Origin of the sequence: Antiquaquibacter metalliresistens (genome assembly GCF_029211225.1) — a bacterium.
GTDB lineage: Bacteria > Actinomycetota > Actinomycetes > Actinomycetales > Microbacteriaceae > Rhodoglobus > Rhodoglobus metalliresistens.
On sequence record NZ_JARGEM010000002.1, the window covers coordinates 394,781 to 451,418 of the forward strand.

Consider the following 56,638-nt stretch of genomic DNA (forward strand, 5'->3'; position numbering starts at 1 on the left):
AGCCTTCTTGGGGGCTTCGTCAGCCATTAGTCAATCTCCTCGACCTTGACGAGGTGAGCGACCGTGCGCACGTAGCCACGGTTCTGCTTGTTGTCCTCGCGCACCACGACGTCACCGATCCTGTGGAGCCCGAGGCTCCGCAGGGTGTCACGCTGGTTCTGCTTCTCACTGATCTTCGACTTGATCTGGGTCACCTTCAGGCGCGCGGCCATCAGACACCTGCCTTCGCTGCTTCACGGGCCTCGGCCTCGGCACGCAGCAGGCGAGCCGGGACGACGAGGTCCACCTCGAGGCCGCGGCGCGCGGCGACCGCGCGGGGCTCCTCGAGCTGCTTGAGCGCCTCGACGGTGGCGTGCACGATGTTGATCGTGTTCGACGAGCCGAGGGACTTGGAGAGCACGTCGTGGATGCCGGCGCACTCGAGCACGGCGCGCACCGGACCACCGGCGATAACACCGGTACCGGCGGACGCGGGACGCAGCAGCACGACGCCGGCGGCGGCCTCACCCTGCACCGGGTGCGGGATGGTGGCGCCGACGCGGGGCACGCGGAAGAAGTTCTTCTTGGCTTCCTCGACACCCTTCGAGATCGCCAGCGGCACCTCGCGGGCTTTGCCGTAGCCGACGCCGACGAGACCGTTGCCGTCGCCGACGACGACGAGCGCCGTGAAGCTGAAGCGACGACCGCCCTTGACGACCTTGGAGACGCGGTTGATGGTCACGACGCGCTCGAGGAACTGGCTCTTCTCCGCGTCGCGGCCGCTGTTGCGGTCGCGATTCGGGTTGCGCTCACGACCGCCACGGCGGGCCTCGCGAGGCTCGCTCACGACATCCGTCGCGGGCGCGTCAACGACAGCCTCGGCCGGGGCCGTGGTTTCGACAGCCTCAGCGGCCACGTCCTGCTCCTTGTTCTTGATTTCGTCGCTCACAGGCTCAGCCCTCCTTCGCGGGCGCCGTCGGCGATCGCCGCGACCCTCCCCGCATAACGGCTGCCACCGCGGTCGAACACGACCGCCTCGATGCCTGCCTTCTTCGCGCGCTCGGCGACGAGCTCGCCGACCTTGCGGGCCTTCGCGGTCTTGTCACCGTCGAAGGTGCGCAGGTCCGCTTCGAGCGTCGACGCGGAGGCCAGCGTGTGGCCCTTCGAGTCGTCGACGACCTGCACGAACACGTGGCGGGCCGAACGGGTGACGACCAGACGCGGACGCGCCTCGGTGCCGACGACCTTCTTGCGAAGGCGTGCGTGCCGACGGCTCTTCGCCGCGGACTTGGACTTGCCCCTGGTTCCCAGAGCCATGATCACTTACCACTCTTTCCGGCCTTGCGGCGAACGACCTCGCCGGCGTAACGCACACCCTTGCCCTTGTAGGGCTCGGGCTTGCGCAGCTTGCGGATGTTCGCTGCGACCTCGCCGACGGCCTGCTTGTCGATGCCGCTGACGGTCAGCTTGTTGTTGCCCTCGACCGTGAAGCTGATCCCGGCGGGCGGGTCCACGGTGATGGAGTGAGAGAAGCCGAGCGCGAACTCGACCGAGTTGCCCTTGGCGGCGACGCGGTATCCGGTGCCGACGACCTCGAGGCCCTTGGTGTAGCCCTCGGTGACGCCGACGATCTGGTTCGCGATGAGCGTGCGGGTCAGACCGTGCAGCGAACGCGACTCGCGCTCGTCGTCGGGACGGGTGACGAGCACCTGTCCGTCTTCGATCTTCGCCTCGATGGGGCTCTTGACGACGAGCGAGAGCTCGCCCTTCGGGCCCTTGACCGCGATGGCCTGGCCATCGATCTTGACCTCGACCCCCGCGGGGATGTCGATGGGCAGACGTCCGATACGTGACATCTCAGGTCACCACACGTAGGCGAGGACTTCCCCACCCACGCCCTTCTTGGTCGCCTCGCGGTCGGTCAGCAGACCGGAGGAGGTGGACAGGATCGCGACGCCGAGGCCGCCGAACACCTTGGGCACCTCGGTCGACTTCGCGTACACGCGCAGGCCGGGCTTCGAGACGCGCTTGATCCCGACGATGGAGCGCTCGCGGTTGGGACCGTACTTGAGGTCGATGGTGAGGGTCTGGCCCACGCGGGCGTCCTCCACCTTCCAGCCGGCGATGTATCCCTCGGTCTTGAGGATCTCGGCGATGTGCGACTTCAGCTTGCTGCTGGGCAGCGACACCGTGTCGTGGTACGCCGAGTTGGCGTTGCGCAGCCTGGTGAGCAGGTCTGCGACCGGATCGGTCATGGTCATTGCTGTTGTTTCCTGTCTCGGCCGGTTTCGGCATCCGTTACGCGGATGACGACCTGGTCGGGTTAGTTGGCTGAGGCGTTCTCAGCCGTGCGGAACGGGAAGCCGAGCGCCTTGAGCAGCGCGCGACCCTCCTCGTCGTTCTTGGCCGTGGTCACGACGGTGATGTCGAAACCGCGGACGCGGTCGATCTTGTCCTGGTCGATCTCGTGGAACATGGACTGCTCCGTGAGACCGAAGGTGTAGTTGCCGTTGCCGTCGAACTGCTTGTCCGAGAGGCCGCGGAAGTCGCGGATGCGGGGCAGCGCGAGCGAGATGAGCCGGTCGAGGAACTCCCAGGCCCGGTCACCGCGAAGGGTGACATGGGCACCGATCGGCTGACCCTCGCGCAGCTTGAACTGAGCGATGGACTTGCGCGCGGCGGTGACCTGCGGCTTCTGGCCGGTGATGGCGGTGAGGTCCTTGACGGCGCCCTCGATGATCTTCGAGTCGCGCGCGGCCTCGCCGACGCCGGTGTTGACGACGACCTTCACGATGCCGGGCACCTGGTGCACGTTCGTGAAGCCGAAGTCCTTCTTCAGCTGGGCGGCGATCTCGTCGCGGTACTTCTGCTTTAGGCGCGGCTGGATTTTGCCAGTCGGCGCGGCAGCGGTGGTGCTCATGATTACTCAGCGTCCTCAGGGTTGGTGTTGCTCGACTTGGCAGTCGACGAGACCGGCTCGGCGGCCTTCTCGGTTGTTGCCTTCTTGGCGGCAGCCTTTGCGGGCTTCTTGGCCTCGACGCGACGCGACTTCTTGAAGAAGCGCACGCGGGTGGTCTTGCCCCGGTCATCCGTCTCGACGCGGAAGCCCACGCGAGCCGGCAGCTTGGTGTCGGGGTCGACGAGCGCGACGTTGGAGACGTGAATCGGTGCCTCCATGGTCTCGATGCCGCCCGTCTTCGTGCCGCGCTGGGTCTGTCCGACCTTCACGTGCTTGGTGACGTAGTTCACGCCCTCGACGATCACGCGGTCCTTGTCGGCGAGCACGCCGATCACACGACCCTGCTTGCCGCGGTCTCCACCGCGCTCCTGGGTCGGGCCGCTGATGACCTGCACGAGGTCGCCCTTGCGAATGTTTGCCATGGCTACAGCACCTCCGGTGCCAGCGAGATGATCTTCATGAACTTCTTGTCGCGAAGCTCACGGCCGACCGGCCCGAAGATGCGGGTACCGCGCGGGTCCCCGTCGGCCTTCAGAATCACGGCGGCGTTCTCGTCGAACTTGATGTACGAACCGTCGGGACGACGGGTCTGCTTGACGACGCGCACGATGACGGCCTTGACCACATCGCCCTTCTTGACGTTGCCGCCCGGGATCGCGTCCTTGACCGTGGCGACGATCACGTCGCCGAGGCCGGCGTACCGACGGCCGGAGCCGCCGAGCACGCGAATCGTGAGGAGTTCCTTGGCGCCGGTGTTGTCGGCGACCTTGACTCGGGATTCCTGCTGAAGCATGAGCTACTTCGCCTTCTCGAGAATCTCGACCAGGCGCCAGCGCTTGGTGGCGCTGAGCGGACGGGTCTCGCTGATGAGAACGAGGTCGCCGATGCCGGCCGCGTTGGCCTCATCGTGCGCCTTGACCTTGGAGGTACGGCGGATGACCTTGCCGTACAGGGGGTGCTTCACGCGGTCCTCGACCTCGACGACGACGGTCTTGTCCATCTTGTCGCTGGTGACGTATCCGCGGCGCACCTTGCGGTATCCACGAGCCTCGACGTCCTTGACATCGTGGGCGGAGGACTCGTGTCCGGATTCGGCCTTCTTGGTGACAGCAGCCATTACTTGCTCGCCTCCTCAGTCTCGGTAGTGGACTCCTCGGCCGCAGCCTCGGTGGTCTCGGTCTTGCTGGTGGTCTTCGCGGCGGCCTTCTTGGGGGCCTTCGCGGGGGCGGCCTCGACGACCGGGGTGGCCCGGATGCCGAGCTCGCGCTCACGGATGATCGTGTAGATGCGAGCGATGTCGCGCTTGACGGCCCGAATGCGGCCGTGGCTCTCGAGCTGACCGGTGGCGGACTGGAAGCGCAGGTTGAACAGCTCTTCCTTGGCCTTCTTCAGCTCGTCGACGAGACGCTCGTCTTCAAAGGTGTCGAGCTCGACGGGGGCGAGCTCCTTGGATCCGATCGCCATTATGCGTCGCCCTCCTCGCGCTTGATGATGCGTGCCTTGAGGGGCAGCTTGTGGATCGCGCGCATGAGTGCCTCGCGCGCGAGGGTCTCGTTCACGCCCGCGAGCTCGAAGAGCACGCGACCGGGCTTGACGTTGGCGACCCACCACTCCGGCGAACCCTTACCGGAACCCATGCGGGTTTCGGCCGGCTTCTTGGTCAGCGGGCGGTCGGGGTAGATGTTGGTCCACACCTTTCCACCGCGCTTGATGTGGCGGGTCATCGCGATGCGCGCCGCCTCGATCTGACGGTTCGTGACATACGCGGGCGTGAGCGCCTGGATGCCGTACTCACCGAACGACACCACGGTGCCGCCGGTGGCCTGACCGCTGCGACCGGGGTGGTGCTGCTTGCGGTGCTTGACCTTGCGTGGGATAAGCATGGTTACGCCTCAACTCCTGCTGCGACGGGCGCCTCGGCCTTGGGGGCCGAGGAGCGGGGCGGACGGCTGTCGCGACGGTCACCGTCACGACGGTCGTCACGACGGTCCGGTCGCGATGACTTCTGGTTGGCCTGCTCGCGAGCGAGCTCCTTGTTGGTGATGTCGCCCTTGTAGATCCAGACCTTCACACCGATGCGACCGAACGTCGTCTTGGCCTCGTAGAAGCCGTAGTCGATGTTGGCGCGCAGCGTGTGCAGCGGAACGCGACCCTCGCGGTAGAACTCGGAGCGGCTCATCTCCGCGCCACCGAGACGACCGGAGACCTGGATGCGAACACCCTTCGCCCCGGCGCGCTGAGCACCCTGCAGACCCTTGCGCATCGCGCGGCGGAACGCCACACGTGCGGAGAGCTGCTCGGCGATGCCCTGGGCGACCAGCTGAGCCTCGGCCTCGGGGTTCTTGACCTCGAGGATGTTGAGCTGGATCTGCTTGCCCGTGAGCTTCTCGAGGTCGGCGCGGATGCGCTCGGCCTCGGCGCCACGGCGACCGATCACGATGCCCGGACGCGCGGTGTGGATGTCCACCCGCACACGGTCACGCGTGCGCTCGATCTCGATGCGGGCGACGCCGGCACGGTCGAGCGAGGTCTTCAGCAGAGAACGGATCTTGATGTCCTCGGCGACGTAGTCGCTGTACTTCTGCCCCGACTTGGTGCTGTCGGAGAACCAGCGCGACACGTGGTCGGTGGTGATGCCCAGACGGAAACCGTAGGGGTTGACCTTCTGTCCCATTACTTCTTCCCTGCCTTGGTGGTCGCGACCGGAGCCTCGCCGACGATGTGGTCGGGGGTGGCGAGCACCACGGTGATGTGGCTCGTGCGCTTGAGGATCTTGAAGGCGCGGCCCTGGGCGCGCGGCTGGAACCGCTTCAGGGTCGTTCCCTCATCGACGTAGGCCTTCGCGACGATCAGGTCCTGCTCGTCGAGGAAGGTGTTCGAGGCATCCGCCTTGACGCGCGCGTTGGCGATCGCGGATGCGACGAGCTTGTAGACCGGCTCGCTCGCACCCTGCGGCGCGAACTTCAGGATGGCCAGGGCCTCCTGGGCCTGCTTGCCGCGGATCATGTTGACGACGCGGCGAGCCTTCATGGGGGTGACGCGGATGTGCTTCACGCGTGCGATCGACTCGACCATCAGCGACGGCGTCCCTTCTTGTCGTCCTTCTCGTGTCCACGGAAGGTGCGGGTGGGCGAGAACTCGCCGAGCTTGTGGCCCACCATGGTCTCGGTGACGAACACCGGGATGTGCTTGCGACCGTCGTGCACCGCGATGGTGTGCCCCAGCATGGCCGGGATGATCATCGAGCGGCGCGACCAGGTCTTGATCACGTTCTTACTGCCGGCCTCATTCGCCTTCACGACCTTCTGCAGCAGGTGGTCGTCGACGAAGGGGCCCTTCTTCAGACTGCGTGGCATCTTCGGATCTCCTACTTGCGCTTCTTGCCGACGTTGCGGCGACGGACGATCAGCTGGTCACTGGGAAGGTTGCGCTTACGCGTACGGCCTTCCTTCTGGCCCCACGGGGAGACGGGGTGACGTCCACCGGACGTCTTGCCCTCACCACCACCGTGCGGGTGGTCGACGGGGTTCATGGCGACACCACGCACGGTCGGGCGGACGCCCTTCCAGCGCATGCGGCCGGCCTTGCCCCAGTTGATGTTCGACTGCTCGGCGTTGCCGACCTCGCCGATGGTCGCGCGGCAGCGCACATCCACGTTGCGGATCTCACCCGAGGGCAGACGCAGCTGGGCGTACGGGCCGTCCTTGGCGACGAGACGCACCGAGGCGCCGGCGGAGCGGGCCATCTTGGCGCCGCCACCGGGACGGAGCTCGATCGCGTGGATCACGGTACCGACCGGGATGTTCTTCAGCGGCAGGTTGTTGCCGGGCTTGATGTCCGCGGTGGGACCCGACTCGATGATGTCGCCCTGGTTCAGCTTGTTCGGCGCGATGATGTAGCGCTTCGTGCCGTCCACGAAGTGCAGCAGCGCGATGCGCGCCGTGCGGTTCGGGTCGTACTCGATGTGCGCGACCTTGGCGTTGACGCCGTCCTTGTCGGTGCGCTTGAAGTCGATCACGCGGTACTGGCGCTTGTGGCCACCACCGATGTGACGGGTCGTTATGCGACCGGCGTTGTTGCGGCCACCCGTCTTGGGCAGCGGGCGCAGCAGCGACTTCTCCGGGGTCGAGCGCGTGATCTCGGCGAAGTCTGCGACCGAGGAACCGCGACGACCGGGGGTCGTGGGCTTGTACTTGCGAATAGCCATGTCTGTTCTCCTCGGTCCTAGCCGACAGCCGTGAAGATGTCGATCGAACCGGACTTGAGCGTGACGATCGCACGCTTGGTGTCCTTGCGCTTACCGGTGCCGAACCGCGTGCGGCGGGTCTTGCCCGTGCGGTTCAGGGTGTTCACCGAGTCAACCTTGACGCCGAAGATCTTCTCGATGGCGAGCTTGATCTCGGTCTTGTTGGCACGGGGATCCACCTCGAAGGTGTACTTGCCGTCGTCGATCAGGCTGTAGCTCTTCTCGGAGACGACCGGCGCGAAGATGACGTCGCGCGGATCCTTGTACGTGGTCGCGGTCATGAGGCGGCCTCTTCCTTGTTCTGCTGCCCAGCGGCCTCGGCAGTGCCCTTCGACTTCGAAGCGATGAACGCCTCGAAGGAGCCCTTGGTGAACACGAGGTCGTCGGAGACGATCACGTCGTACGCGTTCAGCTGGTCGACCCACAGCACGTGGACGGCCGGCAGGTTGCGCAGGCTCTTGTAGCTGACCTCGTCGGTGCGCTCGAGCACGACGAGCACGTTCTTGCCGGGGATGCCGGCGAGCACGGCTGCGGCGCCCTTGGTCGAGGGCACATCGCCCTTGCCGAAGGAGTCGACGATCGTCAGACGCTCGCCGCGCGCGCGGTCGGAGATCGCACCGAGCAGCGCCGCCGAGATCATCTTCTTGGGGGTGCGCTGCGAGTAGTCGCGCGGCTGCGGGCCGTGCACGGTGCCACCGCCGCGGTGCTGCGGCATGCGCACCGAGCCCTGGCGGGCACGACCGGTGCCCTTCTGCTTGAACGGCTTGACGCCCGAACCGGACACCTCGCCGCGGCCCTTGGTCTTGTGCGTGCCCTGGCGCGCCGCAGCGAGCTGGGCGACGACGACCTGGTGGATGAGCGGCACGTTGGTCTGCACGTCGAAGATCGCCGCGGGAAGGTCGACCGAACCGGTCTTCTTGCCCGAGGTGTCGATGACGTCGAGAGATGCGTTGGCCATGGTGCTACGCCCCCTTCACTGCGTTGCGGACGAACACGATGCGGCCGCGAGCGCCGGGAACGGCGCCCTTGACGAGCACCAGACCCTTCTCGAGGTCGACCGAGTGGACGGTGAGGTTGAGCACGGTGACCCGGTCGCCACCCATGCGGCCCGCCATGCGCATGCCCTTGAAGACACGGCTGGGGGTCGAGGAGGCGCCGATGGAACCCGGCTTGCGGTGGTTGCGGTGCGCACCGTGGCTCGCGGAGACACCCTTGAAGTTGTGGCGCTTCATGACACCGGCGAAGCCCTTGCCCTTGGAGGTGCCGACGACATCCACCTTCGAGCCGGGCTCGAAGATGTCGACGGTGAGCTCCTGGCCGAGGCTGTAATCGCTCGTGTCATCCGTGCGCAGCTCCGTGAGGTGGCGGCGCGGCGTCACGCCGGCCTTCTCGAAGTGGCCGGTGAGGGGCTTGGTGACCTTGCGGGGGTCGATCTGGCCGTAGGCGATCTGCACGGCGCTGTAGCCGTCGACCTCGGGCGTGCGCAGTTGCGTCACGACGTTCGGGCTGATCTCGACCACGGTCACGGGCACGAGCTTGTTGTTCTCGTCCCAGACCTGGGTCATGCCGAGCTTGGTGCCCAGCAGACCCTTGATCGTCTTGGTGGTAGACATGGCTTTCCTCTGGCTCTCGAGCTGACTTAGAGCTTGATCTCGATGTTGACGTCCGCCGGCAGGTCGAGTCGCATGAGCGAGTCGACGGCCTTCGGGGTCGGGTCGATGATGTCGATGAGCCGCTTGTGGGTGCGCTTCTCGAAGTGCTCGCGGCTGTCCTTGTACTTGTGGGGGGAGCGGATCACGGCGATCACGTTCTTCTCGGTCGGCAGCGGGACGGGTCCCACGACCGTGGCACCCGCACGGGTCACCGTGTCGACGATCTTGCGCGCCGAGGAGTCGATGACCTCGTGGTCGTACGACTTGAGTCGGATGCGGATCTTCTGTCCCGCCATGACGTGCTCTCTTCCTGTTGTGCACCTGAGCTGCTCAGCCATTCGCCACCGCGCGGTACAGGACCGCCCGGTGCTTCTGCTTCGCACCACTGTTTATGTGTCAAGGAACCGGTCCCAGGCACGCGGGCGTACTTCTGCCCTCGAACCTTGGGAGTCGATTTAAGCTTGGTTCTGCTCCCCGCGGCCTAGCCTCTGCGCTTCTGCGACGGGCTATGCACTGCCTGGGAGTGATCCGCACGCGCAAGGCGGCGAAATGTTGAACTAGACGAGTTTGCCACACGCGGGCATTTGCTGCAACCCGGGCGTGTCGCGCTCACGCCGAGGGTGCCGCTCACGGTGTCAGGAGTCGCACCAGCGCCCGCTCGCCGGCGCCGGAGCGCCCACGTTCGATGGTGCGTCCGTGGTCGTAGAGGTCGATGATGCGCGGGTCGATGTAGCTGCCGCGGGCGATCGCCGGGGTGTTGCCCAGCAGCGTGGCGACCTCGCGCACCGTGGCGGCCACGACACGCCTTCGCGCCGAAGCGGATGGGCGCGGCCCCGCCTTCGAGAGCGCCTCCGCCGCGGCCACCGTGGCGTGCAGGGTGCGGAAGTCCTTCGCGGTGAAGTCTCCCCCGGTGCGCTCCCGCACGTACTCGTTGATCTCCGCCGCGGACACCGGATGCCACCCGCCCTCGCCCTTCCAGGCCAGCAGCCGCGCGGTCGGCCCTCGCCGCTTGAGCGCACGTATGAACTCGGCGAGATCGGGATCGCGCAGTTCGGACGACCACGGCTGCCCGCTCTTGCCCGGAAACTCCAGGAGCACGGCATCCGCTCCCGTGACCGTCGCGTGCGAGCACAGCAACGTGGACAGGCCGTGGCTGCCGTGCTCCTGCGCGTAACGCTCCGAGCCCACCCGCAGCAGGGCGGTGTCGAGCATCCGGAAGCCGGCGGCCAGCGCGCGGTCCCGGGTGAAGCCCGAGGAGCGCAGCTCCGCCGTGACCTTGCGGCGCGCGCCCGGCAGCGACTGCGCCAGCTCCAGCGCCCTCTCGAACTTGATGCGATCCTTCTGTTCGCGCCAGGCGGGGTGGTACAGGTATTGACGACGGCCGGCGGCATCCAGCCCCGTCGCCTGAATGTGGCCGTTGTCGTATGAGCAGATCCAGACGTCGGTCCAGGCCGGTGGGATCACGAGGCGCTCGATGCGCGCTCGGGTCGCGGCATCCACGCGGCCGCCGTCGATGCCGCGATAGGTGAAGCCCCTGCCTGCGCCGACCCGACGAAGCCCGGGGCCGCTGGTGTCGGCGCGGCGGAGTCTGGGCACGTGCCCAGGCTACGTGGCGGGCGCGATCGGCTTCGAGGGCTTGACGAGGCGGTACATCACGAGGGCGACCAGGAGCGCGGCGACGATGAAGATGATGCCCGCCTCCACGCCGAGGGCGATGGCGAAGATGCCGGCACCGCCCTGGACGAGCGCGACGATCACGACGACCACCAGGTTGAGCGCGGCGGAGATGAGCGCCGCGAGGACGGTGCCGAGCATCCCGAAGCCGAGGCCCGCACCCCGCGCGGCGCCGAGGATGAGCAACAGGAGCCATGCGATCACACCGACGTCCATGAAGGTGAGGATGAGCCGCGGGCCCTGGTCGAGGAGCGCCTCGGCGGGCGACGCCCCGAAGAACCACTGGAGCAGACCGGCACCGAGCACCGACAACACAAGGGTGAGGATCGCCTGGAGGGCGGTGAGGAGGAAGCGGCGCGGCATGACGGAATCGTAGCGTTCGTCCGCGCACGACGAAGGGGCCGGGCCCGAAGGCCCGACCCCTGTCGTAACGATCCGAGAACTACTTCAGGATCTTGGTCACCGTGCCGGCGCCGACGGTGCGGCCACCCTCACGGATCGCGAAGCCCTGACCGACCTCGAGGGCGATGGGCTGAATCAGCTCGACCGTCATCTCGGTGGTGTCGCCGGGCATGACCATCTCGGTGCCCTCGGGCAGCGTGATGACGCCGGTGACGTCGGTGGTGCGCACGTAGAACTGCGGGCGGTAGTTCGCGTAGAACGGGTTGTGACGCCCACCCTCATCCTTGGACAGGATGTACGCGGTGCCCTCGAACTGGGTGTGCGGCGTGACCGAACCCGGCTTGACGACGACCTGGCCGCGCTCGACATCCTCGCGCTTGGTGCCGCGGAGCAGCAGACCACAGTTCTCGCCGGCCCAGGCCTCGTCGAGCTGCTTGTGGAACATCTCGATACCCGTGACCGTGGTCTTCTGCGTCGGGCGGATGCCGACGATCTCGACCTCGGAGTTGATCGCGAGCGTGCCGCGCTCGGCGCGACCCGTCACGACGGTGCCACGACCGGTGATCGTGAAGACATCCTCGATGGGCATGAGGAACGGCTTGTCCTTGTCACGCACCGGGTCGGGGATGCTGCTGTCGACGGCCTCCATGAGGTCGAGGATGGACTGGGTCCACTTCTCGTCACCCTCGAGGGCCTTGAGGCCGGAGACGCGCACGACGGGGGCGTTGTCGCCGTCGAAGCCCTGGCTCGCGAGCAGCTCGCGCACCTCGAGCTCGACGAGCTCGAGGATCTCCTCGTCGTCGACCATGTCGGCCTTGTTGAGCGCGACGAGCAGGTACGGAACACCGATCTGCTTGGCGAGCAGAACGTGCTCACGGGTCTGCGCCATCGGGCCATCGGTGGCCGCGACGACCAGGATCGCGCCGTCCATCTGCGCGGCACCCGTGATCATGTTCTTGATGTAGTCCGCGTGGCCCGGGGCGTCGACGTGCGCGTAGTGGCGCTTCGGCGTCTCGTACTCCACGTGGGAGATGTTGATGGTGATGCCGCGCTGGCGCTCCTCGGGAGCGGAGTCGATCGACGCGAAGTCACGCTGGACGTTGGTCGCCGACGGGAACTTGTCCGCGAGCACCTTGGAGATGGCCGCGGTGAGCGTCGTCTTGCCGTGGTCGACGTGACCGATCGTTCCGATGTTGACGTGCGGCTTGGTCCGCTCGAACTTGGCCTTAGCCACTGTGGGTCCTCCTCAGGACTCGGTTGACGGCATCCGAAGGGCTTCCGGATGCTCGACGATGGTGTGTGGATATGTTACTTGGGTTTTGGGTGAGAGGCCCTGAGAGGGTTACTCGCCCTTGCTCTTCTGGACGATCTCGTCGGCAACAGCCTTCGGGACCTCCGCGTAGCTGTCGAACGTCATGGAGTACACAGCACGCCCGGACGTCTTCGACCGAAGGTCTCCGACGTATCCGAACATCTCCGACAGCGGCACCTTGGCGGTGACGACCTTGACGCCGGTCGCATCCTCCATGGACTGGATCTGCCCGCGCCGCGAGTTCAGGTCGCCGATCACGTCGCCCATGTATTCCTCGGGCGTACGCACCTCGACGGCCATCAGCGGCTCGAGCAGTACGGGGCTCGCCTTGCGCGCGGCCTCCTTGTAGGCCATCGATCCGGCGATCTTGAACGCCATCTCCGAGGAGTCGACGTCGTGCGACGCGCCATCGACGAGGATCGCCTTCACGCCCACGGTCGGGTAGCCCGCCAGCACGCCGACCTGCATCGCGTCCTGGATGCCGTGGTCCACCGAAGGGATGTACTCGCGCGGCACGCGACCACCGGTCACGGCGTTGACGAACTCGTACGTCGTCTCCGGAGTGACCTCGAGCGGCTCGAGCGTGATCTGCACCTTCGCGAACTGGCCGGAACCACCGGTCTGCTTCTTGTGGGTGTAGTCGTACTTCTCGACCGTCTTGCGGATCGTCTCGCGGTAGGCCACCTGCGGCTTGCCGACGTTGGCCTCGACGTTGAACTCGCGCTTCATGCGGTCCACGAGGATGTCCAGGTGCAGCTCGCCCATGCCCTTGATGATGGTCTGGCCGGTGTCCTGGTTCTGCTCGGTGCGGAACGTCGGGTCTTCCTCGGCGAGCTTCTGGATCGCGGTGCCCAGCTTCTCCTGGTCGGCCTTCGTCTTCGGCTCGATCGCGACCTCGATCACGGGGGCCGGGAACGTCATCGACTCGAGCACGACCTGGTTGTTCGCGTCGCTCAGGGTGTCACCGGTGGTGGTGTCCTTGAGACCGATGACCGCGTAGATGTGACCGGCGGTGACCGAGTCGACCGGGTTCTCCTTGTTGGCGTGCATCTGGAAGATCTTGCCGATGCGCTCCTTCTTGCCCTTGGTCGAGTTGACGACCTGGCCACCCGACTCGAGCTTGCCCGAGTAGACGCGGATGTAGGTGAGGCGACCGAAGAACGGGTGCGTCATGATCTTGAACGCGAGCGCGGAGAACGGCTCGCTCGAGTCGGCGTGGCGCTCGATGACCTTCTCCTCATCGCGCACGTCGTGACCCTCGATCGCCGGCATGTCCAGCGGCGACGGCAGGTAGTCCACGACCGCGTCGAGCATGGGCTGCACGCCGCGGTTCTTGAACGCGGAACCGCACAGCACCGGGTAGAGCTCGCTCGCGATGGTGAGCTTGCGGATCGCGGCCTTGATCTCGGCGACGCTGAAGTCGGTGTCGCCCTCGAGGTAACGCTCGAGCAGGGCGTCGTCGGCCTCGGCGACGGTCTCGATCAGGATCGCCCGGTACTCGTTGGCCTTCTCGACCAGGTCGGCCGGGATCTCCTCGATCGCGTACTTCGCACCCATCTCGACGTCACCCTTGGCGTCTCCACGCCACGTGAGGGCACGCATCTCGACCAGGTCGACGACACCCTCGAAGGTGTTCTCGAAACCGATGGGGAGCTGGATGACCAGGGGCTTGGCACCGAGACGCTTCACGATCGTGTCGACCGTGTAGTAGAAGTCGGCACCGAGCTTGTCCATCTTGTTGACGAAGCAGATGCGCGGCACGTCGTACTTGTCGGCCTGGCGCCACACCGTCTCGGACTGGGGCTCCACGCCCTCCTTGCCGTCGAACACCGCGACCGCGCCGTCGAGCACGCGCAGGTTGCGCTCCACCTCGACGGTGAAGTCCACGTGACCGGGGGTGTCGATGATGTTGAGCTGGATGCCGTTCCAGAAGCACGTGGTCGCGGCAGACGTGATCGTGATGCCGCGCTCCTGCTCCTGCGCCATCCAGTCCATCGTCGCGGCCCCGTCGTGCACCTCGCCGATCTTGTGGGTGATGCCCGTGTAGAACAGGATGCGCTCGGTGGTGGTGGTCTTGCCGGCATCGATGTGCGCCATGATGCCGAAGTTACGGACCTTGGTGAGGTCGGTGAGCACGTCCTGTGCCACGGGGGTTCCTTACTTTCGAAGTGTTGGTGGTCGAGCTTGTCGAGACCTGCGTCGAGCCTGTCGAGACCGGATGATCTCGACAGGCTCGATCACCGGAGAGTTACCAGCGGTAGTGCGCGAAGGCCTTGTTGGACTCGGCCATCTTGTGGGTGTCTTCGCGGCGCTTGACCGCGGCACCGAGACCGTTCGACGCGTCGAGGATCTCGTTGGTGAGACGCTCGGTCATCGTCTTCTCGCGACGGCCCTTGGCGTAGCTCGTGAGCCACCGCAGCGCGAGCGTGTTCGCGCGGTGCGGCTTGACCTCGACGGGCACCTGGTAGGTGGAGCCACCGACGCGACGCGACTTGACCTCGAGGGTGGGGCGCACGTTGTCGAGCGCCTTCTTGAGGGTGACGACGGCATCCTGACCGGACTTCGTGGCGACGCCTTCGAGTGCACCGTAGACGATGCGCTCGGCGAGGCCCTTCTTGCCGTCGAGCAGGATCTTGTTGACGAGCTGGCTGACGATGGGTGCGCCGTAGACGGGGTCTGCGACGACGGGGCGCTTGGGTGCTGGTCCTTTACGAGGCATTACTTCTTGTCCAACTTCGCTCCATAGCGGCTGCGAGCCTGCTTGCGGTTCTTGACGGCCTGGGTGTCGAGCGCGCCGCGCACGATCTTGTAGCGCACGCCCGGGAGGTCCTTCACACGACCGCCGCGCACGAGCACCATCGAGTGCTCCTGGAGGTTGTGGCCCTCGCCGGGGATGTAGGCGGTCACCTCGGTGCCGTTGGAGAGCTTGACACGAGCCACCTTGCGAAGCGCGGAGTTCGGCTTCTTCGGGGTCGTGGTGTAGACGCGGGTGCAGACGCCGCGCTGTTGCGGGTTGGACTTCAGGGCGGGCGCCTTGGTCTTGGTGACCTTCGGCGAGCGTCCCTTCCGCACCAACTGCTGGATGGTAGGCACTCAGTAACTCCTTGTAGTCGCTGCACGGTGACAGCGGGTTGATGTGTTTGACATCTCACCCGACGGCACGCCGAGAAGCCTCGAGCGATTCGTTGGGTATGCCGTGGGGGCCGTCCGACGGACGAATCCCTGATGTGCCAGCGCCGCTCACCTTCGCCGGCCGCCGAATGGGCGGGCAGGCATCAATGGCGCGGCAAAGCGCACACCCGATCAAGAATAGTCGCCGGGTCAAACGCGGTCAATCCCGCGGGGCCCGCCCGGGGCCGGATTCGCGCAGAGCGTAGCTGCGACTAGAGCGTGCCGGAGGCTTGCGCCGCGAGGCGCTGCCCCTCGGCCTTCGTCTCCGCGACCTCGCGCTGCCACGCCTCGTGAGCCTCCGCGTTGCGCACCCGGAGCTTGCGTCCGCGACGCGACAGGATCGCACCGGTCCACAACGCGACCTCCCGCGCGAGCAAGGCGGCGATGATCACGAACGGGTTGAGCAGCTGCGCCGAGAACCGGGCAGCGGCCTCGGCCGGGGTGTTCTGCACGATGCCGGTGGTCAGCAGCCCCAGGCCGATGGTGCCGAAATACACGATCAGGCCGACGAAGATGCTGCCGACGATGTGCACCCACCAGTTGGCACGATTGACCACGAGCACCACGAGCACCAGCCCGATCACGAAGAACAGCGTCGGCACGTAGAACTGCGGGTTGGCGAGGAATCCGAAGCCGAACGGCGCGCCGTTGGCGACCCCGACGATCGCCGTGGCGAGCGCGAGCAGCGCGGCGAACACGACCGCCGCCGCGAGCGCGAGCGCGGAGCCGATGCCGCGGTTGCCGAGCTTGCGCGGGGCCGCGGGCGTGGTGACGTAGATGACCTCCCGGGTGGGCGCGGGCGGCTCCGCGACGACCACGGCGTCCTCGACCACGACCTCCTCGACGACCGGCTGCGAGATCCGATCTGCGGGCGCCGCCTCGGGCGCGGTCTCATCGACGACGACGGCGTCCTCGATGACCTCCTCCTTCTTGCGGCGCGGACGTGATGCGGGCGTGGCGTCGGTCATGTCAAGTCTCCTGCCGTTCGCGGACTGGCTCAGTCTACTGAGGCTAGGGCGCGGTGGAGAGGTCCGCGATCACGTAGAGGGCGCCGGTCAGGCTGCCGCGCGTGGTGCCGGCCTCGTCGTTCGCGCTCAGGGTGGAGATCAGGGTCAGCCGCGGCATCGTCTGCACGAGCTCGCTGAATCCGAGCACCGCGGACATAGGACCCGAGACGCCGATCGAGACCGCGATCGAGAGCAGGCCGTCGGGGCCGACCGCGGCATCCGTCTGCGCCGACGCCTCCGCGTCGGCGGTGGTCGCCGTCGGCGGCACGGCCTCGCCCGTCGTCACACTGTCGATCGTGACCCCCGCTGCCGCGGCCGCGGCGGCGAGCTCGTCCAGGAAGTCCTCGAGCCCGTGCTCCGACGGAATCGCGACCGCGAGCTCGTCGAGTTCGTCCCGCAGTTCGTCGATGCGCTCGAACTCGTCGGCGAGCGTGATGAGCTCCGCCTCGGAGTTCGCGTTCTGCGCCTCGACCAGGGTGCGCTCGGTGTCGGATGCCGCGGCCTCCGCGAGCTTGGGTGCGACGCCCAGCAGCCAGCCGAGGGCCAGCACGCCGACCGTCAGCATGCCGAGCACGATCGCGATCAGTCGGTTGCCGTTCATCCGTCGACCTCCGTGGTCTCGTCCTCGGTCGCGCTCTCGTCCTGCCCGGCGGTCTCGTCCTGCCCGGCGGTCTCGCCGAAGCGACCCGCGAGCGCCTCGACCGAGAGACTGATGCCGACCGTCGTCGTGTACTTGCCGTCGGCGAAGCTCACGCTCGTGGGGGCGTGATCGGCGTAGCCCGGCAGCGTCGCGACGCGCCGCATCCACCCCGCGACATCCGGCAGCGTGGTGGTCTGCACCGTGACGGTGATCGAGGCGACGAGCGGCTTGCGCAGCGGACCCGCCGGGATCAACTCGGCATCGCTCGGCAGCCTTCCCTGCGTCGACACCGCGGTCAGCACGGCGTCGGCGGGGAAGATCTTCGTGAGCTCGTCGATGAACGGCTTCCAGAGCACCTCGGTCGCGGTGAGTTCTTCGCGAGCGCGCGTGATCTCCGCGGTGCGCCGGGTGACCTCGAGCACGTCGGCGTACTGCTCTCGCTCGACGAGCAGCTCCTGGGTGCGCGCGTGGGCGGCATCGAGCCCGACGGCCGCGGACGCGGCCCGCAGGAAGGCCGCCCCATAGCCGACCGCGACGATCAGGATCGCCCCGATGAGGGTCATCACGAGGGCACGGCGCAGCCCGGCCCCCCGTCGACGGGCCTTGACCTCGCTCGGGGTCAGGTCGATGCTGGGCGGGCCGCCGAGCACGAGCTCGCCCTTCACCGGGCGGCTCATGCGCGCTGCCCCACGGCGAGGCCGGCGGCCACCGAGAGGTCGGTGTCGAGGTCCGCGGCGCCTTGGGCGCGTCGGCTCAACGCGAGGCCCGTGAAGGCGCCGGCGGTGGCGACCGGGATGCCGGTGGCATCCCCCACGAACTTGGCGAGGTTCTGCAGCCGCGACCCGCCACCGGTGAGCACGAGACGATCGACGCGTTGCGCAGACGGGGTGTTCGCGTAGTACTGCAGCGTGTTGCGAAGTCCGCTGATCAGCTCGTTGCCGGCCTCGTACATCGTCTCGATGGCCGGCCGCTCCTCGGCGCTGACGCCCGCGATGGCGAGCCCGCGGCTGCGCTTGATGTGCTCGGCCTGATCCTGGGTGATCTCCAGACGCGACTGCAGCAGGCGCGTCACATCGTCGCCGCCGGCCGGCGTCAAGCGCACGAAGTGCGGCACCCCGTCGCGCACGACCGTGACGCTCGTGGTCTCCGCCCCGATGTTGACGAACGCGACGACCTCACGGCTGTTGACGTCGCGCGACAGCAGCCTGGTCAGCGCGAAGGGGATGAGGTCCACCTTCACCGGGTGCAGTCCCGCCGCCGTCGCCGCCGCCACGTTCGCCCCGACCGCGGTCTTCGCGGCGGCCACGAGCAGGCCGGTGACCATGGCGACGCCGTTGACGGGCGTCGCCTCGGCGACCGGATAGAAGTCCAGCACCGCGTCTGAGGCCGGGAAGGGCAGCAGCTCCTGCACCTGGAACGGCAGGGACTCGCGGATGCGCTCCAGCGGCATCCGCTGCACCGTCAGCTCGCGGGCGATGACGTTCGGTCCGCCCATGCCGAGCACGACGCTTCTGGTGGAGAACCCACCGGTCGACCACAGCCGCTTGAACGCGGTGGCCACCGTGTTCGCGTCGACGACCTCGCCGCGGCGCACCGAACCCTCCGGCAGCGCGACCTCGTGGTATCGCACGACCACCGGTCGCGCCTTCTCGGCGTGCTGCAGCTCCACGGCTCGCAGACTGCGATTGCCGATGTCGACTCCGACGATGTTTGCCATCAGTCCCCCAACCCGATGAACGAAAGGTATCCGCCGGCGATCCAGTCGCCGGCGACGATGCCCAGCCAGGCTCCGGCGAGCATCCACGGTCCGAACGGGATCCGGGATGCCCGGCCGGCACGGCGAGCGACGATGAGTGCCAGCGAGAAGGCCCCGCCGAGCAGGAAGGCGCCGAAGGCACCCACGATGAGCGGGCCCCAGCCCAGGTAGCCGAGGAAGAGGCCGAGCACGCCGGCGAGCTTGACGTCGCCCATGCCCATGCCGCCCGGCCGGATCACGGCGAGCAACAGATAGAAGGCGGCGAGCGCGAGCATGCCCACCGCCGCACCGAGCAGTCGCGCCGGCTCGCCGGCGAGGAGGGCGGCTGGAATCAGCAGCAGAGCACCGACGGCGTAGGCCGGGAGCGTGATCGCGTTCGGCAGGCGGTGCACGTCCAGGTCGATGAGGGTCAGGGCGATGCTGATCGCCGCGAGGTACAGGAACGCCACGAGCGCCAGCAGCCCTGCCGCGACGGCCGCGGGCGTCGTCGCCGCGAGCACGGCGGGCAGAAAGAGCAGCGCGACGAGGGTGAACGCGAGCGCCGTGCCGAGCTCCACGAGCGGGTAGCGCACGGAGATCGCGGCGTGACAGTCGCGGCACCGGCCGCGCAGCGCGATCCAGGAGAGCACCGGAACGTTGTCGTACCAGCGGATGGGCGCGCCGCACGCACCGCACGCGCTCGGCGGGCGCACGATGGAGCGCCCCGCCGGAACGCGGTACACCACCACGTTCAGGAAGGATCCGATGAGGGAGCCGAACAGCCCGACGACGACGGCCATGATCACGGCACGTCTCGGTAGTAGTCGAGGGCCCCGAGCGAGCCGCCGACCCCGGTGAGGATGGGCGGAAGCACGATGACGCCTCCACCGCCGCCGGCGCCGTTGTCGAGGTCGACGCCCGGCAGGCCGACCTTGACGTACTTCAACTGAGCGGCGCCCCCTACGGTGACCTTGCCCGCGTAGATCTGCCCCTTGAGCACCGTGCTCGAGGCGAGTTCGACCTTGCACGGCGTGTAGATCATGGTGCTGATGGTGTCCGCGAACGTGAAGCCCCCGCCGAGGCTGAAGCTCTGGCCCCAGGCGCAGTCCGCCTGGGTGGCGGTGAGTCCCAGCAGCGGCTTCACCGTGTCGGGTTCGATCAGCCAGAGCCGGCTGCTGCCGCTGGAGGTGAACCCCCCGCTGCCGTCGAGCACGAACTTGTTCGCGAAGATCGCGACATCGCGGTTGAGTGCGATCTTGTCGGAGCCCCCGATCATCACGCCATTGCCGTTGCAGCCGAGCGCGTTGACGAGCACGGCGCCCGTGACGCTCGCGAGCTTCGTGCGCAGCTGGGCGACATCGCAGGTGCCGGTCATGGTGACGACGGTGAAGCCCGTCCAGTCCGCGGCGGTGTAACCGAAGTCGATCCAGTTCGGCACGGTGGGAGCGGTCGGTGTCGGCGCGTTCGCCGTGATCGCGCTCGTCGGCACGCTCGACGCGGATCGGATGGTCTTGGTGCCGGTGACCTTGTTGTCGCCCGTGAAGTTGATCACCGTCGCGGTGACGTTCTTCGCGGTGTTCGACCAGCCGGTCGTGGCATCCGCTCGCCCGTAGATGTCGGCGTCGCCGTTGAGCACGACGCCGCCGTTGAGCGTGAGCTTGCGACCGACCGTCTTGCCGTCGAGGGTCAACTGCGTCAGCGAGACATCGCCGGTGGCGTTGATGCCGCTCTTGAACGTCGTCTGGTTGGCAGTGAGGCTGCCGTTCGCGACGACGTTCTGGTCGATCGTGACCCCGGTCGCGCTCAGCGCCTTCGCGGTGACGGACCCTCCGACGGTGTTGCCCCAGGTGAGGGTGACGTCCCCGGTCGACCAGATGCTCCCGCCGATGGGCCGCGATGCTGTGACGCCATTGGCCACGACGTTGCCACCGACGCCGGTGCCGCCGTCGATCGTCGCAGACCCCGAGGCCCACACGTTGCCGGTGACGACGCAACTGCCATTCACGGTGATGCTGCCGTCGGCGGCGATGATGTCGGCGATGCCAGCGGAGGCACCATTGCAGTTGACGTTGCCCTTTCGGATCAGCACGCTGGGTCGGCTGCCGTCCACCGGCATGAGCGTGCCGGAGCCCGCGAACCCGTCGGAGCTGTACGCGTAGATCGCCGCGCCGCTGGCGAGGATCTGCGGTGCCGCCGGCGTCTCCAGCGTGATGATCGACCAGCCGTAGACCGCCTCGACGGTGTGCTCGTCCAGGGCCGAGACCCCGCTCGTCCCCGGGTTGGCCGCGTAGCCGGTGGACTCGACGCGCACCTGGTAGTTCAGCAGGCCTCCGATGAGGGTGCGGGGCGGGCATCCGTCGGTCCAGCCGTCCGAGAGCACCGGCTTGTACTGCACCTTCGCCGCGAAGTAGGGGTCGGATGCCGCGACGCCTAGATCGGCGAGCGTCAGCGACGGCTCGCCGAGCGCGGCGGCCTCGGCGGCGAGCACCGCGCTCGTGTAGACCTGCCCGTAGGTGCGGTTCGCGGTCGGAGCGCAGGAGTCCTGCTTCAGGCGGTCCGTGAGATAGGCGACCCCGGCATCCGCTGCGGCCTGCGCCTGGACGCCCGCACGAGTGGACGAGGTGTAGCTCAGCGCCTGCACGGTGGAGACCGTGACGACGGTGGTGATGAGGGCGGCGACGGCGACCAGGCCGACGACGGCGATCAGGGTGCTCCCGGATTCGTCACGGGCACGCGCACGGAGGTTCAGAAACATGTCGGCTCCTCGTCCTTGTATGGCTGGCGACCGCCCGCTGTGGTCTCGATCAGCACCGGTGCGGTGTTCGTTCCGCCGGTGACCTCGAAGGTGATGGTCGCGCTGCGGTTGCCGGCGGCGGCGAACACGGGCGTAGTGGCACCGCCCGCGACGGTGCCCTTCGGCAGCACCCCCGTTGCGGCGACCGACCAGACCGGGTCGCCCTCGGAACGTCCGAAGAGCCAGTCGAGGGTGTCGCCCACGATGCCGCCGAGGTCGATCGCCTCGGTGAGTCCGGATCCCAAGTCGATCCAGTTGGTGATGCTCGCGCCCCAGGGCCAGGTGGACTCGCCCTCGAACGTGGTGTGGAAGACGGCCTGGGCCGTCGCGTCATAGAACCAGGCCTCGCAGTGATAGTCGACGTCGCCGTCGCCCGTGGCGGTGCGCGCGACGAGCACCTGCGAGTCACTCGTCGCCCCGTCGAACACGGCGACCGCGGAAGCACCGCGCAGCTGCTGATCGACCTGTCGTGCCATGAGCTGGGCGCGGCTCGCGGCATCCGCGGTCGAGGTGATGATGTTCTGCGCCGAGAACGACGAGATGAAGAACGTGCCGACGAGCACGAGCACGAGCACGCCGAGTGCGGCCGACACGATGAGCTCGATGAGGCTCATGCCCTCGTCGCGATGGTCGCCGGCCATCAGCCGAGCCTCACCATGGTGGTGGCCCGCGCGAGCACGGTTTGCTCTCCGGATGCCTCGCGCACGACCACGCTGATGGTCTCCGGCTGCCCGTCCCCGGCTACGCAGGTGACGACGCGCACGACCTGCAGCTGCCCGCCGCGGCCGTCCGACTTGAACGTCGACGAGGCGAGGGCGTTGAGTGCTGCGCAATCGGCGTAGCTGCCGTCGCGAGTGGATTCGATGGCCTGGTTGGCCAGTTGGGTCGCCGTGGCGGTGACCGCGTTCGAGGCCGTGGACTTGAGCCCGGTGATGAGCACGGGGAGGAAGGCGACCGCGAGCAGCGCGAGCATGAACATCGAGACGACGATCTCGATCATGCCGAGACCTTCATCGTCGTGAACGTCGACCATGGCTGCTTCTCCCCCAGATGAAGCGCGGAAAACCGGATGAAACGCGAGCGTGAAAACCGGGCGAATGCGTCAGGGGCACCGCGTGCGGCGGTGCCCCTGACGGCTAGGTGTTAAGCCGGGCAGGCTTCCTTGACCGGTCCGCCGTCGGCCGTGACGCTCCAGCCGCCCGCGGCGGCGGTCTGCAGGCAGAAGTCGGTCGAACCGCCGGCGCCAACCGTGACGCTTCCGTCCTTCGGCCAGCCGAAGGTCTCAAGTGCGGTGAGCTGATCCGCCGTGAGCGTGTCGCCAGGAGCAGCGTTGTTCACGATGTACGACGTGTAGGCGATTTTCGCGTTGGCGAGGTTGGCCTTCGCCGCGGCTTCTTCAGCCTGCGCCTGCTGACCCAGGAACACCGGGATCGCGATCGCGGCGAGGACGCCGATGATGAGCACGACGACGATGAGCTCGATGAGCGTGAAGCCCTCGTCGTTCTTGGTGAGCTGCACGCGCTTCTTGGAGAGCGCGTCGATGAACTTCTGCATTGTCATTCCTGTCTGTAAAGAGATGCGGACAGGAGGTCCCCCAGTATTGATTTGACCCCCACGACAATGGTGGTGGCCGGGGGCGTGTCCCCCAATCCCGCGAACAGGGGGTTTCGACAGGTTTGTGTACCCCAGTTCGGGGTACGGCTACTTGATCTGGTCGAAGATCGTGAAGACCGGCAGATAGAGCGCGACGACCATGCCGCCGATCACGATGCCGAGGAACGCGATGAGCAGCGGCTCGATGAGCGAGGTCAGCTGCTCCGTGGTCGACTGCACCTCGGACTCGTAGAAGTCGGCGATCTTGTTGAGCATCGGCTCGAGGGCGCCGGAGTCCTCACCGACGGCGATCATCTGCGTCACCATCGACGGGAAGACGGGCTCTTGTGCGAGCGGGCCGGCGATGGACTTGCCGGTGCGCACGGCATCCTGCACCTTGTGCAGCGCGTTCTCGATCACCCAGTTGCCGGAGGTCTCCCCCACGATGCCGAGCGCCTGCAGAATCGGCACGCCGGAGCCGGTCATCGTCGCGAAGTTGCGGGCGAACCGCGCGATGCCGACCTTCGCGAACAGCGGCCCGAACACCGGGATCTTCAGCTTCCACGGGTCGACGACCCTGCGCACCGAGTCCTTGTGCTTGTTGCGGCCCCACCAGATGCTGAACCCGACGATCGAGACGATGAGCAGCGGCGCGATCCAGAACATCTGCTTGGAGATGGCGACCAGGATCAGCGTCGGGATCGGCAGCTCCCCACCGAGGTCGGCGAACATCTTCTCGAAGATCGGCACGATAAACGTGAGCATCGCGACGATCGACAGCAGCGCGATGATCAGCACGATCACCGGGTAGGTCATCGCGGACTTGATGGTCTGGCGCAGCTTGACGTCGGCCTCGAAGGTCGCCGCGATCGACAGCAGCGACTTGTCGAGGAAGCCGCCGAGCTCCCCCGCCCGGATCAGGTGGATCATCAACGGCGGGAAGATCATGGGATGCTTCGCGAACGCTCCCGACAGCGACTCGCCGGACTCGACGGCATTGCGCACCTCGGTCAGCGCCTTGCCGAGCGTGGGGTTCTCCGTCTGGTCCGCGAGGATCGAGAGCGTCTTCAACAGGGACAGCCCGGCGCTGACCATCGTGGACATCTGGCGCGTCATGATCGCCAGGTCTTTGAGCGTGACCTTCTTCTCGAAGAGCCCGCCCAGGGTGATGTCGCGGTTGAGCCCGGTTCCCGCCCCCGCCTCGTTGAGTTGCATGGGCGAGAGGCCGAGCGTGCGCATGCGGGCGACCGCGGCGGCCTCGGAGGTCGCATCCAGCTTGCCCTTGACGACCTTGCCCTCGGGGTCACGCGCCTTGTAAGCCCAGGTCTGCGCCGTCGACATCAGTAGCTCCTTCCGAGGTCTCCGACATCGCGGTGCACGAGACGGGCGAACGTCGCCTTGTCGTGCACCTTCGTCAGCGCCTCCTGCATCGCGACCCGGCCCGAGTTGACCAGTTCCGCGAGGTGCTGGTCCATGGTGTGCATGCCGGCCTCCTTGCCCGCCTGCATCGCCGAGGGGATCTGGTAGGTCTTGCCCTCGCGGATCAGGTTCGCGACGGCCGGCGTGGTGAGCATCACCTCCGTGGCCACCACCCGCCCCGTGCCGCTGGCGTGCTTGACGAGGGTCTGACAGACCACGCCCTGCAGGGTGGCCGCAAGTTGCGCGCGCACCTGACCCTGCTGGTGGGGCGGGAACACGTCGATGACGCGGTCGATGGTCTGCGGGGCATCCTGCGTGTGCAGGGTCGCGAACACCAGGTGACCGGTCTCGGCGGCGGTGAGGGCCACCGAGATGGTCTCGAGGTCGCGCAGCTCGCCGACGAGGATGACGTCGGGGTCCTGCCGCAGCACGTGCTTGAGGGCCGCCCCGAAGCTGTGCGTGTCGTGCCCCACCTCGCGCTGATTGATCAGCGAGCGGTGGTTCTGATGCAGGAACTCGATCGGGTCTTCGACGGTCATGATGTGATCGGATCGCGTGCGATTGACGAGGTCGATGAGCGCCGCGAGGGTCGTCGACTTGCCCGAGCCGGTGGGACCGGTGACGAGCACGAGACCGCGGGCCAGCTTGGCGAACTGCCCGACCGACTCGGGCACGCCGAGATCGCCGAGCTGCTTGATCTCGGTGGGGATGAGACGGAAAGCCCCGCCGATCGCGTTGCGCTGCTGGTAGAAGTTCACGCGGAACCGAGCGTTCGCCGAGACGGTGAAGGCGAAGTCGAGCTCGAGGTCGCGCTCGAAGGCCTCGCGCTGCGGCTCGGTCATGATGCCGTAGAGCGCGGAGGTGACCTTGTGGCGCTCCCACGGCGTGCCGGAGATCGGCCGCAGGGCGCCGTCGACGCGGATCATCGGCGGCGCGTTCACGGTGATGTGGAGATCGGATGCCCCGGCCAGAAGCACCTGCTGCAGCGCCGCGATGAGATCGGGATCGGCACCCGACCGCGGCGGCGGCGGCGCGCTCTCCGCGACGGGCGGCGGAGCCGCTGCGAAGGCGGGGGGTGCCTGTTGCGCGGTGCCGAGGTTGGGCTGCCCGGCCGTCGGCGCAGCGGGCGAGTCCGTCGGCAGCACCGGTGGCGGCGCGGACTGGTACGCGGGCGGAGCGGTCGATGCCTGACGGCCGGGCGGTGGCACTGCGGCCTCATCACGAAGCCCGCCGTTGACGGGAATCTCGTAGATCGGCTTGTTCACTACGCCACCACTCTCAGGATCTCTTCCACCGACGTCAGCCCCAACTGCGCCTTCGCCCACCCGTCCTGGCGCAGGGTGAGCATGCCCTGCGCGATCGCGGTGCGGGTGATCTCGGCGCTCGACGCGCGCGCGACCGCGAGTCGCTCGATCTCCTCGGTGACGGTCATCACCTCGTGCAGCGCGATGCGGCCTCGGTATCCCGTGTTGGAGCAGCTCTGGCATCCGGTCGCCCGGAAGATCGGGCCCGTCGGCGGCTGGGTCTCGGCGCCCACGCGCAGCGCCGCGAGTTCACCGGAATCCGGCTGATACGGCACCTTGCAGCGATCGCAGAGCCGCCGCGCGAGACGCTGGGCCACCACGCAGTCCAGCGCGGAGCCGACCAGGAACGGCTCGATCTCCATCTCCGTCAGCCGGGTGATCGCGCTGGGCGCGTCGTTGGTGTGCAGCGTGCTGAGCACGAGGTGACCGGTCAGAGATGCCTCGATCGCGATCTGGGCGGTCTCATGGTCCCGGATCTCGCCGACCAGCACCACGTCGGGGTCGGAGCGCAGGATGCTGCGCAGCGCGCTCGCGAAGGTCAGCCCCGCCTTGGGATTCACCTGCACCTGGTTGATGCCGGGCATCCGATACTCGACCGGGTCTTCGACCGTGATGACGTTGATCTCGGGGCGGGCGACGGCGTGCAGGGTCGTGTAGAGCGTGGTCGACTTGCCGGAACCCGTGGGTCCGGTGACCAGGATCATGCCGTACGGCTTCGTGTACGAGCGGCGGTAGGCCTCGAAGTTGTGCGGCAGCAGTGCGAGGTCTTCCATCGCCATGCTCGAGGAGTTGTTGTCGAGGATTCGCATGACGACCTTCTCGCCCCACACGGTGGGCAGGGTCGCGACGCGCAGGTCGATCTTCCGCCCGCCATGGCTGACCGACATGCGGCCGTCCTGCGGTCGTCGACGCTCGGCGATGTCAATGTCGGCCATGATCTTCAGGCGCGAGATCACGCCGTTCTGGATGTTCTTGGGTGCGCGCTGCATCTCGTGCATGACGCCGTCGATGCGGTAGCGCACGCCCATGTCGTACTCACCCGGCTCGATGTGGATGTCGGAGGCGAGATCCTGGATGCCCTGGCTGATGAGCAGGTTGACGAAGCGCACGATCGGCGCGTCGTCCTCCTTCGGCTCGGACGGATCCGCGCGCACGAGATCGGAACCACCGGCCTCCTGCTCAAGCTCCGAACTCAGGGACTCGAGCTCGCCGTCCGCGCGGTGGAACCGGTCGATGGCGGCGAGCAGGTCGCTGCGTTCGGCCACGACGCACTTGACCTGACGTCCCGCGATGGCCCGCACGTCGTCGACGGCGAAAACGTTGCCCGGATCGACCATGGCCAGGATCAGGTAGCCGCCGGCGAATCCGATCGGCAGCACGCCGTAGCGGCGGCACATCGTGCTCGGCACGAGCGCGACGGCGTTGTGGTCGACGGGGTAGTCGAGCAACTCCACGAAGGGCAGCCCGGCCTGGGCGGCGCGGGCCGATGCCAGCTGGGTCTCGGTGAGCACACCCTGCTCCAGCAGGTCGTGCGCGAGCTGCTCGTCATTGTTGCGGTCGCCGGTGAGCTGGTCCAGGCTCTCGATCGGCATGACGCCGCGAAGGATGAGGATCTCGGCAAGAGACGCCACGCCATCACCTCCCCCAGGTTGCGGCGCACTGCACAGTTCCCCCCGTGCAGCGACTGCTCAACGCTACGGGCAGTCACAGAGGCCACACCAGTCCCGCGTCGGGGGGACAGGGATCAGCTCGCGGCGCGCAGCCATCCCGGGATCGAGGCGAGGTCCGCCGTGCGTCCAACCACGATGTGGTGCAGCACATCGAGCACGTCGTCCACGTGCGGGCCGAGGGCGAGCGCCATGCGGTTTCGGGCGGCGGGGTCGGCCACGCTGAGCTGATCCACGATGCGGTCGAAGGAACTGGCCAGGGGGTGGGTCACGTCGTGCGGCCAGGCGGAGAGATCGATCACATCCCGAACCACCGACGACGCGCAACCGGCACAGTCACGCGCCGACGGCAGTCCCGGTGGCCACCAGGAGGCGACCAGGGTGTACCAGGAGTCCAGGTGACTTGCGACAACGTCGTCGATCGCAGCGTCATCCATCGGGGTAAGTCCTCCTGGGATCGTTCATCGGGTGGCCCCAGCGTGTCAGTGGGAACGCTCCCGCGGCAGTCGTCAGTTCTCATGACACCCGTTCGGGGGGTAGGACGATGCGTACCTGGCCGGGGAAGTGCGCAATAGTGGGGGCGGGAGGTTCCGCCAGGTGTCGACGCTCCAGTCCTCAGCCGCCATCCGGCTCGCTCACGTGGACGATCACGAGACCGTACGGCTCGGGTTCGCACACCTGATCGCGGGCGAGGCCGATCTCGAGCTGGTGGCCTCCGTCGCGACGATCGCGGAGTTGCTGCCGAGGCTCGGTGAAGTCGATCTCATCGTGCTCGATCTGCAGCTCTCCGACGGCTCGAGCCTGAACCACAACCTCAACGCGCTGGCGGGCGGCGCGGCCCGAGTCCTGGCGTTCACCGGGGCCGACAACCCGGCGAATCTGCGGCTCGCCTCACGGGCCGGCGTGCTGGGCATCCTGCGGAAGTCGGAGACGCGAGAGGTGATCCTCGACGCGCTCCGTCGGGCCGGACGAGGCGAGGGCATCGTGACCACCGAGTGGGCGGCCGCACTCGATTCCGATCCTCATCTCTCCTCCGCCGGGCTCAGCCCGAAGGAGCAGGAGGTGCTCGCGCTGTACGCCTCCGGCGACAAGTCGAGCGTGGTCGCGTACCGCGCCGGCCTCTCGGCGGGCACGGTGGCGGAGTACGTGCGGCGCATCCGGCACAAGTACGCGATGGCGGGCAGGCCCGCTCACACCAAGGTCGATCTGTACAAGCGCGCGGTCGAAGACGGCATCCTGCCGCAGGTGGAGTGAGCGTGGCCGGCGACATCACCACCGCGGCCCGTGTGGGGGTGCTGCGGGGTATCACCGTGGTCTTCGGTATCACGACCCTCGTGTTCGTGCCCCTGACGACCGGCTACATGGCCGATCAGGCGCACCTCGTTCCCCCTGCTTGGCAGTGGACCGCGATCGGCATCGTGTTCGTGCTGCCGCCCCTGTTCGCCGCCCTGTCGTTCCGACTGTCGGCCCGGGTGCTGCGCCGACTCCTCGGCGGCTACGCGGTGGCCTTCGCCGCGGTCGCGCTGAGCTGGCTCCTGGTCATGGCACCGGAGCCGCTGCCCGTGACCTCGACGCCCTGGCCCCTGTCGGTCATGGGACTCGGCACGGCGGCCGCCGCGCTGGCCTGGCGGCCGGCCGCCGCATGGGCCTATCTGATCGCGGCCGGGCTCGCGATCGGGCCGGTGCGCCACATCGCCACCGGAAGCCTCGCCTGGGCGCCAGCGCTGCAGGACGTGCTCTACGGCTTGACCTTCATGTCCGTCTTCACCGCGCTGATCCTGCTCACCCGCGCCAATGCCAGAGACCTCGATCTCGCGGTGATGGAGGCCCAGCAGGTCGCCGCGCGCACCGCGAGTGCGATCGCCCGCGACCGGGAGCAGACCCGGCTTGATGCGCTGGTGCACGACGAGGTGATCTCGGCCCTGTACTACGCCTCGCTCGGCGACGCCGCACTGGACGACTCCGTTCGCCGTCAGGCCCGGCACGCACTGGCCGAGCTCGAACGACTTCGCTCTCCGGACGCCGTCGCCGAACACGCGGATGCCCTCGCCTTCGCGGAGCGGATCCGAGCCATCACCACGGGACTGTCCACCCACACCAGGTTCCTGGTGACGCTCGAGCGCACCCAGCCCGTGCCCGCCGAGGTCGCGGCCGGCTTCGCCGAGGCGACGGCCGAAGCGCTGCGCAACAGCCTTCAGCATGCCGGAGCGCAAGCATCGCGCAGCGTCGTCGCGACCATCCGAGAGGATTCGATCGTCGTCGAGATCGTCGATGACGGGGCCGGCTTCGACCCGGCTTCGTTGCCGCCGCATCGGCTCGGCATCACAGTGAGCATTCGCGGCAGGCTCTCGGCCATCCCCGGCGCACGCGCCACGATCTCCTCGAAGGTCGGTGACGGCACCACCGTGCGCCTCGAGTGGCGACCGGCATGAGCCGAATCGAGGATGCGCGGCGGCGCGGTCGCCTCGAGCTCACCGGTGCCCGCGCCAGGGCCTTCATCTGGCTGTACTTCGTCACCGTGGCGGCGGTCGCAATCTGGTCGCTGGACAGCGTGCGCTCACCGTGGCCGACCGTCGTCGCGATCGTCATCTTCGGGCTGACCTGCCTCGTGCTCTCACTGGACACCGGCGACCGTCTCTCGCTTCGCTCCGCGCTGTTCGCCTGCGCGTCGGGGCTCGTGATGACCCTGCTGGTGTCATGGCAGGTGGTCGAGTACGAGCACACCCAGTGGCAGTATGCGCAGTGGTATTTCGGGGCCGCCGTCGTGGCCCAGTTCTACCTCTGCCTGCGCGGTCGCGCCGGCTGGGCCTGGATCGGCTACGCCGCGATGTCGGCCGTGGTCGCCGTCTGGGCCATCACCACGGACAGTTCGTCCGCGGTCGCCCTGATCGCGCGACAGCTGCCCGTCATCGTCACCGGCACGGTCTTCGCGATCAGCATGCGCCGCACCGTCGACCAGATCGAGTCCCTCGCGGCCGACACCTCGGCCCGCATGGCCGCGAAGGCCGCCACCGAGGCGACGGCCGCCGAGCGCCGGGCACGGCTTGCGGAGCTCGAGACGCTGGCCACGCCCCTGCTGAGACGGCTGGCCGAGGATCGACCGCCCACCGACGACGAGCGCGTCGAGTTCGCACTCGCGGAGGCGGAGCTGCGCGACAGCGTGCGCGGTCGCTCGTTCAGAACCCCCACCGTCTCGGACGCCGCCCGCGACGCGAGGCGACGCGGCGTCGGTGTGATCCTGCTCGACGACAGCGGCGCCTCGGTGCCACAGACCGACCTGGCTCGCGTGCACGACGCACTGGTTCGTGCCCTGGAGTCCGCGATGGACGGCACCGTGACCGCGCGGCTCATGCCGACCGGTCGTGAGCAGATCGCCACAATCGTCGTCGACGGCACGGCCTATGCCAAGCACGAGGTCACGCACCTCGGTTAACGCAAGAGGGCCCCTGCCGAAGCAGAGGCCCTCTCGTGATGCCTGCGACTAGTTGTAGGTGCCCGGCGTGAAGTCGTCGGTCGAGAAGCTGTCGAAGTCGACGAAGCTCAGGTCCGACTCGGTGAACGCGCCGTCATCCGCGAAGATGCGGTTCGGGTAGCGCTCGGCCTTCGCCTCGTCCGTCGCCTCGACCGAGACATCCCGGTAGCGCGGGAGGCCCGTGCCGGCGGGGATGAGCTTGCCGATGATGACGTTCTCCTTCAGACCCACGAGCGGGTCGGACTTGCCCTCCATGGCGGCCTGCGTGAGCACACGCGTGGTCTCCTGGAACGACGCGGCCGACAGCCACGACTCGGTCGCCAGGGATGCCTTGGTGATACCCATGACCTCCTGACGGGCCGAGGCGGTCGCACGACCCTCGGTGAGCGCGGCGCGGTTCAGCTCGTTGTACTTGAGCCGGTCAACGAGCTCGCCGGGGAGCAGGCCGGTGTCGCCGTGGTCGACGACGGTGACCTTGCGCAGCATCTGGCGCACGATGACCTCGATGTGCTTGTCGTGGATCGGCACGCCCTGCGAGCGGTACACGCCCTGCACGCCGTCGACGAGGTGCTGCTGCACGGCGCGGACGCCCTTGACGCGCAGCACCTCCTTCGGGTCGAGGTTTCCGACGTGGAACTGCTGCCCGAGCTCGACGTGCTGCCCGTCCTCGACGAGGAGGGTGGCGCGCTTGAGCACCGGGTAGGCGATCGGCTCGTCACCGTTGTCGGGGGTCAGGATGATGCGGCGAGCGCGATCCGTGTCCTCGATCGTGATGCGACCAGCGGCCTCGGCGATCGGGCTCGCACCCTTGGGGGTACGGGCCTCGAACAGCTCCGTCACGCGGGGCAGACCCTGCGTGATGTCGTCCGCGGATGCCACACCACCGGTGTGGAAGGTACGCATCGTCAGCTGCGTGCCGGGCTCGCCGATCGACTGGGCCGCGATGATGCCGACGGCCTCGCCGATGTCGACGAGGAGTCCCGTCGCGAGCGAACGGCCGTAGCAGACCGCGCACACGCCGACGGCGGACTCGCAGGTGAGCACCGAACGCACCTTGACCTGCTCGATGCCTGCGGCGATGAGCGTCTCGATGAGCACGTCGCCGATGTCGCTGCCGGCGGGCGCCACGACCTTGCCCTTGGCGTCGACCGCGTCCTCGGCGAGGCTGCGGGCGTAGACCGAGTTCTCGACGTTCGAGTCGCGAACCAGCACGCCGTCGGCGCCCTTCGCCGCGATCGTCAGGTCGAGACCCTTCGAGGTGCCGCAGTCGTCCTCACGGATGATGACATCCTGCGAGACGTCCACCAGACGACGGGTCAGGTAGCCCGAGTCCGCGGTACGCAGTGCCGTGTCGGCCAGACCCTTACGGGCACCGTGGGTCGAGATGAAGTACTCGGCCACGGTGAGGCCCTCCTTGTAGGAGTGCACGATCGGGCGCGGGATGATCTCACCCTTCGGGTTCGACACCAGGCCTCGCATACCGGCGATCTGACGCACCTGCATCCAGTTACCACGAGCACCGGACGACACCATGCGGTTGATGTTGTTGTCGGTAGCGAAGTTCTCCTGCATCGCGGTCGCGACCTCGGCGGTGGCCTTGTTCCAGATCTCGATGAGCTCCTGACGACGCTCGGCGTCGGTCGTGAGGCCCTTGTCGAACTGGTCCTGCACCTTCGCGGCCTGCTTCTCGTACCCGGCGATGATCGCGGGCTTGGTCGGCGGGGTCACGATGTCGGAGAGCGCCACGGTCACACCGGAGCGGGTCGCCCAGTGGAAACCGGCGTCCTTGATGCGGTCGAGCGCAGCGGCGACCTCCACCTTGGGGTAGCGCTCCGCGAGATCGTTGACGATCGCGGAGATCTGTCCCTTGTCGGCGACGGCCTCGATGTACGGGTAGTCCGCCGGCAGCGCCTCGTTGAACAGCGCGCGACCGAGCGTGGTCTCCATGAGCACGGTCTTGCCCTGCACGAAGCCCTCGGGGGCCTCGCCCTCGGCGAAGTGCACGTTCTCGAGACGGATCCGCGCCTTGGCGTTGAGGTCCAGGGTGTGCTGGTCGAACGCGAGGATCGCCTCGGCGACCGACGAGAACGCCCGGCCTTCACCGGTCGCACCCTCCTTGAGGGTCGTCAGGTGGTGCAGACCGATGATCATGTCCTGTGTGGGCAGGGTCACCGGGCGACCGTCGGACGGCTTCAGGATGTTGTTGCTCGCGAGCATGAGCACGCGCGCCTCGGCCTGCGCCTCCACCGACAGCGGCAGGTGCACGGCCATCTGGTCACCGTCGAAGTCGGCGTTGAACGCCGCGCAGACGAGCGGGTGCAGCTGGATGGCCTTGCCCTCGACGAGCTGAGGCTCGAAGGCCTGGATGCCCAGGCGGTGCAGGGTGGGTGCACGGTTCAGCAGCACGGGGCGCTCGCGGATGATCTCCTCGAGCACGTCCCACACCTGCGGGCGCGAACGCTCCACCATGCGCTTGGCGGACTTGATGTTCTGCGCGTGGCTCAGGTCGATGAGTCGCTTGATCACGAACGGCTTGAACAGCTCCAGCGCCATCTGCTTGGGCAGACCACACTGGTGCAGCTTCAGCTGCGGACCGACGATGATCACCGAACGACCCGAGTAGTCGACGCGCTTACCGAGCAGGTTCTGGCGGAAGCGACCCTGCTTGCCCTTGAGCATGTCGCTCAGGGACTTGAGGGCGCGGTTGCCGGTACCCGTCACGGGGCGACCGCGACGACCGTTGTCGAACAGCGCGTCGACGGCCTCCTGCAGCATGCGCTTCTCGTTGTTGACGATGATCTCGGGGGCACCGAGGTCGAGCAGGCGACGCAGACGGTTGTTGCGGTTGATCACACGACGGTAGAGGTCGTTGAGGTCGGAGGTCGCGAAGCGGCCACCGTCGAGCTGCACCATCGGGCGCAGCTCCGGCGGGATCACCGGAACGACCTCGAGCACCATCGCGGCCGGCGAGTTGCCGGTCTGCAGGAAGGAGTTGACCACGCGCAGTCGCTTGATCGCGCGGATCTTCTTCTGGCCCTTGCCGTTGGCGATCTCGTCGTGGAGCTTCTCGCTCTCGGCGGCGAGGTCGAAGGCCTGCAGGCGCTTCTGGATCGCCTCGGCGCCCATGAAGGCCTCGAAGTACGAACCGAAACGGTCCTGCAGCTCCTGGAAGACGGCATCCTCGGGCTTGAGGTCGCCGACCTTCAGGTTGCGGAAGTCCTCCCAGACACGCTCGAGCTGACCGATCTGCTCGTCGAACGAACGACGAACCTGACCCATCTCCTTCTCGGCGCCGTCCTTGACGCGGCGCTTCTGGTCGCTCTTGGCACCCTCGGCCTCCAGGGCCGCGAGGTCCTCCTCGAGCTTGGCGAGGCGCTCCGCGATGCGGGCGTCGCGCTGGCCCTCGAGCGTCTTGATCTCGAGACGGATCTCGTTCTCGAGGCCGGGCAGGTCCGCGTGACGGCCCTCCTCATCCACCGAGATGATCATGTACGCGGCGAAGTAGATGACCTTCTCGAGGTCCTTCGGCGCCATGTCGAGCAGGTAGCCGAGACGGCTGGGCACACCCTTGAAGTACCAGATGTGCGTGACCGGTGCGGCGAGCTCGATGTGTCCCATGCGCTCGCGACGCACGGAGGACTTGGTGACCTCCACGCCGCAGCGCTCGCACACGATGCCCTTGAACCGCACTCGCTTGTACTTGCCGCAGGAGCACTCCCAGTCCCGGGAGGGACCGAAGATCTGCTCACCGAACAGACCGTCCTTCTCGGGCTTGAGGGTGCGGTAGTTGATCGTCTCGGGCTTCTTCACCTCACCGTGCGACCAACGACGGATGTCGTCGGCGGTGGCGAGACCGATACGGATTTCGTCAAACGCGTGAACGTCGAGCAATTCTTATCCTCTTCTAGTTCCGTAAACCTGTGCCGGTCCGCTTAGATCTCGTCGATCGACGAGGACTCGAAGCGGGTGGAGATGTTGATGCCGAGCTCCTCGGCGGCACGGAAGACCTCGTCGTCCGTGTCGCGCAGGTTGACGACGCTGCCGTCGGCCGAGAGCACCTCGACATTCAGACACAGCGACTGCATCTCCTTGATGAGCACCTTGAAGCTCTCCGGAATACCGGGCTCCTGGATGTTCTCGCCCTTGACGATCGCCTCGTACACCTTCACGCGGCCGAGGATGTCGTCGGACTTGATCGTGAGCAGCTCCTGGAGGGCGTATGCGGCGCCGTATGCCTCGAGCGCCCACACCTCCATCTCACCGAAGCGCTGGCCACCGAACTGCGCCTTACCACCAAGCGGCTGCTGGGTGATCATCGAGTACGGACCGGTGGAGCGCGCGTGGATCTTGTCGTCCACGAGGTGGTGCAGCTTCAGGATGTACATGTAGCCGACCGAGATGGGCTCCGGGAAGGGCTCGCCCGAGCGGCCGTCGAACAGGCGGGTCTTGCCCGTCGAGTCGATCAACCGCTCACCGTCGCGCGTGGGCGTCGTGGAGTCGAGCAGTCCCTCGATCTCGGTCTCGAGCGCACCATCGAACACCGGCGTCGCGACCTTCGTGCCGGGCGCGGCCTTGCGGGCGTGGTCGGGCAGCGTCTCAGCCCACTTGGGCGAGCCGTCGACCTCCCAGCCCTGCTTGGCGACCCAGCCGAGGTGCGTCTCGAGCACCTGGCCGAAGTTCATGCGACCGGGGATGCCGAGCGGGTTCAGGATGACGTCGACCGGCGTGCCGTCGGCGAGGAACGGCATGTCCTCGACCGGCAGGATCTTGGCGATGACACCCTTGTTGCCGTGGCGGCCGGCGAGCTTGTCGCCCTCGGTGATCTTGCGCTTCTGGGCGATGTAGACCACGACGCGCTGGTTGACGCCCGAGCCGAGCTCGTCGTCGTTGTCGGCGTTGAACTCCTTGACCGCGATGATCGTGCCCTCTTCACCGTGCGGAACCTTCAGCGAGGTGTCGCGCACCTCGCGGCTCTTCTCGTTGAAGATGGCGCGCAGCAGGCGCTCCTCGGCGGACAGCTCGGTCTCGCCCTTCGGCGTGACCTTGCCGACGAGGATGTCACCGGGGCGAACCTCGGCGCCGATGCGGATGATGCCGCGCTCGTCGAGATCGGCCAGCAGCTCCGGGCTCACATTGGGGAGGTCGCGAGTGATCTCCTCCTTGCCGAGCTTGGTGTCACGGGCATCCACCTCGTACTCCTCGATGTGGATCGACGAGAGCACGTCGTCCTTCACGAGGTTCTGGGACAGGATGATCGCGTCCTCGAAGTTGTGACCCTCCCACGGCATGAACGCCACGAGCAGGTTCTTGCCGAGCGCGAGCTCGCCGTTCTCGGTCGCGGGACCGTCGGCGATGACCTCGCCGGCCTCGACACGGTCGCCCGCGTTGACGATGACCCGGTGGTTGTAGCTCGTGCCCTGGTTGGAGCGGTCGAACTTGCGCAGGTAGTAGTCCTGCGTGCCGCCCTCGTCGAGCATGACGGTGACGACGTCGGCCGAGACCTCGGAGACGACACCGGCCTTGTCGGCGGTGAGCACGTCACCGGCGTCGATGGCCGCGAAGCCCTCCATGCCGGTACCGACGAGCGGGCTCTCCGAACGCAGCAGCGGCACGGCCTGACGCTGCATGTTCGCACCCATGAGGGCGCGGTTCGCGTCGTCGTGCTCGAGGAACGGGATGAGCGACGTCGCCACCGACACCATCTGGCGGGGCGAGACATCCATGTAGCCGATCTGCTCGGTCGGGATGAGGTCGACCTCGCCGCCCTTCTTGCGGGCGAGCACGCGGGGCTCGGCGAAGTGCGCGTCCGCGGTGAGCGGGGCGTTCGCCTGGGCGACGATGAAGTCGTCCTCCTCGGATGCGGTGAGGTAGTCGATCTTGTCGGTCACCTTGCCGTTCACGACGCGACGGTACGGGGTCTCGATGAACCCGAACGCGTTGATGCGCGCGAACGACGCGAGCGAACCGATGAGGCCGATGTTCGGGCCTTCCGGGGTCTCGATCGGGCACATGCGGCCGTAGTGCGACGGGTGAACGTCACGCACCTCGACGCCGGCGCGCTCGCGGCTCAGACCACCGGGGCCGAGCGCGGAGAGGCGACGCTTGTGGGTCAGGCCCGCGAGCGGGTTGTTCTGGTCCATGAACTGCGAGAGCTGCGAGGTTCCGAAGAACTCCTTGATCGCGGCGACCACGGGGCGCACGTTGATCAGGGTCTGCGGCGTGATCGCCTCGATGTCCTGCGTGGTCATGCGCTCGCGAACGACGCGCTCCATGCGGGACAGACCGGTGCGCACCTGGTTCTGGATGAGCTCGCCCACCGCGCGGATGCGACGGTTGCCGAAGTGGTCGATGTCGTCCACGTCGAGGCGCACGTCGACCTTCTTGCCGTCGCGCACGCCCTTGATCGTCGCGACGCCGTTCTCGCCGATGGTGACATCGGGCGAGGTGGTGTCGTGCAGCGCCACCAGGTACTTGATCGTGGCGATGATGTCCTCGATCGTGAGCACCGACTGCTTGATGTCGGCGTCGAGGCCCAGCTTGCGGTTGATCTTGTAGCGGCCGACCTTGGCGAGGTCGTAGCGCTTGGAGTTGAAGTAGAAGTTGTCCAGCAGCGCACGCGCGGCCTCGGCGGCCACCTGCTCGCCCGGACGGAGCTTGCGGTAGATGTCCTTGAGGGCCTCCTCCTTGGTGAGGATGGCATCCTTCTCGAGGGTCAACGCGATCGACGGGAAGCCCTTGAACTCCTCGAGGATCTCCTCGCTCGTGAGCCCGAGGGCCTTGAGGAAGACGGTGACCGACTGCTTGCGCTTGCGGTCGATGCGCACGCCGACCTGGTCGCGCTTGTCGATCTCGAACTCAAGCCAGGCGCCGCGGCTCGGGATGATGCGCGCCGAGAAGATGTCCTTGTCGGAGAGCTTCTCGGGGGTGCGGTCGAAGTAGACGCCGGGCGAGCGCACGAGCTGGGACACGACGACACGCTCGGTGCCGTTGATGATGAACGTGCCCTTCTCGGTCATGAGCGGGAAGTCGCCCATGAAGACCGTCTGGGTCTTGATCTCACCGGTGAGGTGGTTCATGAACTCGGCGTTCACGTAGAGCGGGGCGGCGAAGGTCTTGCCGCGCTCCTTGCACTCGTCGATCGTGTACTTGGGCTCTTCGAGCTCAGGCTCCGCGAACGAGAGCTGCATCGTCTCGCCGAGGTCCTCGATGGGGGAGATCTCCTCGAAGATCTCCTCGAGGCCGCTGCGGGTCGCGAGGTCGGTTCGGCCTGCGGCCTCACCCTCCGCGACGCGCTGCTTCCAGATCTCGTTGCCGACGAGCCAGTCGAAGCTCTCGGTCTGCAGTGCGAGCAGATCGGGAACCGTCAGCGTGTCGGTGATCTTGGCGAACGAGAGTCGCGATGCGTTGCGACCGTTCTTTGTGGACTTTTTGGTGGACGCGTTGCGCGCAGCAGCCAAGGAAATACCCTCCGTGTGGGCCCGTCGGCCCGGTACTGTCGGTAGTGGATCGCTCCCGGAATTCCCCACCGAAGATCTGCCCCGCCGCTATACTCGGGGCGCGCCAGCTGTCCACAATATGACGGCATGGGGTATGGGAGCGCAAAGAACAACTATAGGCGCAACCTGACGCGTGCGCAAGGTATTCCCTTGACCAGATTCGCGCTCTCCGGTATAAGCCTCGCCGCGCTGTCTACCGCGGTTCGACGATCGCTGCGCGCAGCTGTTCCACCGGACGCACGATGCGTTCGATGAGCTCCTGCTCCACGCCGACGGCCGCGAGTGCGCCTCTCAGATGCTGCAGTGCTCGGGTGTACGCGTGATCGGTGATGTGCAACCCGGCGTGCGCGTTGCGCATGCTGCGCCCGGAGTAGTCCTCGGGTCCCCCCAGCGCCACCATCAGGAAGGCCCGCTGGTGCGCCTTCAGGATCTCGAGATCGACCCCGTGAAACCACACGGAGAGCTCGGGGTCGGCCTGCATGCGCTCGTAGAATTCGTCCACCGCAGCGGCGAGCGCCGGCTCACCGCCGAGCTTCGAATAGAGCGTCACCGACCCGGTCCTCTCCGTCTGCTCCGCTGAGTGTATAGACGCTGCTGTCTATCCGAGAAACTCGACCGATCGGGACGCGCGATAGGGTCGGGAACCATGGCTGCAGAACCCGCCCGGATCGTGCTCGTCGGGGCCGAATCGACCGGAAAGACGACGCTCGCGCGCGAGCTGACGGAGCATTTCCGCGCCCGCGGAGGCGACTGGGCCGACACGCGTTGGGTGCCCGAGTACGGCCGCGAGTACACCGAGCTGCTGCTGGAGCGCCAGGGCGCGGTCGCGGCCGAGGGCGAGGCGGCGAGCGCGGAGTGGACGGCGGTGGATTTCGTGCGGATCGCGTTGGAGCAGCAGCGTCGTGAGGATGCGGCCGCGGCATCCACGCGCTCCCCCGTGCTGTTCTGCGACACCGACGCGTTCGCCACCCAGGTGTGGGAGCGCCGCTACCTCGGCCCAGGCAGCACGGCCGCGTTCGACGCGCTGCCGGTGCTGCCGCCGCGGGCGCTCTACCTGCTCGCGGACGTGCACGGCGTGCCGTTCGAACAGGACGGCATTCGCGACGGCGAGAACCTGCGCGAAGCCATGCAGGGATGGTTCGTCGAGGAGCTCGAGGCGCGGCGCGAGCCCTGGGCGCTCGTCACGGGCTCACGCGAAGAGCGCCTCGCCACGAGCATCCGGCTCGTGGACGAGGCGCTGGCCTTCGCGACCGACTAGCGCGCCGCGCCCGCGAGGGAGGTGCTGATCTGACCCGCCGGATCGAACAGGATGCAAGAGACCTGGCGGTCGTTGTACTCCTTCCAGCCGTCGGCGGTCGGCACGTAGTAGTTGTAGTCCAGGGAGGACTCCTCGAACGCGAGACCGACGTAGCCCGCGAACGGCCCGTAGCACCCCTCATCGGCGAGGCTGAACACCTCGTCGTCACCGGGGAAGGTCGCGCGGTCGATGTCGAACTCCGCGTAGACCTCGTAGTCGTGCGGCTCGGTGCACGGCACGGTTGGGATGTCGGTGACGACATCTCCGCCGGGCTCGTTGAAGCAGTCGCCAACTTCGATCCACGTCGACTGATCGTTGAGGGCTTCGGCGATGGGTGTGGCGACGTCGATGACGTCCTTGATCGAGCTGCAGCCGCCGAGCGCGATGCCGACGCCGAAACAGACGACGACGACGGCGGCGATGCCGCGGGTGGTGCGATGCATTCTGACTCTCCTTGGGTTGGAATCGGTATGCCCCAAGACTCGCGTTCGAGCGGGGCGAGCGGATGGGCATCCACTGCTCAACTGCCGCCCGGCCGCCTACCTACCCGACGTGTGCGGATACCTACCGGGTAGCCTCGACGAGTGACTGAGATCCCCGAGCGCACCCTCGCCGCGAGCGGCTACCGGGCGACGATCACCCCCGACCGTTGGGTCAACGGCGCCTACACGCTCACCGTCAACGGCACACCGCAGTCACACGTGAATCTCGAGAACCCGAGCGAGCTGTTCTTCGAGTACGTGCAGCGCATGGGGCACGTGATCGATCGAATCGGCGAGCCCGGCGAGCCCATCACGGCACTGCACCTCGGTGCCGGCGCACTCACGCTCCCCCGATATGTCGAGGCCACCCGTCCCGGCTCCCGGCAGCAGGTCATCGAGCTCGAGTCCGACCTCGTCGACTTCGTGCGCGCCGAGCTGCCCTGGTCGAAGCAGGCGTCGATCCGCATCCGTCACGGGGACGCGCGCGACGTACTCGGCCGGCTGCCGGCAGGGCTGCGCGGCACTGTCGACCTCATCGTCGTCGACGTGTTCAGCGGGGCTCAGACGCCCGCCCACGTGACGAGTGTGGAGTTCTATACCGAGGCGGTCGCGCTGCTGTCGGCACGCGGCATCCTCGTGGCCAACGTCGCCGACGGCCCCGGCCTCGCGTTCGCTCGCGGGCAGGCCGCGACGCTCGCCGCGGTGCTGCCAGAGGTGGCGGTGCTCGCCGAGACCCAGATTCTGAAGGGCCGCCGCTTCGGCAACCTCGTGATGGTCGGCTCGCGAGCGCAGTTGCCGTTCGACTGGATGCCCCGACTGCTGGCCGCGGGTCCGCACCCCTCCAAGGTCGTAGCCGGCGCCGAACTGCGCGAGTTCATCGGTGGCACCCCGGTCGTCACGGACACCACGGCCACCGGGTCGCCGCCGCCGGGGATGATCTTCCGCGAGAAGCCGGGCGCGAGCTGATGGCCGATCTCGATCGGGTGCGCCGCTGGGCCGACGCCCTCATCGACCTGCACCTCGACCGCAGCTGGACCTTCGGCTTCGACAACGCGAAGACGCGCGCGGGGCTGTGCAACTACACCGCCAAGCGCATCACGGTGTCCCGCTATCTGGCCGCCAAGTACGAGGACGACGAAATCCACCAGGTGCTGCTGCACGAGGTGGCGCACGCGATCGCCGGCACACGCGCCGGGCACGGGCCGAAGTGGAAGGCCGTCGCAGTCGAGCTCGGCTACGAGGGCAAGAGGCTGCACGGCGGTGCCATCGCCGACGAGATGGCGCGCTGGATCGGTACCTGCCCCGCCGGCCATGTGCACTACCGCTACCGGCGACCGACGCGTCCGCTGGCCTGCGGCAAGTGCTCGCGCACGTTCGACGCGCGCCACGCGATCACGTGGGTCGAGCGAGACCGCGCGATCAGGGCGTGAGCGCCTGCGCCAGCTGGGCGACCACGGTCTTCCAGTGGCCGAGCATCATGCGGCGCTCCTCCCGATCGGCGAGCTTCTCGTGGTGCACCGCGATCGTCGTGCCGGCGGCGGCGGCCTTCACCGTGATCTGCAGGGTGGTGTCATGCGGCCAGTCCTCGGGCTGCCAGCCGAGTCGCACCCGCACGCCCTCGGTGCGACTGCGGATGATGCCGCGCACACCGTCGCGCGTCTGGTAGGCCTCGCCCTTGAGCATCGGCAGCGCCTCGATGTCGCCGAGCCAGATCCGAAGTCCCTCGCCGAGCAGGTAGGGCCAGACGACCTCGATCGGTGCGGCCACGGTCGCGCGCACGCCGACCTCCCAGCCGACGTCCTTGGTCGATCCCGTCGTGCTCACGTAACCAACTATATTGGTTACATGCGAGCGTCGACGACACCCCGCCCGAACGGCCAGTGGTTCGCGGGCAGCGCCGACGGTCACCGCTGGTGGTTCGATTCCGGCGCGATCGCACTCGACTTCGCCTACACGGGCGCGATGGGTCAGGCGCGACCGGAGTGGGAGCGCTGGCACACGCCCACCGAGCTCGCGGAGTGGCTCGGCGAGCGATTCGAGGGGCTGGATGCCGCGGCCACCGATCGCGACCTCACCGACGCCCGCGCGCTGCGGTCGGCGATCGCGCGGCTCGCGACCGGGATATCCCGCGGCGTGGAGCCGGACGGCGACGACGTGGACGTCGTCAATCTGTTCGCGGCGACCCCCGACATCCCGCCCGTGCTCGACGGAGGACGACGCCAGGCCGGGAGATCGCGCGCACGTGTGGGCCAGGCGCTCTCCGAGATCGCCCGCGAGGCGGTGGGACTGTTCTCCGTGGATGCCCGGCACCGCATCCGCGAGTGCGCGGCAGACGACTGCGCCCTCGTCTTCTACGACGGATCGCGCTCGAACAACCGCCGCTGGTGCTCCATGCAGCGCTGCGGCAACCGGGCGAAGGTGCGCGCCTACCGCGCGAACGCCTCGGTCACCGACGTCCAGTGACTACTCGACGACCGTGACTTCCTTCCAGAACGCCACGTAGTTCGAGAAGTCCTTGCCGACGCGGTCGAACGCGGTCGGGTAGGGGGTGGGGTAGCTCCACGCGCGGTCCTGCAGCAGCTCGTCGCCGTTGCGCACCGAGAAGTACTGGCACTCGCCCTTCCACGGGCACGTGTACGGCGTCGGGCTCTTCTCGAGCAGGTCCGCGTTCACGCTCGACGGCGGAAAGTACCAGTTGCCCTCGATCTTGATGAGCTCTTCCTGGGGTGCTTCGGCGAGCACGGTGTCTCCGAGTACGGCCTTCATGATGGGTGCAACCCTAGGCGGACGGGCCGAATTCCCGCAGGATGCCGAACTCGGCCCGCGCGTTCGCCTCGCGTGCGGCGGCCACGGCCCCCGCCCCCGCCTCCTGACCGCTCACGCAGGCCGAGAGCACGTGTGCGGTCGCGTTGCGCAGCCCGGCGAAGGCGCCGGCCGCTGCGGCGGCCTCCGGTGAGGTGAAGTCGATGCCGACCTCGGCGAGCGCGTCGATCACCGCACCGGCGGCGAGCAGGTCTTCGACGGCGAAGCGGCCATCCGGCCCACCGGCGGCGACGACCGCCACCACGGCGCGACCGCCGAGTTCCACCTGCTTGGCGAGGATCCACTGCGCGACGGCGGTGCGCGATCCCACACTGCCGGTGATGAGGGCGCCGTCGTGCCGGAGCGCGAGCGGATCCGCGACGGGCTCGGGCAGGGCATCCGCCCAGACGACGATGTGCGAGCCGGGCGCGATCGCGGCGGCGCCCGCAAGGCCCCAGTCGAAGCGCACCTGATACTTGGTCTGGTTGCGTGGATCGCTCACCGTTCGAGGCTAGCGGAGCGCATGATGGTGACATGCGCATCCTGTTGAAGCTCGTGCTCGACTGCCCGCCGGATGCCGCCTGGAACGCCATCCGCAGCCCAGCGACCTTCGCGCAGGTCTCTGCGCCGTTCACGACCTTCGAGTCGCTCGAGCCGCAGGGATTCCCGGAACGCTGGGCGGCGGGCGCCCACCCGGTTCGCGTGCGCGCGTTCGGGGTGCTGCCGATCGGAGAGCAGTCCATCACCATCTCGTTCCCGACACGGCACGACGACGTGCGCGTGATGCGGGATGACGGCGGTGCCCTCGATGGCCCGCTCGCGGTCGTGACCGAGTGGCACCACACGATGGCGGTCTCCCCCGCGCCGCACGGGCGAACCCTCTACCGGGATCGCCTGCAGTTCAGCGCCGGGGTGTTCACGGTGGTGCTGTGGCCCGTCTACTGGGCGTTCTGGCAGTGGCGAGCCGTGCAGATGCGACGGCTCGCCACCACCTGGGTCTAGGAGCGCCGGCGACGGCGGTCCGCCGCCACGATCGCCACACCGACGAACGCCACGAGCAGCCCGGCGAGGCCGATCGGCACGATCGGCGGCAGAGCGCGACCCGTGTTCGGCAGGGCCAGCGTGTAGACGTTGACGACATCGAACCGCACCGGATCCAGGCCGATCGACAGCGTCGTCAGGCTCGTGCTCACCACCTTGGAACTGACCGTGCGCCGCGAGACCGTCGAGTCCTTGCTCGTCTCGCCGGGCTCGATGATCACCTCCTCGGCGTCGTTGGTCACCGTCTCGGTCAGTTCGCACTCGGCACCGACGGGCAGGTCGACATACTCGATGCTCTCCATGTGCAGGATCTCCCGGCTCGCGCCACCGGGGATCTCGATGCTGCGGTCCTTGCCGTTCACGTCGAGCGTGCACGCAAGCTCGACGACGAACGTGAGGTGCTCGTGCGCCGGCCCGTCGGATCCGGTGACCTTGTTGGTCACGATGAGCATGCCGAGCTGGAACTCGTTACTGAGCGCGACGTCGATGGCGTCATCGGCGACGACGGTGACGCTCACCGGGTCGGCCGCCACCGAGGCGCCGCCGATGCCGGTCTCCTCGAGCACGCACTCCGCGCCGGCCGGAAGCCGCGTGAAGGAGTCCGCATAGCCGTTGTCGGCATCGAGCGTGCGGGTCTCGCCGAACGGGATCTCGATGGCCTCGTCCGTTCCGTCGACATCGCGCGTGCACTGCAGCGTGACGATGAACGGCCCTTCACCGTAGAGCATCGAACCGTCGCCGGTGACCGTCTTGGTGACATCGATCGAGCCCTCGGCGAAGTCGTTGCTCACCGCCACCTCGGTCTCGACCGCATCGACCGCGAACACATCCGGGAGCGTGGAGGCGGTCGCACCGCCGCTACGGGTCTCGGTGAGCTCGCACTCGGCGTCGAGCGGCAGACCCTCGTAGTCGGCCGCGTACGTCGGGGAGGCGAGCTCCCGGGTGGCGCCGCCCGGAACGGTCACCGGCACGGTCGAGCCGTCGACGTCACGCGTGCACTGCAGGGAGACCTCGAACGGACCGTCGCCCCACAGGTCCCAGCCGCCCGTGCGCTCCTTGGTCACGGTCACAGTGGCGAGGCTGAACGTGTTGCGCACGGTGACGGGCAGGGTGTCGTCCGCGGCGCTCGTGAAGGTCGCCGACGTGCCGGCCGTGCTCACGCCGTCCATCGACACGCTCGTGGCGTTGGCGCCACCGGTGGCGGTCTCGGTGATCGTGCACTCGGCGCCGGCCGCGATGCCGTCCAGCTCGATGGGATCGTCACCGGCCACGAGCGCGAACGTCTCGTCCCAGACGGTGCGTTCGCCGGTCGCGTCGTCGAGCACGCAGATCAGACGCACCGCGAAGGTCTCGGGCTCCCAGGCATCCCCATCGCCGTCGGTGATCTTCGCGAGGGTCACGCTGCCGGAGTCATAGGCGTTGTCGATCTCGACGAGGTTGCGCGACTCGCCACCGGAGTCGGAGGCGAGCACGACCGTCGCGCTCGCGCCGGGGCGGCTGAGGCCGACACCGGCGATCTCGGTGCGGATGGTGGTGCCCGCGGCATCCATCTGGTCCAGTTCGGTGATGGTGCACTCGGCACCGCGCACCAACCCGGTGATCTCGAGCGGGATGCCGGGCTCCAACACCGTGCCATCCGGCGTCGCGTAGACCGGCGCGCCCTCGAACTCGCAGAGCACCTCGACGGGGAACGGTCCGTACTCGATCGCGGTGCCGTCCTGATCGACGGCGGTGCTCGAGATCTGCTTGGTGACCACCAGGCTCGCGGTCTGATAGCGGTTGACCACGAAGACGGTCGGTTGCGCCTGCTCACTGTGGATCGCGCCATCCACCGTGATGAGGAAGGCGTGACCCGCGGCGACGTCGGTCGTCAGGGGCACGCTGACGTCGGTGGCGATGAAGCTCGACGAGGCGCCGGCGGCGTCGGACTCACGCACCGTGCAACTCGCGCCCGACGGCAGACCGGTGAACGTGGTCGACAGCGCACCGGGCAGCAGGTCGCGCTCCGGATCGGTGACCACGATGGACTGCCCGTCACGGGTGCACTCGATCGTCACCGTGAACGGTCCGACGCCGAAGTCGGAGGCGTCGCCGTCGAGCACCTTGGTCACGGTCATCGAGCCGGTGAGATACCAGTTCTGGATGGTGGCGTGACCCGGGTTCGACTTGGTGACCGTCACGATGGAGCCGGTGACGACATCGCCGGCGTCGAACACGATGGTCGTGTCATCCGCACCGAGATCGTCTGCCTCGGTCGCGCTGCAGGTGGAGCCGTCCGCGAGGTTCTCGATCGTGCGGCTCTCGTCGTCGGCGAGCACGATGTCGTCGTCGAAGGCGTTGCCGCCGCCGGGTGCGGTGCACGTGACGTGGATGGTGAACGGGCCCTGCCCGAACTGCGCGGCGCCGCCACCGACGCTGTCCTTGGTGACCGTGAAGCTCGAGACCGCGTAGCGGTTCGTGACCGCCGCGCTGTTCGCGCCGGCGACGAGCGTCGTCACGGCCGTGGTCGCGTTGACCGTGCCGTCGCGCGTGACGATCGTCGTGGAGTCGGCACCGCCGGTGTCGGTCTCGGTCACCGTGCAGCTCGCGCCGGCGGGCAGGTCGCTGAAGGTCTTGCTCGTCGTGCCGACGCGGTCGAGCGTGAAGCTCTGCAGGGCGAGCACCGTCTGGCCCTCCCACGTGCAGGTCGCGGTGAAGTCGAAGGAGTCGGCGACGTAGACCGAGCCGTTCGCCTCGTCGACCGCCGAGGTCTGCACCGCCTTCGTGACGGTCAGGCTCGCGTTGGAGAAGGTGTTGGTGACCGTGAAGGTTCGGCTCGACCCGGTGAGCGTCGTCGCTTTCGCGGGCACGCTCTTGGAGGTCGCGCCGCCGTCGTTCGCGTCCGTCTCGGTGACCGTGCACTCCGAGCCCCCGGCCATCGCGGCCGAGACGAGCCGGTCGGCGATCTGGGTGGTGCCCGACTTCGTCAGCGTGATGTTCTCGTTCCACACCGTGGTCGGACTCGCGTTGCCGTTGGTGCAGGTCACGTTCACGATGAACGACCGGTTGCCCCAGGTGTCTGCCGCATCGCCGGCCACCGTCTTGCGCAACGTGATGCTCGAGACGCCGTAGGTGTTGGTGTAGGCCACCGTGTTCGCGGCGGGGGCGAGCGTGACGATGCGCGCGGTGCCGGAAGCGGCGGACCCGGTCGCCTCGTTCTGCGTGACCGTGGTGGTGGTGCTCTGCGCCCCACGTGCACTGGTCTCGGTCACGGTGCAGACCGCGCCGGCGACGAGCCCGGTGATCGTCTTCGTGCCGCCGTGCGACAGCGAGAAGCTCGCATCCCCGGAGCTCAGCGTGATGGCCTGCGCTCCAGCACCCTTGTCGAACGTGCATGACACGGTGAACGGCGCCGATCGATACGCGATGGGCGTGCCGGCCTGGTTGACCGCGCCCCCGTTGTCGACGGTCTTCGTGATTGTCAGGCTCGCCGAGGTGTAGGTGTTCGTGACGGTCGAGGACTCGATGGCGGGCCGGTTCTCACTCCCGAACGCGGGATGCGCATTGGAGACCTGCGAGCCGATCAGGGCATCGAGCGCCGCCTCCGCCCGCAGCACCTCCTGGGAGATCGACGTCGCAGTCTGCCCGTAGTTCGTCGGTTCGCTCACGGTGCACTGTGCGTAGAGCGGGATGCCCTCGACCAGCAACTCCGTGCCGGGGGTGACGGTGAACGGGCTGCGCAGGGCACCCGTGGAGGTCTTGAGCGTGATCGTCTCGCCCGCCGACACACAGGTCAGCGCGAGGGCGAAGGTCGACGGGGCATAGGCCGTCGCCGTGCCGGTGACCGACTTCGCGAGCCGCACCTGGCCGGTCGCGAGCGCGACGCCCACCTTTCTGGGCTCGGTCACGAAGCGGTAGGCGAGGTCGATGGGCTGCGAATCCGCGTCGGTGCCGATGCCGACGGCCGCGCCCGCAATCGAGTTGTAGGCGACCGAGTCGCGCGCGAGGGTCGACTCGGCGATGTCCACCTGGGCGGCCGTCGTCGAGCGATAGGTCACGGAGACCGCGGAGCCCGGGCCGAGGCCGGACGGCATCGTCACCACGAGCTTGAGGGCGACGATGTCGGCCATGAACTCGGGGGTCGCTGCCGGGTCGAGCACCTGCCAGTCGCGCTCGAGCACGTCGTCGATGTGCGCGCGGCTGTCGAGGCACACGAGGTTCTCGGTGGACATGCTCGGGTTCGAGTCGGCATCCATGCCCATCTCGTACTGGATGTCGGCGGCGTTGCACCGCGGCGTCGCCACGCCGCTGGTCTTCGTGTAGTAGACGGTGAGGCTCGAACCCGCCGGCGCGCCGTTGAGCACGGGGTACTCGGAGAGCTTCGGCGTCCACTTCGAACCGCGCGACTCGTTGATGATCACACCGGTGTCGCCGCCGGTGGGCAGCAGGTCGATCGCGACGACCTTCGCGACAGGCACGTTGCCGCTGTTCGTGAACTTCGCGACCCACTCCTCGGTGCCCCCGGGGCGAGTGATCGGCACGCAGGGGTAGCGGTAGTACCCGTTGCCGTTGACGGTCAGGTTCGGTCCGGCGTCGCACACGGTCGGGTTGCTGGTCTGGGTCTTCAGGATGCCGAGGTCATCGAATCCGAGCGGCGTGCCGTCGTCGGCGAGCGGGCCCGCACCGACGCCGCGCACGCCCTTGATGATCGTCATCGGAGCACTCGGCATCGGCCGCACGGTCGTCTCGGCCCCGCACTCGGCCACGAAGGTCTGCTGGCTGGTCGGCGAGGTGGAGGCGTTGTCGTAGCGATCGCAGGAGTCGAGCACCTGGTCGGTGACCACCGTGACGGCGTTCGTGACCGGGGTGTCCGCGATCAGCTGCGCGCGGAACTCCAGCGGGGTGTTGATCGTGAGCGTCCAGCCCACGGGCAGACTGCTGCCCGCCGGCATCCGGAACTCCAGATCCAGTCCGGCAGGCGAAGGGGTGCCGATCGTCGCGACGATGGCTGGGGCGGGCTGGGTCACGCCCGCCGCGTTCTTGAGCACGTAGCTGAAGGCGTGTGCTGCGTCGTAGGCCAAGCCCGTGTCGGGATCCTTCGGGATCTCGAGCATCGGCCCCGAGGCATCCCCCTGGATGTGATCGCCGACCACTAGACCGGTCAGCGCCTTGTCGCCGCTCGAGCCGGTGTTCTTGATCGTGATCGCGAACGGGATCGCGGCACCGAGGGTCTGACCGCCGGTCGGTCCCTTGCGCACCTCGATGCGAGCAGGGAGGTGCTGGTAGGTGATCGCCCGCACGGACGACTGGTTGGCGGTCCAGAGCGGGCTGGTGTCGTCGGCGCTCTCGGCCGCCTCGACCGTGACCTTCACCGCATTCGTGAAGGTGGCGCGAGCCGTTTCGCCGGGTGCCGGGTCGGGGAACGTGTAGAGCGTCGACGGCACCGGCGTGGTCGTGCCCGCGGGCGTCCACACCAGCGTCGCGCGGCGGTCGACGGTGAAGTTCACGAACTGCTCGGGGTTGTAGGGCCGCTCCCATGCCGCGTAGTCCGAGCGCGTGAAGGTGAGCCGGATGCCGCGGATGTCGTCCTTCGTGGCCCCGGCGACCGTCGGCAGCGCGAGACTCGACGACGGTGTGCCCTTGTGCCAGCAGAGCTCGAGATCCGCACTGCCGCCGCACTTGGCCACCAGTGTGCTGCCGTCGAGTTCATAGGTCACCCCGACGAGCACGTCGACCTGCACGGTGTTGATCGGCGCGGCGAAGGGCGAACTCGCGAACGCATCGAAGCGGTAGGCGTTCCAGAACGTGGGCGAGGAGTCCTCGATCACCATGCGGGTGGTGCGCACGTTGCCCGTCGGGCGACCGCCGATGGTGACCGTCGCCTTGGCCGAGGAGCCGCCGTACTGGATCGCCGGAGCCAGCGCCGTGGACGTGGTGTTCGCGACGATCGTCTTGGTGGCCGCGGCGCCGTACTCGAAGGCCGCGATCTGCATCGTCGCCGATGCGGAGGCGGTCACGGTGTTGTCGGATCCGCTCGCGGGGTCGCTGAGCCCGGCGGGGTCCACCACGCTCGCGAGCGTGCTGTTGTCGACGGTGCGGGCGGTCGAGTCGGCACCGGAGGTGCGCACCGTGGCGCGCAGCTGGGTGTCGAGCGTCACCGTGGTCCGTGCGCTCGGTGCGATGCGACCCTCGTGCACGACCTCGATGCTCGTGACCGCGGCCAGCGTGGTGGCCGACAGGGCGAGTGCGTCAGCGATGTCGTAAGTGCCGAGCGGTTGCAGGATGACCCGACTCGAGGTGGCGCCGGAGGGCACCGTGATCGACACGATGCGCGCGAGGTTCACGTACTCGAACGGTGTGGTGCCGCCGCTCGGCTCGGAGATCGAGAGCTGGTTCACGCGGATGGTCGAGGTGTTCTGCGCCGAGACCGTCAGTCGCGCCTTCGGGTAGAGCTCCTGCGGCGTGCCGACGGGCGGGATGCCGAGCGGGCCGTCGGTCCAGGTCTTGGTGGCGGCCGCATTGATCGGGCGGTCGATGATCGACACCGAATCGCTGCCCTGATCGCGGCGTTCGGTGCCGCCGACCGCGGTTCCGACGATGCCCGCGGTGTTCACCACCACGCCGGCCGTGGAGTTGTAGATCGCGTTGCGGGTCAGACCCAGCACCGCGCTGCCGTCCGAGCGCCGCGTGTCGCGCAGCTGGAACTCCAGCGTGATGTGGCGCGACCGTCCGACGCTCGCGGAGACACCGCTGCCGACCAGCGGCGCAAGCGGGTTGCTGCCGATGCGGGCGGCGCGAGTCGGGCTCTCCTCGACGACGAGGCGCACGCCCGTGGCATCCCGGCGCTCGTCGGCGCTCAGGGCGTAGCCGGGGAACGCACCGTCGCACGCGTTCGCGGCGCACGGGTTGGTCTCGGTCGCGTGCCACGCGCCGGCGTAGAACAGCTCGACGGCCGTGATCCGGTCGTACGTGAGCAGCGGGTCGGCGGTGGACGAGATCGCCGGAATGCGCACGAGGTCGAAGGCCTCGAAGACGGTGTCCGCGGCATCCTGCGGGTCGCCGGAGACGCCTGCAGCGCTGTCGCTGATCGTCACCGAGTTGAACGGCAGACCACCGGTGCCCCAGGAGATCGTGCTGGAGATGCGGTCGCCGGAGCGGGCGAGCACGCTCTTCTCCCCGGTGCTTGCCGAGGCGCTCCAGACCTTGTCGATCATGTCGATCACACCGCCGCCACCGCCTCCGCCGGTCGGGATGCCGATGAGCGAGAGCGTCGCGTCGTCGGAAAACTCGGCGAACTCGGGGGTGGCCGCGACGTTCTCGACCCGAGACAGCACGGCGTTGACGATCGTGGAATCGGTCTCGCGCGGCGTGGCCGTGGTGCCAGAGTCCGAGCGCAGCGTGTCGCGCAGCACCGCCTTGATGTTCGGCTGCACGCTGAAGCCCGGGGGCAGTTCGGTCGCGGGCCCGACCGGCTCGAACACGAACCGGATGCCGCCGAACGCCGCCCGCTCCTCGGGGGTGAAGAACCGCGACCAGGTCGTGGGCCCGGCGATGTCGGTGGCCGCGGCATCGATCGGCAGCCAGGCCGCGCCATCCCAGAACTCGACCGTCATGGCCGCGCCGTCGGGCACGTCGGTGGCGATCACCGCGGCGATGTCGAAGCTGTCCCAGAACGGATCGGATGCCGGGTCCGCCGTGTCCGCGATGACGAACCTGGTCGCACCGACGGTCGACCCGGTGGGGCCATCGGGATCGGCGACGCCGGTGGGCTCGTCGTCGACGCCGCCCGGCAGGGAGATGATCGTGAACGCTCCGGGCACGGAGTAGATGGTGTCGGGCTGCAGGAGCTTGTCGACGGTGGAGTTCACGCGGGCGGTGCGCCGGGTGAGTTCCGCCGCCGCGGTCGTGGATGCCGTCTGACTGGTGGTCGTGACCGCGCTCAGGGCCATGGTGCCGGTCGTGGTGACGTCGGCGGCGACGGCGGAGGTCGAGGCGATGTAGGGCACGGTGGCGTACTGGCCTGGCGTCATCGAGGTGCCCGTGAACACCACACGGAAGCCGATCACGGTGCGGCCGTCCTCCGGCGCCGGCAGGGTGTTGCGCGTCGTCGTCGACACCGCGGTCGCGTAGGCGCCCGAGGCGTCCGCGTAGAGGAAGCCGACGGCGGCGGAGGTCGCGCCGACCGGCCACTCGATGCGCGCGGCATCCCACGAGACGAAGGCGAGTCCCTGGTCCTCGAGGCTGGCGGTGGCATCCGCCGGTTCCTGGATGGTCATGGTCGAGAAGGTGAAGTTGCCCGAGTTGCTGCCGCTGAGGGTCACGCGGGTGTTCTTGCCGCCGAGCAGGCTCGCCTCGGTGAACGTCTTGGTCGCGACCGGGTTCACGGTGACCCGGTTGATGGTCAGCGAGGCGCTGTCGCTGACCGGAGTGCTCGAGACGCTCGCGTAGGTCGACCACGACGAGGCCGCAGCGCCGACCGTCGCGGACGGGTTGATCGAGGTGACCGCGCTGCGCAGCACTCCCGCGATCGAGACGGCGGCGCCCGCGTCGCGCGCGATGCCGCCCGAGCTGGAGGTGAAGGTCAGGCGCAGGCCGGTGATCGTGCTCGCCGTGACGCCGGAGGGCAGCGCCGCGGTCGCCTGCGGGGTGCCGAGGTTCCAGGTTCCGCTGCCCGTCGTGAGCCAGTCGACCTGCACCAGGTCCGCTCCACTGGGCCAGGTGGTGACGCTCAGCGCGCTGACGGCCACGTAGTCGAAGAGCGTGGTACCGGAGGCCGGAAGCTGCACCGCGAGCGCGTCGACGGCGCGATTGGCGGTGTTGCGGGCATCCACCGTCATCGTCACCGAGGTCGCGGCGATGCCCGGCACGGTGGTGGGCGAGATGGTGAGATCGACGGTCGAGGCGAGCACCGTGGGGATCGCCAGCAGTGTGGATGCCGTGTCGACGTCCCCGCTGTCTCGGTTGGCGACGGTCGCGGTCGCGGTGTTGACGATGGTCTGAGCGTCCCAGTCCGCGGCGGCATCGAGCGGCACCGCGGCGACGACCGTGAACTCGAGGCTCGTTCCACCGACCATGCCGACGTTGCCGCCGCCGAGATCGGTGGTGAGGGTCACGGTGAACGAGTTGCCCGAGGTGGTCGCGGTCGCGGTCGGGGCATCCGGAGCACCGCTGCCGGAGGCGACGGTCACCGACTGCAGCACGAGCGGTTCCGGAAGCGTGTCCTCGACGCGCAGGTCGATGCAGTCGGTCTCGAGGCTCGAGCAGGCGACGCCCATGACGTAGGTGACGAGCTCGCCCGGGCCGACCGCCGTCGGGAGCGCGGGCGAGACATCCTGCCGCAGCTCGACCCGCACGGGGTCGAAGAGCGGGTCCGGATCGTCGGCCGAGGCCGCGACCGGACTCAGCACGCTCAGCGCAACGAACGTCGACAGCGCCGTGGCGACGGCGGCGAAAGCTCCGCGCTTGCGCGGCCCTCCCCATGCGAACAACACGATGTAGCCCCCCAGATTCGGCGCGCCGAACCTGGGAACACAATCGTTGTGCGACGGCTTCGGGTTGCCGCCTCCGAGGCTACGGGCAGCACTTTGTACCCCGAAACTCCCCAGTGTGGGTCCTACCCGAACGGGGTACACGGATGTATATCGGTCGCGACTGCTAGGCTGGTGGTACTTGCGGGGGCCATGACGGCCCCCATGCGTCGCAGAACGCTCCCCTCTTCTCGCCCGACCGCCTCGAAACGGTCGAGGCTCGACGATGACTTTCTTCGGCGAACGGATGCGGCCACTGCCGCCTTCGCCATCAGCCGGGCACCGTCTCGGCCTGCTCAGAAAACTCTCATGACCGAAACTTCCTTCGGCGCGCTCGGCGTGCCCGCTCCCCTCGTCACCGTGCTCGCCGCACAGGGCAAGTCGGAGCCGTTCCCCATCCAGCAGGACACCCTGCCCGACACCCTCGCCGGGCGCGACGTGCTCGGCCGCGGCAAGACCGGCTCCGGCAAGACCCTCGCCTTCGCGCTGCCCATGGTGGCTCGACTCGGCGGTGAACTCGCCGGCGGCAAGCGCCGCGCCGGGCGGCCGCTCGGCCTCGTGCTCGCACCGACCCGTGAGCTCGCCACCCAGATCACCGCGGTGATCGAGCCGCTCGCGACCGCCTACGGCCTGAAGACCACCACGATCTACGGCGGCGTCTCGCAGAACCGTCAGGTGGACGCGCTCAAGCAGGGCGTCGACATCGTCGTCGCCTGCCCCGGACGCCTCGAAGACCTCATGAAGCAGGGCTTCGCCCACCTCGACGCGATCGAGATCACCGTGCTCGACGAGGCCGACCACATGGCCGACCTCGGCTTCCTGCCGGTCGTCACGCGCATCATGGACAAGACCCCGCAGACCGGCCAGCGCATGCTGTTCAGCGCCACGCTCGACAACGGCGTGGACAAGCTCGTGCGCCGCTACCTCCACAACGAGGTGCTGCACTCGGTCGACGAGGCCACGTCGCATGTCTCCGCGATGACGCACCACGTGTTCGAGGTCTCGGCCGAGAACAAGCCCGAACTCGTGCGCACGCTCGCCTCGGGTACCGGCCGTCGGATCCTGTTCATGCGCACCAAGCACCACGCGAAGAAGCTGGCCAAGCAGCTGACCGAGTCCGGCATCCCGGCCGTCGACCTGCACGGCAACCTCTCGCAGCCGCAGCGCGACCGCAACCTCGCCGCGTTCTCCTCGGGCGATGCCCGAGTGCTCGTGGCAACGGATGTCGCGGCCCGCGGCGTGCACGTCGACAACGTCGAACTCGTGGTGCACGTCGACCCGCCCATGGAGCACAAGGCCTACCTGCACCGCTCGGGACGCACGGCGCGCGCCGGATCCGAGGGCGATGTCGTCACCGTGATGCTGCCCGCGCAACGCGGCGACACCCAGTCGCTGCTGCGCAAGGCCGCGATCGCGGTCACCCCGCAGCAGGTCACGCCGACCTCCCCGGCGGTCACCGCGCTGGTCGGCGAGGTGGCTGCGTATGTCAAGCCCGCGCCCGTGCAGCCGCGCCAGCAGCAGGGCGGCGGCGGTCGCTCGCAGGGCGCCAATGCGCAGCGCAAGCGTGCCGCCCGCGAGGGCGCGCCCACGTCGGCGCCCCGCCGCGACCGCTCGGGTCGCCCGTCGACAACCGGACGCTCCGGCGCGCCCGCGGGCAACGGCCGCTCGGCGACGGCCGCCGGCTCAGGTCGCGCCGCGGTCACCGGCGAGCGCCGCTCCGCCACGCAGCCGCACGCCCAGTCCTCGCACGCGCAGCCGGCCCGCGCCGAGCAGGCGCCCTCGCGCCCCCGCGGCGGCAACGGCCGGGCCCAGTCCTCGGGCGGCCCGATCCGGGTCGGCCAGATCGTGCGCCCCAATACCTCGGGTGGGCAGCGCCGCGGGCGCTAGTCCCACTCGCGACTCCTGAGTCTGCGCGCCACATCGCGAAGATCTGGCGCGCTCTCTCAGGAGTGCGCGCGGTCTCAGGCACCGCTCGCAGCTAGGCGCACTCCTGCGCGCTAAGCGGCTCGACCGCCACCGCGATGCGCTGCGCCTGCGGCACGAAGTCCGTCGGCGAGACGTCATCGATCCAGAGCAGGAACGGCGCCTCGCCGTTGCGCTCGGCAGGGTTGGCGGCGATCATCGCGACGCCACCGAACTCTTGGCCTCCGCGATCCTCGAGCGGGCGCGGTACCGCCGCGAACGACTCCGTGTTCTGCACATCGGTCTCGGTGATCACCCGCTCGAACTGCCACTGCCCGAACGGGTTGCCGCACACGCGCCCGCTCCAGCGCTCCCCGATCTCGGGCAGATTGTCGTCGAGGTGGGCGACGTACGAGGCATCCGTGAACTTCCAGCCCGCCTCGATGCGCAACGTGACCGAGTCACCGCCGCCCGCGGAATCCGCGCTCAACGTGATGACGTAGGGCGGGGCGATGTCGCGGTCGGCCTGGAAGGTGAAGTAGGTCATCCCGCGATCGTTGTGCTTGCTGAGGGCGCCACCGGTCGCGGTGCCTTCCACGGGGTAGCCGGGCAGCCGCTGCCCCGTGGCATCGGAGACGACGGGGGCGTCGATCTCGAGGATGCCGCCGCGCTCGACCCAGAGCTCGCCGTGCACGTAGTAGTCGATGCGCACTGGCTCATCGGATGACACCACCGCGCACGCGGTGAGCGTCAGCGTGACGAGAACGAGGGAGATGGCGATGAGGCGGCGCATGGTGTCGATGGTGGGCGACCGAGCGTCCCGAGGGACAGAGGCAGATGCCCACAACTTCCCGCGAGCGACGAGCGCCGCCCGGGCGGCAACTGGGCGGCGACCGAGCGCAGCAGCATCCCCGCCTCGTCGAGGGTGAGCCGCGTGCCCTCCCGGTAGGCGGCGTTCCAATCCGCCGTCGTCAGCGCCTGTTTGGCGCGCGTGCGATACGACTCGTGGGCCTCGTCGTTGACCGCGGCGCGAGGAAACCCATAGACCGCGCCGAGGCGATCGACGGCCCCGAACAATCGGGCGCC

Annotated in this window: 57 protein-coding genes and 1 pseudogene (2 of these 58 cut by a window edge); 9 read left to right on the plus strand and 49 right to left on the minus strand. The window is 68.1% G+C overall.

Annotation, left to right across the window (positions count from 1 at the left end; translation table 11 throughout):
• The 39 genes and pseudogenes from rplO to PYV02_RS05010 form a co-directional block, all read right to left on the minus strand.
• Positions 1–27 carry the start of a 50S ribosomal protein L15 gene (gene rplO, locus PYV02_RS04820; protein ID WP_275756728.1) on the minus strand. It extends 633 nt beyond the left edge of the window, so 27 of the gene's 660 nt are visible here — the first part of the coding sequence; the start codon lies at positions 25–27; its stop codon lies beyond the left edge, outside the window.
• Positions 27–212 (minus strand): 50S ribosomal protein L30, encoded by a 186-nt coding sequence (rpmD, locus tag PYV02_RS04825; RefSeq protein ID WP_179495111.1) that lies wholly within the window; start codon positions 210–212, stop codon positions 27–29. The genes rplO and rpmD overlap by 1 nt, the downstream gene beginning before the upstream one ends.
• Positions 212–928, minus strand: coding sequence for a 30S ribosomal protein S5 (gene rpsE / locus PYV02_RS04830; protein ID WP_275756733.1), 717 nt, complete (start codon positions 926–928; stop codon positions 212–214). The genes rpmD and rpsE overlap by 1 nt, the downstream gene beginning before the upstream one ends.
• Positions 925–1,296: a 50S ribosomal protein L18 gene (rplR, locus tag PYV02_RS04835; protein ID WP_275756981.1), complete on the minus strand. Its 372-nt coding sequence runs from the start codon at positions 1,294–1,296 to the stop codon at positions 925–927. Before rplR ends, rpsE begins: the two co-directional genes overlap by 4 nt.
• A 2-nt stretch (positions 1,297–1,298) precedes the next feature.
• The gene (rplF, locus tag PYV02_RS04840; protein ID WP_275756735.1) at positions 1,299–1,835 is read right to left on the minus strand and encodes a 50S ribosomal protein L6; all 537 of its coding nucleotides are present in this window, start codon (positions 1,833–1,835) and stop codon (positions 1,299–1,301) included.
• 6 nt (positions 1,836–1,841) lie between these two features.
• Positions 1,842–2,240, minus strand: a complete 399-nt coding sequence (rpsH, locus tag PYV02_RS04845) for a 30S ribosomal protein S8 (protein WP_275756737.1) — start codon at positions 2,238–2,240, stop codon at positions 1,842–1,844.
• Between the two features lie 62 nt (positions 2,241–2,302).
• Positions 2,303–2,899, minus strand: a complete 597-nt coding sequence (rplE, locus tag PYV02_RS04850) for a 50S ribosomal protein L5 (protein WP_275756739.1) — start codon at positions 2,897–2,899, stop codon at positions 2,303–2,305.
• A 125-nt stretch (positions 2,900–3,024) separates the two neighbouring features.
• Positions 3,025–3,360 (minus strand): annotated as a pseudogene (gene rplX / locus PYV02_RS04855) (50S ribosomal protein L24); the annotation flags it as partial.
• A 2-nt stretch (positions 3,361–3,362) separates the two neighbouring features.
• A complete protein-coding gene (gene rplN, locus PYV02_RS04860) occupies positions 3,363–3,731 on the minus strand; it encodes a 50S ribosomal protein L14 (protein ID WP_179495097.1) in 369 nt (122 codons plus the stop codon).
• A 3-nt stretch (positions 3,732–3,734) separates the two neighbouring features.
• Positions 3,735–4,055: a 30S ribosomal protein S17 gene (gene rpsQ / locus PYV02_RS04865; protein WP_275756743.1), complete on the minus strand. Its 321-nt coding sequence runs from the start codon at positions 4,053–4,055 to the stop codon at positions 3,735–3,737.
• On the minus strand, positions 4,055–4,402 hold the full coding sequence (rpmC, locus tag PYV02_RS04870; RefSeq protein WP_275756744.1) for a 50S ribosomal protein L29: 348 nt from the start codon (positions 4,400–4,402) through the stop codon (positions 4,055–4,057). The genes rpsQ and rpmC overlap by 1 nt, the downstream gene beginning before the upstream one ends.
• Positions 4,402–4,821, minus strand: a complete 420-nt coding sequence (gene rplP / locus PYV02_RS04875; RefSeq protein WP_275756746.1) for a 50S ribosomal protein L16 — start codon at positions 4,819–4,821, stop codon at positions 4,402–4,404. Before rplP ends, rpmC begins: the two co-directional genes overlap by 1 nt.
• A 2-nt stretch (positions 4,822–4,823) precedes the next feature.
• On the minus strand, positions 4,824–5,612 hold the full coding sequence (gene rpsC, locus PYV02_RS04880; protein WP_275756748.1) for a 30S ribosomal protein S3: 789 nt from the start codon (positions 5,610–5,612) through the stop codon (positions 4,824–4,826).
• The gene (gene rplV / locus PYV02_RS04885) at positions 5,612–6,013 is read right to left on the minus strand and encodes a 50S ribosomal protein L22 (protein WP_275756750.1); all 402 of its coding nucleotides are present in this window, start codon (positions 6,011–6,013) and stop codon (positions 5,612–5,614) included. The genes rpsC and rplV overlap by 1 nt, the downstream gene beginning before the upstream one ends.
• Complete coding sequence (gene rpsS, locus PYV02_RS04890; protein ID WP_179495085.1) at positions 6,013–6,294, minus strand: 30S ribosomal protein S19; 282 nt, start codon at positions 6,292–6,294, stop codon at positions 6,013–6,015. Before rpsS ends, rplV begins: the two co-directional genes overlap by 1 nt.
• A gap of 11 nt (positions 6,295–6,305) precedes the next feature.
• Positions 6,306–7,145 (minus strand): 50S ribosomal protein L2, encoded by an 840-nt coding sequence (gene rplB, locus PYV02_RS04895; RefSeq protein ID WP_275756752.1) that lies wholly within the window; start codon positions 7,143–7,145, stop codon positions 6,306–6,308.
• A 17-nt stretch (positions 7,146–7,162) separates the two neighbouring features.
• The gene (gene rplW, locus PYV02_RS04900; protein ID WP_275756754.1) at positions 7,163–7,465 is read right to left on the minus strand and encodes a 50S ribosomal protein L23; all 303 of its coding nucleotides are present in this window, start codon (positions 7,463–7,465) and stop codon (positions 7,163–7,165) included.
• Positions 7,462–8,142, minus strand: coding sequence for a 50S ribosomal protein L4 (rplD, locus tag PYV02_RS04905; RefSeq protein WP_275756756.1), 681 nt, complete (start codon positions 8,140–8,142; stop codon positions 7,462–7,464). Before rplD ends, rplW begins: the two co-directional genes overlap by 4 nt.
• 4 nt (positions 8,143–8,146) lie before the next feature.
• Positions 8,147–8,797 (minus strand): 50S ribosomal protein L3, encoded by a 651-nt coding sequence (gene rplC / locus PYV02_RS04910; RefSeq protein ID WP_275756758.1) that lies wholly within the window; start codon positions 8,795–8,797, stop codon positions 8,147–8,149.
• 26 nt (positions 8,798–8,823) lie between these two features.
• On the minus strand, positions 8,824–9,132 hold the full coding sequence (gene rpsJ / locus PYV02_RS04915) for a 30S ribosomal protein S10 (RefSeq protein ID WP_009773132.1): 309 nt from the start codon (positions 9,130–9,132) through the stop codon (positions 8,824–8,826).
• Positions 9,133–9,463: 331 nt separating this feature from the next.
• The gene (locus PYV02_RS04920; RefSeq protein ID WP_275756762.1) at positions 9,464–10,432 is read right to left on the minus strand and encodes a DNA topoisomerase IB; all 969 of its coding nucleotides are present in this window, start codon (positions 10,430–10,432) and stop codon (positions 9,464–9,466) included.
• A 9-nt stretch (positions 10,433–10,441) separates the two neighbouring features.
• On the minus strand, positions 10,442–10,873 hold the full coding sequence (locus PYV02_RS04925) for a hypothetical protein (RefSeq protein WP_275756764.1): 432 nt from the start codon (positions 10,871–10,873) through the stop codon (positions 10,442–10,444).
• Positions 10,874–10,952: 79 nt separating this feature from the next.
• A complete protein-coding gene (gene tuf, locus PYV02_RS04930) occupies positions 10,953–12,146 on the minus strand; it encodes an elongation factor Tu (protein WP_275756766.1) in 1,194 nt (397 codons plus the stop codon).
• A 108-nt stretch (positions 12,147–12,254) separates the two neighbouring features.
• Positions 12,255–14,372: an elongation factor G gene (gene fusA / locus PYV02_RS04935; RefSeq protein WP_275756768.1), complete on the minus strand. Its 2,118-nt coding sequence runs from the start codon at positions 14,370–14,372 to the stop codon at positions 12,255–12,257.
• 100 nt (positions 14,373–14,472) lie between these two features.
• Entirely contained in the window at positions 14,473–14,943 is a 471-nt protein-coding gene (gene rpsG / locus PYV02_RS04940) for a 30S ribosomal protein S7 (protein WP_275756770.1), read from the minus strand.
• A complete protein-coding gene (gene rpsL, locus PYV02_RS04945) occupies positions 14,943–15,317 on the minus strand; it encodes a 30S ribosomal protein S12 (RefSeq protein ID WP_275756772.1) in 375 nt (124 codons plus the stop codon). Before rpsL ends, rpsG begins: the two co-directional genes overlap by 1 nt.
• A gap of 290 nt (positions 15,318–15,607) precedes the next feature.
• Positions 15,608–16,363, minus strand: coding sequence for a hypothetical protein (locus tag PYV02_RS04950; protein WP_275756774.1), 756 nt, complete (start codon positions 16,361–16,363; stop codon positions 15,608–15,610).
• Positions 16,364–16,406: 43 nt separating this feature from the next.
• Positions 16,407–17,003 (minus strand): hypothetical protein, encoded by a 597-nt coding sequence (locus PYV02_RS04955; protein ID WP_275756776.1) that lies wholly within the window; start codon positions 17,001–17,003, stop codon positions 16,407–16,409.
• Complete coding sequence (locus tag PYV02_RS04960) at positions 17,000–17,719, minus strand: hypothetical protein (RefSeq protein WP_275756778.1); 720 nt, start codon at positions 17,717–17,719, stop codon at positions 17,000–17,002. Before PYV02_RS04960 ends, PYV02_RS04955 begins: the two co-directional genes overlap by 4 nt.
• Positions 17,716–18,759: a type IV pilus assembly protein PilM gene (pilM, locus tag PYV02_RS04965; protein WP_275756780.1), complete on the minus strand. Its 1,044-nt coding sequence runs from the start codon at positions 18,757–18,759 to the stop codon at positions 17,716–17,718. Before pilM ends, PYV02_RS04960 begins: the two co-directional genes overlap by 4 nt.
• Positions 18,759–19,577, minus strand: coding sequence for a prepilin peptidase (locus tag PYV02_RS04970; RefSeq protein ID WP_275756782.1), 819 nt, complete (start codon positions 19,575–19,577; stop codon positions 18,759–18,761). Before PYV02_RS04970 ends, pilM begins: the two co-directional genes overlap by 1 nt.
• A gap of 2 nt (positions 19,578–19,579) precedes the next feature.
• A complete protein-coding gene (locus PYV02_RS04975) occupies positions 19,580–21,532 on the minus strand; it encodes a hypothetical protein (protein ID WP_275756784.1) in 1,953 nt (650 codons plus the stop codon).
• Positions 21,523–22,212 (minus strand): hypothetical protein, encoded by a 690-nt coding sequence (locus PYV02_RS04980; RefSeq protein WP_275756785.1) that lies wholly within the window; start codon positions 22,210–22,212, stop codon positions 21,523–21,525. Before PYV02_RS04980 ends, PYV02_RS04975 begins: the two co-directional genes overlap by 10 nt.
• Positions 22,212–22,604, minus strand: coding sequence for a type IV pilus modification PilV family protein (locus PYV02_RS04985; RefSeq protein WP_275756787.1), 393 nt, complete (start codon positions 22,602–22,604; stop codon positions 22,212–22,214). Before PYV02_RS04985 ends, PYV02_RS04980 begins: the two co-directional genes overlap by 1 nt.
• A gap of 110 nt (positions 22,605–22,714) precedes the next feature.
• The gene (locus tag PYV02_RS04990) at positions 22,715–23,125 is read right to left on the minus strand and encodes a prepilin-type N-terminal cleavage/methylation domain-containing protein (protein WP_275756789.1); all 411 of its coding nucleotides are present in this window, start codon (positions 23,123–23,125) and stop codon (positions 22,715–22,717) included.
• Between the two features lie 147 nt (positions 23,126–23,272).
• On the minus strand, positions 23,273–24,505 hold the full coding sequence (locus PYV02_RS04995) for a type II secretion system F family protein (protein ID WP_275756791.1): 1,233 nt from the start codon (positions 24,503–24,505) through the stop codon (positions 23,273–23,275).
• Positions 24,505–25,848 (minus strand): type IV pilus twitching motility protein PilT, encoded by a 1,344-nt coding sequence (locus PYV02_RS05000; RefSeq protein ID WP_275756793.1) that lies wholly within the window; start codon positions 25,846–25,848, stop codon positions 24,505–24,507. The genes PYV02_RS04995 and PYV02_RS05000 overlap by 1 nt, the downstream gene beginning before the upstream one ends.
• Positions 25,848–27,518, minus strand: a complete 1,671-nt coding sequence (locus PYV02_RS05005) for a GspE/PulE family protein (protein WP_275756795.1) — start codon at positions 27,516–27,518, stop codon at positions 25,848–25,850. The genes PYV02_RS05000 and PYV02_RS05005 overlap by 1 nt, the downstream gene beginning before the upstream one ends.
• A gap of 113 nt (positions 27,519–27,631) precedes the next feature.
• Positions 27,632–27,991 (minus strand): hypothetical protein, encoded by a 360-nt coding sequence (locus tag PYV02_RS05010; RefSeq protein ID WP_275756797.1) that lies wholly within the window; start codon positions 27,989–27,991, stop codon positions 27,632–27,634.
• Positions 27,992–28,151: 160 nt separating this feature from the next.
• Here PYV02_RS05010 and PYV02_RS05015 point away from each other — a divergent pair, with 160 nt between their 5' ends.
• Genes PYV02_RS05015 through PYV02_RS05025 form a run of 3 tightly spaced genes read left to right on the plus strand, consistent with a single transcriptional unit; the run spans position 28,152 to position 30,987 of the window.
• Positions 28,152–28,808, plus strand: coding sequence for a response regulator (locus tag PYV02_RS05015; protein ID WP_275756799.1), 657 nt, complete (start codon positions 28,152–28,154; stop codon positions 28,806–28,808).
• Between the two features lie 2 nt (positions 28,809–28,810).
• Positions 28,811–29,986 carry a sensor histidine kinase gene (locus tag PYV02_RS05020; protein WP_275756801.1) on the plus strand — a complete coding sequence of 392 codons (1,176 nt, stop codon included), beginning with the start codon at positions 28,811–28,813 and terminating at the stop codon, positions 29,984–29,986.
• Positions 29,983–30,987 (plus strand): hypothetical protein, encoded by a 1,005-nt coding sequence (locus PYV02_RS05025; protein ID WP_275756802.1) that lies wholly within the window; start codon positions 29,983–29,985, stop codon positions 30,985–30,987. Before PYV02_RS05020 ends, PYV02_RS05025 begins: the two co-directional genes overlap by 4 nt.
• A 48-nt stretch (positions 30,988–31,035) precedes the next feature.
• Here PYV02_RS05025 and PYV02_RS05030 read toward each other — a convergent pair whose 3' ends face one another.
• From PYV02_RS05030 to PYV02_RS05040, 3 genes are all read right to left on the minus strand, one after another.
• Positions 31,036–34,917, minus strand: a complete 3,882-nt coding sequence (locus tag PYV02_RS05030) for a DNA-directed RNA polymerase subunit beta' (protein ID WP_275756804.1) — start codon at positions 34,915–34,917, stop codon at positions 31,036–31,038.
• 41 nt (positions 34,918–34,958) lie between these two features.
• A complete protein-coding gene (rpoB, locus tag PYV02_RS05035) occupies positions 34,959–38,483 on the minus strand; it encodes a DNA-directed RNA polymerase subunit beta (protein ID WP_275756806.1) in 3,525 nt (1,174 codons plus the stop codon).
• A gap of 232 nt (positions 38,484–38,715) precedes the next feature.
• Positions 38,716–39,072 carry a group I truncated hemoglobin gene (locus PYV02_RS05040; RefSeq protein WP_275756808.1) on the minus strand — a complete coding sequence of 119 codons (357 nt, stop codon included), beginning with the start codon at positions 39,070–39,072 and terminating at the stop codon, positions 38,716–38,718.
• 96 nt (positions 39,073–39,168) lie between these two features.
• Here PYV02_RS05040 and PYV02_RS05045 point away from each other — a divergent pair, with 96 nt between their 5' ends.
• Positions 39,169–39,780 (plus strand): ATP-binding protein, encoded by a 612-nt coding sequence (locus tag PYV02_RS05045; protein ID WP_275756809.1) that lies wholly within the window; start codon positions 39,169–39,171, stop codon positions 39,778–39,780.
• Here PYV02_RS05045 and PYV02_RS05050 read toward each other — a convergent pair.
• Positions 39,777–40,262, minus strand: a complete 486-nt coding sequence (locus PYV02_RS05050) for a septum formation family protein (RefSeq protein ID WP_275756811.1) — start codon at positions 40,260–40,262, stop codon at positions 39,777–39,779. The two genes, PYV02_RS05045 and PYV02_RS05050, sit on opposite strands and share 4 nt — an antisense overlap.
• A gap of 141 nt (positions 40,263–40,403) precedes the next feature.
• On the opposite strand from PYV02_RS05050, the gene PYV02_RS05055 reads away from it, so the two are divergent.
• Positions 40,404–41,267, plus strand: coding sequence for a spermidine synthase (locus tag PYV02_RS05055; RefSeq protein WP_420833594.1), 864 nt, complete (start codon positions 40,404–40,406; stop codon positions 41,265–41,267).
• Positions 41,267–41,731, plus strand: a complete 465-nt coding sequence (locus tag PYV02_RS05060; RefSeq protein WP_275756813.1) for a SprT-like domain-containing protein — start codon at positions 41,267–41,269, stop codon at positions 41,729–41,731. Before PYV02_RS05055 ends, PYV02_RS05060 begins: the two co-directional genes overlap by 1 nt.
• Here PYV02_RS05060 and PYV02_RS05065 read toward each other — a convergent pair.
• Complete coding sequence (locus PYV02_RS05065) at positions 41,721–42,125, minus strand: SRPBCC domain-containing protein (RefSeq protein ID WP_275756815.1); 405 nt, start codon at positions 42,123–42,125, stop codon at positions 41,721–41,723. The two genes, PYV02_RS05060 and PYV02_RS05065, sit on opposite strands and share 11 nt — an antisense overlap.
• A gap of 21 nt (positions 42,126–42,146) precedes the next feature.
• Between PYV02_RS05065 and PYV02_RS05070 the strand changes: the two genes are divergently transcribed.
• Positions 42,147–42,764 (plus strand): CGNR zinc finger domain-containing protein, encoded by a 618-nt coding sequence (locus PYV02_RS05070; RefSeq protein WP_275756817.1) that lies wholly within the window; start codon positions 42,147–42,149, stop codon positions 42,762–42,764.
• On the opposite strand, the gene PYV02_RS05075 is transcribed toward PYV02_RS05070, so the two are convergent.
• Positions 42,765–43,067 (minus strand): DUF427 domain-containing protein, encoded by a 303-nt coding sequence (locus PYV02_RS05075; protein ID WP_275756819.1) that lies wholly within the window; start codon positions 43,065–43,067, stop codon positions 42,765–42,767.
• A gap of 13 nt (positions 43,068–43,080) precedes the next feature.
• Positions 43,081–43,605 (minus strand): 2-phosphosulfolactate phosphatase, encoded by a 525-nt coding sequence (locus tag PYV02_RS05080; RefSeq protein WP_275756821.1) that lies wholly within the window; start codon positions 43,603–43,605, stop codon positions 43,081–43,083.
• A gap of 32 nt (positions 43,606–43,637) precedes the next feature.
• Between PYV02_RS05080 and PYV02_RS05085 the strand changes: the two genes are divergently transcribed.
• Positions 43,638–44,105, plus strand: a complete 468-nt coding sequence (locus PYV02_RS05085; RefSeq protein ID WP_275756823.1) for a hypothetical protein — start codon at positions 43,638–43,640, stop codon at positions 44,103–44,105.
• Here the strand turns inward: PYV02_RS05085 and PYV02_RS05090 are convergent.
• Positions 44,102–53,614: a DUF5979 domain-containing protein gene (locus PYV02_RS05090; RefSeq protein WP_275756825.1), complete on the minus strand. Its 9,513-nt coding sequence runs from the start codon at positions 53,612–53,614 to the stop codon at positions 44,102–44,104. The two genes, PYV02_RS05085 and PYV02_RS05090, sit on opposite strands and share 4 nt — an antisense overlap.
• Positions 53,615–53,959: 345 nt before the next feature.
• Here PYV02_RS05090 and PYV02_RS05095 point away from each other — a divergent pair, with 345 nt between their 5' ends.
• Positions 53,960–55,537: a DEAD/DEAH box helicase gene (locus PYV02_RS05095; protein ID WP_275756827.1), complete on the plus strand. Its 1,578-nt coding sequence runs from the start codon at positions 53,960–53,962 to the stop codon at positions 55,535–55,537.
• A gap of 91 nt (positions 55,538–55,628) precedes the next feature.
• On the opposite strand, the gene PYV02_RS05100 is transcribed toward PYV02_RS05095, so the two are convergent.
• Both PYV02_RS05100 and PYV02_RS05105 read right to left on the minus strand, forming a co-directional pair.
• A complete protein-coding gene (locus PYV02_RS05100) occupies positions 55,629–56,345 on the minus strand; it encodes a hypothetical protein (RefSeq protein ID WP_275756829.1) in 717 nt (238 codons plus the stop codon).
• Positions 56,303–56,638, minus strand: the end of a protein-coding gene (locus PYV02_RS05105; protein WP_275756831.1) for an ATP-binding protein. It continues 2,547 nt past the right edge of the window; only the last 336 of its 2,883 coding nucleotides appear in the window; its start codon lies off the right edge, out of view; its stop codon occupies positions 56,303–56,305. Before PYV02_RS05105 ends, PYV02_RS05100 begins: the two co-directional genes overlap by 43 nt.

Coding starts and splice junctions, on each gene's coding strand:
- rplF (WP_275756735.1), bottom strand. CDS start 1,835: ATGTCACGTATCGGACGTCTGCCCATCGACATCCCCGCGGGGGTCGAG.
- PYV02_RS05010 (WP_275756797.1), bottom strand. CDS start 27,991: ATGGATGACGCTGCGATCGACGACGTTGTCGCAAGTCACCTGGACTCC.
- PYV02_RS04955 (WP_275756776.1), bottom strand. CDS start 17,003: ATGAACGGCAACCGACTGATCGCGATCGTGCTCGGCATGCTGACGGTC.
- PYV02_RS04925 (WP_275756764.1), bottom strand. CDS start 10,873: ATGCCGCGCCGCTTCCTCCTCACCGCCCTCCAGGCGATCCTCACCCTT.
- rpsS (WP_179495085.1), bottom strand. CDS start 6,294: ATGCCACGCAGTCTGAAGAAGGGCCCCTTCGTCGACGACCACCTGCTG.
- PYV02_RS05100 (WP_275756829.1), bottom strand. CDS start 56,345: ATGCGCCGCCTCATCGCCATCTCCCTCGTTCTCGTCACGCTGACGCTC.
- rpsG (WP_275756770.1), bottom strand. CDS start 14,943: ATGCCTCGTAAAGGACCAGCACCCAAGCGCCCCGTCGTCGCAGACCCC.
- rpsQ (WP_275756743.1), bottom strand. CDS start 4,055: ATGGCTGCTGTCACCAAGAAGGCCGAATCCGGACACGAGTCCTCCGCC.
- PYV02_RS05095 (WP_275756827.1), top strand. CDS start 53,960: ATGACCGAAACTTCCTTCGGCGCGCTCGGCGTGCCCGCTCCCCTCGTC.
- PYV02_RS04970 (WP_275756782.1), bottom strand. CDS start 19,577: ATGGCCGTCGTCGTCGGGCTGTTCGGCTCCCTCATCGGATCCTTCCTG.
- pilM (WP_275756780.1), bottom strand. CDS start 18,759: ATGGCAAACATCGTCGGAGTCGACATCGGCAATCGCAGTCTGCGAGCC.
- rplR (WP_275756981.1), bottom strand. CDS start 1,296: ATGGCTCTGGGAACCAGGGGCAAGTCCAAGTCCGCGGCGAAGAGCCGT.
- rpsC (WP_275756748.1), bottom strand. CDS start 5,612: ATGGGACAGAAGGTCAACCCCTACGGTTTCCGTCTGGGCATCACCACC.
- PYV02_RS04985 (WP_275756787.1), bottom strand. CDS start 22,604: ATGGTCGACGTTCACGACGATGAAGGTCTCGGCATGATCGAGATCGTC.
- rplC (WP_275756758.1), bottom strand. CDS start 8,797: ATGTCTACCACCAAGACGATCAAGGGTCTGCTGGGCACCAAGCTCGGC.
- rplB (WP_275756752.1), bottom strand. CDS start 7,145: ATGGCTATTCGCAAGTACAAGCCCACGACCCCCGGTCGTCGCGGTTCC.
- rplE (WP_275756739.1), bottom strand. CDS start 2,899: ATGAGCACCACCGCTGCCGCGCCGACTGGCAAAATCCAGCCGCGCCTA.
- PYV02_RS05085 (WP_275756823.1), top strand. CDS start 43,638: ATGCGCATCCTGTTGAAGCTCGTGCTCGACTGCCCGCCGGATGCCGCC.
- rpmD (WP_179495111.1), bottom strand. CDS start 212: ATGGCCGCGCGCCTGAAGGTGACCCAGATCAAGTCGAAGATCAGTGAG.
- PYV02_RS05060 (WP_275756813.1), top strand. CDS start 41,267: ATGGCCGATCTCGATCGGGTGCGCCGCTGGGCCGACGCCCTCATCGAC.
- PYV02_RS04950 (WP_275756774.1), bottom strand. CDS start 16,363: ATGACCGACGCCACGCCCGCATCACGTCCGCGCCGCAAGAAGGAGGAG.
- PYV02_RS05070 (WP_275756817.1), top strand. CDS start 42,147: ATGCGAGCGTCGACGACACCCCGCCCGAACGGCCAGTGGTTCGCGGGC.
- rplW (WP_275756754.1), bottom strand. CDS start 7,465: ATGACCGCGACCACGTACAAGGATCCGCGCGACGTCATCTTCGCGCCG.
- rplV (WP_275756750.1), bottom strand. CDS start 6,013: ATGGTCGAGTCGATCGCACGCGTGAAGCACATCCGCGTCACCCCCATG.
- PYV02_RS05050 (WP_275756811.1), bottom strand. CDS start 40,262: ATGCATCGCACCACCCGCGGCATCGCCGCCGTCGTCGTCGTCTGTTTC.
- PYV02_RS04990 (WP_275756789.1), bottom strand. CDS start 23,125: ATGCAGAAGTTCATCGACGCGCTCTCCAAGAAGCGCGTGCAGCTCACC.
- PYV02_RS05045 (WP_275756809.1), top strand. CDS start 39,169: ATGGCTGCAGAACCCGCCCGGATCGTGCTCGTCGGGGCCGAATCGACC.
- rpsJ (WP_009773132.1), bottom strand. CDS start 9,132: ATGGCGGGACAGAAGATCCGCATCCGACTCAAGTCGTACGACCACGAG.
- rpmC (WP_275756744.1), bottom strand. CDS start 4,402: ATGGCGATCGGATCCAAGGAGCTCGCCCCCGTCGAGCTCGACACCTTT.
- rpsH (WP_275756737.1), bottom strand. CDS start 2,240: ATGACCATGACCGATCCGGTCGCAGACCTGCTCACCAGGCTGCGCAAC.
- PYV02_RS05025 (WP_275756802.1), top strand. CDS start 29,983: ATGAGCCGAATCGAGGATGCGCGGCGGCGCGGTCGCCTCGAGCTCACC.
- PYV02_RS04995 (WP_275756791.1), bottom strand. CDS start 24,505: ATGTCGACGGCGCAGACCTGGGCTTACAAGGCGCGTGACCCCGAGGGC.
- PYV02_RS04960 (WP_275756778.1), bottom strand. CDS start 17,719: ATGAGCCGCCCGGTGAAGGGCGAGCTCGTGCTCGGCGGCCCGCCCAGC.
- PYV02_RS05075 (WP_275756819.1), bottom strand. CDS start 43,067: ATGAAGGCCGTACTCGGAGACACCGTGCTCGCCGAAGCACCCCAGGAA.
- rplD (WP_275756756.1), bottom strand. CDS start 8,142: ATGGCCAACGCATCTCTCGACGTCATCGACACCTCGGGCAAGAAGACC.
- PYV02_RS04980 (WP_275756785.1), bottom strand. CDS start 22,212: ATGGCCGGCGACCATCGCGACGAGGGCATGAGCCTCATCGAGCTCATC.
- rplN (WP_179495097.1), bottom strand. CDS start 3,731: ATGCTTCAGCAGGAATCCCGAGTCAAGGTCGCCGACAACACCGGCGCC.
- rplP (WP_275756746.1), bottom strand. CDS start 4,821: ATGCTTATCCCACGCAAGGTCAAGCACCGCAAGCAGCACCACCCCGGT.
- PYV02_RS04975 (WP_275756784.1), bottom strand. CDS start 21,532: ATGTTTCTGAACCTCCGTGCGCGTGCCCGTGACGAATCCGGGAGCACC.